Source organism: Rhizobium sp. T1470 (assembly GCF_042140505.1).
Taxonomy (GTDB): domain Bacteria; phylum Pseudomonadota; class Alphaproteobacteria; order Rhizobiales; family Rhizobiaceae; genus Rhizobium; species Rhizobium favelukesii.
Genome location: NZ_CP148091.1, coordinates 2362846 through 2417577 on the forward strand (window position 1 = coordinate 2362846; position 54732 = coordinate 2417577).

Consider the following 54732-nt stretch of genomic DNA (forward strand, 5'->3'; position numbering starts at 1 on the left):
TGACTGGTGTGATGGTGCAGGCTTTCAACATCATCCAGGACAGGATTGCGCGTGCGCGCCTTGCGGGCGATCCGCCCGATATATCGCTTCAGCCGCGCCTCGGCGATATCGGCCTGTCGGAATTCCATCGCGCTGGAGAAGCGATCGAGCGCGGCTATGATGAAGCCAAGCTGAGGCTTCCCGAGTTGAAACGGATGCAGGAACTATTCGCCGGCTCCCTCTAGGCACCGGCGAAGCATTCAGCCGGCGATGTAGGCCTTGATCTGCTCGGCTTCCAGTTCGACTTCCGCGATACGCGTCTTCACGACGTCGCCAATCGAGATGATACCGGCGAGCTTGCCGTTCGTTTCAACCGGAACGTGGCGGAAGCGGCGGCTTGTCATCAGCCCCATCAGGTCGTTCACGGTTGAATCTTCATGGCACCGGTAAACCTTTGCGGTCATCAATGAGGCAACGGGCTGATCGAGACAGGCGGCTCCCGCCTTGGCGATCGCGTGCACGACATCGCGCTCAGTGAAAATCCCGGAAATCTTGTCCTCCATCCCGACGATGACGATAGCGCCGATCTTTTTCTTGCTGAGAATCACAGCCGCTTCGGAAACGGTCGTGTTCGGCCCGGCGGTTACGACATCCCTGCCCTTGGCGTCGAGTATGGCCTTGACTGAATTGGACATTTTGAACCTCCTATGTCGAAAGTGAAGCACTTCAACTGATCACAGGCATCCGCGGCGGTCTCTCCTCCCATCACGGATCAGTTCGGATGGTGCACTCCAATCCTCAAGATTGCAATATATCCGATGTCTCTGAAGTTAGCGGCTCCTCGGGCGGTTTCCGGTCAAAAAGACCGAAGAGAACGAAGCCGAAAATGAACCCTCCGATGTGGGCGTCCCAGGCGATTGCCTGTGACCCGTCGCCGATCAACGGGACGCCGACGGCAATCAGCAGATTGCCCACGAACCAGAAGAGAATGAATGCGGCGACCGTGCGGCTGCGAAACGCTTCGAACATCGAAAGACGCGCATTGAGATGCGCCGGCCGGGCAATCCGCTGTTCCGGTGGGAATGCAAAGCGGCAGGCGGCGCCCATCAGGCCGGACACCACGCCCGACGCGCCGATCAGCAACGTGGCCTCTCCCCAATTCAACGCCGCATGGAGAGCGGCCGACGCGATCGCGGATAGCACCCAGAAGGTGACAAATCGGAACGCGCCAATTCGGCGCGCCACCGGCGTGCCAAAGGCCATCAGCCATAGCCCGTTGAAAACGATATGCTCTATGCTGCCGTGAAGGAACGAATAGGTGATCGGCGTCCAGAGAAGTTGCGGGCCCTGCTCCGACAACGGCGTGATGTACCGCAACGGAATGAAGCCGAAATTGAAGAACAGCCAGTCGAGACCGTTGCCAGATAGAAACAGTGATTGAACGGCGTATATCAGCCCCAATAGCGCAAGTGCTGCGAGCACCGGGCCCGGAAGATTGAAGATGGGCGATGGCGGCGGCGCCGGAGGCTCCATCGCCGCTTGCGGCTCGACCGAGTGCTCGTTCATCTTCGTCCTCGCTTGATTGCGGCACAGCCTTACAGGACGAAAGGTCAAAAAAAAAGCCGTCCGGCAAAGACCGGACGGCCTTCGAGCGTCTAGGGATAGACCCGCGCCCGCCAGTCCGTGTTGAACTTCCCGAAGGCAGGAAGCTATGAGGAAACACTGCCACGGCACGCCTGGCGGCTCAATCGAAACCCTTCCTTAACCTTAACTGCCGCGCGTTGGCACGAAATACGCACGGCATCAGTTTGCACGGCCATGACGGCTGTGTTTTGATCCAAAGTGAAACAGCCGGTGCCGTAATGCGTCTCAAAACCACGATCGACCTATTCGAATATTGGAATCGCCTCCGCGGACAAGACCTTGCGCCGCTGAGATCGCAGGTCGAGCCAACGGATTTGCGGCAGGTTCTGTCGAGTGTGTTTCTCCTCGAAACAAGCGACACGGGTCGCGTCGCGTTCCGTCTTGCCGGAACGCGCATTTGCGATCTCTTTGGTCGCGATCTCGGTGGCGCCCCGTTTTCCGAACTCTGGGCGCATGGGAATGACGATATCGAACACACAGCGGCCGGCGTCATGACGCACGCGATCCCCGCGTTGCTCAACGCCACGGGTTTCACTGCGGCCGGTCATCGTGCCTGCTTCGAAATTATCCTGCTGCCGCTACGCGCCGACGACGGCGAATGCGACAAGCTGCTGGGCGCCATCGCTCCCGCGGCCGCGGTAAGCTGGCTCGAAGTCGTGCCGCTCCAGTTCCTCGCTCTCGATCGCAGCCGATTGCTGCACGAACGGCTTGGCGGCGATGAGGAGCCGAATGACACGGAGTTCGACGACCAGCACACGCTATACGCGCGCCCACCCTCGATCGCCGATACAATGCGACGCGTCATGTCAAGTCTATTTGTTGAGGCCGACGCTCCCGGTGTTCCGGTTCGACACAACCGCTTGCGTGCGTAGAGGACGAACCTGAACAACCTTCTGTTAAGGGATTGCGGGTAATGATCGGCCGGTTGTATTTTATGAAGAAGCCCTTTGATGCACGCGTTCCAGCAAGTTCAGACGCAACGGACTGCGCCTCGCCTCGAACAAGGTGCCTTTCAACGCGTACCCATTAACATGCAGGGCCGGCTGATGCTGGCGAACTACGAGGAATTTGAGTGCCTGGTGATCGACATGTCGCCGGGTGACATGTACGTGACTTGCCAGGGGCGTCCTCGCGCCAATGAGCGTGTCGTGGCCTACATCGACCACCTCGGGCGCGTCGAAGGCTATGTGCAGACGGTCGACGGTCGTGGTTTCTCCATGTCGATCCACGCGACCGAACGTAAGCGCGAGAAGCTCGCGGCTCAGCTCACCTGGCTCGCAAACAAGCATGAGCTCGGCCTTCCGGAAGACCGCCGCCACGACCGCCTGACGCCGCGTGAGACCAAGACCGAAATCACCTTGGAAGACGGCGCCCGCTACAACTGCCGCATCATGGACTTGTCGCTTTCCGGCGCCGCAGTCGATGTCGAGGTGCGTCCGCCGATTGGGACGCCTCTCCGTCTCGGCAATATGCGCGGCCGCGTTGTGCGCCATTTCGTGGAAGGTGTGGCGATCGAGTTCCTGTCGATCCAATCGCGGGAAACGCTCCGCGAATTTCTCTGATCGCTGTCACAGTCGCGTCGCGCGCGTAATGCATGAGGCTGCCGCAACAGGTGGCGTATGACGATTATCTATCCGGAAATTGAACCTTACGAGCACGGCTTCCTCGATGTGGGCGACGGGCAGCAACTCTATTGGGAAACCTGCGGCAATCCCGATCGCCTGCCGGCACTGTATCTTCATGGTGGACCGGGTTCCGGCTGTTCAACATTTGCTCGCCGTTATTTTGACCCGTCTGTTTACCGCATCGTCCTCTTCGATCAGCGCAATTGCGGTCGCAGCCTGCCGAACGCTGCCGACATGGCGACCGAGCTTGGGACCAACACGACCTGGCATCTCGTCGAAGACATCGAGAAACTGAGACGTCATCTGCAGGTGACGAATTGGTTGCTGCTCGGCACCTCGTGGGGTTCGACGTTGGCGCTTGCCTACGCACAGACATATCCAGCGTGCATTCGCGAGATCGTGCTTGCCGCCGTCACCACCACGCGCCGGTCGGAAATCGAGTGGCTCACACATGGAATGGCCAGCCTCTTTCCGATGGAACGGGACCGTCTGCTGAACGCGCTTCCCGGGGATGTCAGGCAGCTCGGCGTACTTGAGGGCTATCACCGTCTTCTCAACTCGCCCGACCTCGGCATCCGTCTTGAGGCCGCTTGCAATTGGCACGATTGGGAAGCGGCTTCTATCCTCCTCGCTGATCCGATGGGGCTTCCTCGTCGCTGGCAAGATCCTCGCTACCTGCTGATGCGGGCTCGGATCATCACGCATTACTTCCGCAATCTCGCCTGGCTGGACGACGGCGTCCTGCTACGCAATGTAGGAAGACTGGCGGACATACCGGGCGTGCTTGTCCAGGGGCGGCTGGACCTTGAGGCGCCACTCGTGACGGCATGGGAATTGTCGAAAGCCTGGCCGCAAAGCAGGCTTGTTATCGTGGAGAATGCCGCCCATTCGGCGTCGCACGAGGGTTTGGCAGGCACAATTGTCGACGCAACAGACACTTTTCGCAAAATTCCTCAAAAATAATTCTGCTACCGCAACCAAAACTGGCGTTCCAATCGGCCAATTTCACAGCCAGTTCCTCGGTTTCAATCGAAGCGAGCGCCGGCGTGGCGGCCAGCTCGGATAGTAAATAAAGGCTTCCCAAAATTCCGGACCTGGCCGCCCCGTTAATAACTTGTCCCAAAATGCGGCGATCATCGACCGGACGTCTTTCCGAGGACGTGACAATTTTAATAGAAATTAGCGCGAAAGCGCTTCGAATTTTAGGTGCATTTGATTCTGTTTTTAGTCGATTTCTCTGCGTGTTTGAATCAACTAAGTCTTTAATTTAACTGCGTAATTTTGCGCTGAATAAAAACGTCTGTGTCAGGTTCTCCTCACAACGGGGAGACGATAAATGACGGTAGCAACTTTCATCAAAGGCGGTCTAGCGGCCGGTGCGATGTTGATCGCGATGGTGGGTTCGGGACAAGCGACCCCCCTCAACATGACGGTCCTCGGCAACGCGAGCCCGCCGATCGGCGCCTATCAATTCTGCAAGGAACTGCCTACCGATTGCGCCAATGCAGCCGGCGATCAGGGCGAGCTCCTTTTGACGGAAGACCGCTGGAAGACGATCCTCAAGGTCAATTACCAGGTCAACTCGACCATTACGCCACTCACCGACAAGGAAATCTACGGCGTCGAAGAGCGCTGGGCCTATCCGCGCACCGTTGGCGACTGCGAGGACTATGCGCTCCTGAAGCGGAAAACGCTGATCGATGCCGGTTTTTCACCTTCCGATCTGCTCATGACCGTCGTGCTGCAGCCGAACGGCGAAGGCCATGCGGTGCTGACCGTGCGCACCGACCGCGGCGATTTCATTCTCGACAACATGCGCAACAAAGTGATGCTTTGGGCCGATACCGAATACACGTTCCTGAAGCGCCAGTCCGCTGACGATCCGACCCGCTGGGTCAAGCTGCAGGACGGTCGCGCAGTGGCGGTCGGCAGCGTCAAGTAAGCTGTCGCCGGATCGAACGGCGACCACCCCATACGGCTCCGGTCGTCCCCCGCATCCCCGTACCTGACCGGCGCCATAGAGCCGCTTCCGCTGTCCCGGGAGCGGTTCGTATTTTGGGCGCATTAGCGCGAGGCTTAATTGTTCGTTAACCATGGTGGCCAGATCATCGGCACATTGACCATCGACACCGGCGACCCCTGTTCCTATCGCGGCGGTCTGATATCCGAAAGCCGCCATGAACCATACCGTGCGCACTGCCCACGAGATCCAGGAAACGCCTCTCCTTTCGACAGGTTTCGTCATCCGCCTTACGGTCATCATCGCCTGTCTTGCGGCGTTGACGCTTTTCATCAGTTTTGGCGGTCGCTGGTTCGGGGCGCGGATATCGCTCCCTGGCAATACCGCCTCAACGGCAGCGATAACCCTAACGATCGGCCGCGATACGCTGCGTCTTTCTGAAAACACACTGCGGTTCCCCAGTCAGCGGAGAGACGGCCTGTCGGAACGCGCGGACCTCTACCTCACTTGGCCTGAGATGCAGGGCTACAGCACGGAGCATCGCGAGCGTTTCGACGATGTGGCCCAGTCGTCAGGACTGATCTTCCTCCAGATCGCGCAGAGCACGATGTCGCGGGATATGTCCGGGCGCCTCGAGCCGATCTACTCGCATCTGATGGAGGGCGACGGCGTGCCTTTCGCCAATGGAATGACGCTGCATCGCCTGCGCGCGGACGCAGGCTATGCCGACGAGGTTCTGTTGACCGCGCCACGCGCCGGTGCCCCTGACTACGTCGTGCGTTGCGCCCTGCCGTCGACACCGCAGGCGGCGACTAGCGGCGATTGCCAGCGCGACATCAAAGTCGGCCGCGATTTAACTGTGCTTTACCGGTTCTCGAGCCGGCACCTGCCTGATTGGGACCATATTGATGCCGCTATTCGCCATTTTGTGGAGGCGCGACTTGTGAACGCTTCTGGGCCACGTCGCTAGAATGATCCGATGTGGCGAAAGAAACGATTAATCATAAACGGATTGGTAACCCCGGACAGATAATTTGCCGAGAGAACGATCGTGCCGGGAGGGCGGGCGATCTCTCCAATGTCCGAAATGCAAGCGAAGAGTAGAATAGTGTCAAGGTCAGTCTCCTCCGTATTTTCATCGCTATCCCGCAGTTCTTTGGTAAAGGCGATCGCGGCGCTTTCTTTGGCTGTCGGTATCGTCATGGTCGACTCGGTCAATGCCGATGCAGAGGCCGCCAACTCGAAATATGCGGGCATCGTCGTCGATACGAAGACCGGCAATGTTCTCTACAGTGAGAACGCGGATCGCCTGCAGTATCCGGCATCTCTCACGAAGATGATGACGCTCTACCTGACCTTCGAAGCCTTGGAACAGGGCCGCATCCGTCTGGATACGTCGGTTCCCTTCTCCGCACACGCTTCCGCCCAGGCCCCGACCAAGCTCGGTGTGCGTCCAGGCGGCACGATCACGGTCGAACAGGCGGTCCTCGGCCTTGTGACGCTTTCAGCCAACGACGCATCGACGGCTCTTGGTGAATTGCTTGCCGGCACGGAGGATCGCTTTGCGCAGGTGATGACCGCAAAGGCGCACGCGCTCGGCATGACGCGCACGACCTATCGCAATGCCAACGGCTTGCCGAATACCGCCCAGATGACGACCGCGCGCGATCAGGCACGCCTCGGCATCGCACTTCGCCAGCATTTTCCGCAGTATTACGGCTATTTCTCCACGCAGAGCTTTAAGTTCGGCAACCGTGTTATCCGTAGCCACAACCGTCTCGTTGGTTCTGTGCGCGGCGTCGACGGCATCAAGACCGGCTATACGCGTGCGGCCGGTTTCAACCTGGTGAGCTCCGTTCAGGTCGATGGCAAGTCGATCGTCGGTGTTGTTCTCGGCGGCGCCTCGACCCCTGCCCGCGACAATCAGATGCGCAAGCTGATTGCAGCCTATCTACCGAAAGCGTCCAGCCGTGGCGGCTCCTCCGATCTGATCGCCCAGACCGCGCCGCGACCCGCAGCTCCTGTCGCCGAAACGCGCGTCGCTTCAGCTGCGCCTGAAGTCAGCCCGCCGCGCCCCGCGCCGACCCCGGACACCCGCTATCAGCCGGCCTCCGCGCAGGTTGCCTATGCCGATGTTGCCAAGTCGACGTCCGACAATCCGTTGCTCCAGCAGGAAATACCGGCGCCGACGAAGGTCAAGACGCCGGCTGTCAAACAGGCATCTGTCGCCACGCCGACGCCTGCACCCGCCTATATGCCGCCGGAACAGGGCGACACGTCTGTCGACGAACTGACGACCGCGTCGACGAAGGAGCCGCAGCAGACTGGCTGGGCTGTCCAGATTGGCGTTTCCGGCAGCAAGGAAGGCGCAATGGATCTGCTCGACAACGCCAAGAACAAGGCTGGCAAGGCTCTGCGCTCCGCGAAGCCTCTCGCGGTCGCAAACGCCGGAAGCTATCGTGCACGCTTCGGCGGTTTTGATGACCAGCGTGCTGCTGTGAACGCCTGCAACGCCCTGAAACGGGCTGGTGTGAAGTGCTGGGCCACCGCCCAGTGATCAGCGGGTCTGCCGCCTGATATGCACGGGCGGCAGTCCAAAAACGTCGTGATCTGTTGTGTTTGATCCCGACGGAGTTCTGAGACTCGGTTTGTAAAGCGTACGGGGATGAGAATGGCGATCAACGAGAATGCTCCGGAGTTTCCGCCACACGGCCGGGTGACCGGCAAGAATCCGCGAGCCGGTTTGCACCCGCTACACGAAGCGGCCTTGCGACTGGCAGAGGTAGGATTGCAGCGGCAGAAGCCAAAATCCGCAAAGACCAAAGACCTGATTAACCTGCTGCTGTGCCATGGTGCGCGGGCATGGCGTTGCTCGCAGGCCGAAGCCAGCATCCATCTTCACGTCACCTGCCCGGAAGGCCGGGCACCGGTCACACTCCGTCTACGCTGATCAGAGCAGGCCGAGTTCAGAAAGCTCGCGGCGAAGGTCCGCGGGCATTTCCGCAATTCCCTCGCCCAGGCTGTTCAGATCGCGCGGCACGTCGTCTTGCGGATAATAGCGCCAACCCTGGAAAGGCCGCTTCGGCTGCACGGCCGTTTCGATGACCTCGGGCCCCAGGACAAGATGGCATCGCGAGATTCCTTCGCCATCGGTAAAGGTCTGGATGTCGAGCAGTTTCTGGCGCGCCTGAACCTGCCCTTTGATCACCCAATAAAGCGAGCCGTCGTCGAGTAATTCCTCGATACGCTTCGGGACCATCCTCGTCGTATGCACGGAATGAGGCTCAAGCCCGGCCGCGATCGCCCGGAGCGCGCGTTCGGCGACCCATTCGCGCAGATCGTCGATCGAGTCCGCGCCTACGCACAATTTAATGAGATGCAATGCCATGCCGCCGTTGAAATCCTTTTATCGGGCAGCGTCAAGCGGCAAGTCGTATGTCCACAAAGTCAGCATTCCACGACGTTGACGGCAAGCCCGCCGGTGGATGTCTCCTTGTACTTCTCGCTCATGTCGTTGCCGGTCTGGCGCATGGTCTCGATGCAGGCATCCAAGGGAACGAAGTGCTTACCGTCTCCCTTGATCGCCAGCGAAGCGGCCGTAACCGCCTTGACTGCGCCAAGAGCATTTCGTTCGATGCAGGGAACCTGTACGAGGCCCGCGACGGGGTCGCAGCTCATGCCCAGATGATGTTCCAGCGCGATTTCGGCGGCGTTCTCGATCTGCTCCGGCGTGCCGCCCATGACCGCGGCAAGGCCGGCAGCTGCCATGGCGGCCGCAGATCCCACCTCGCCCTGACAGCCGACCTCTGCGCCGGAAATAGAGGCATTGTGCTTGATAATCCCGCCGACGGCGCCAGCGGTGAGCAGATAGTCGCGGATACCGTTCTGGTCCCAATCGTCGTGAAAGTGCTCGTAGTAGCGGATCGTTGCGGGGATAACCCCCGCGGCGCCATTCGTCGGGGCAGTCACGACGCGTCCACCGGCAGCATTCTCTTCGTTGACGGCCATCGCGTAGACGCTGAGCCAGTCGTTGGCGAGCAGCGGGTTGATACGGTTGCTGCGCCACTCCTCCTGGAGCTTGTCGTGGATCGCACGGGCGCGGCGGCGTACATTCAGCCCGCCCGGCATTATGCCGTCGACCTTGAGGCCACGTTCGATGCACGAGCGCATCGCTTCCCAGATGCGATCGAGACCGGCGTCCAGTTCCTCGCGGCTGCGCTGCGTTTCCTCGTTTGCACGCTTCATCTGCGCGATCGAGAGGCCGGAGCGCGCAGCCATATCGAGCATCTGCTTGGCTGAGGCAAAAGGATACGGAACCTTGAGTGAATCGGAGGGCGTCTTCTTCTTTGCGCGCATCTGCTCAAGTTCGGTGTCGGTCACGACGAAGCCGCCGCCGACGGAATAGTAGATACGCTTGATAAGCATCCGACCGTCTTTGTCGTAGGCGGAGAAGGACATACCGTTCGCGTGGCCGGGTAGCGGCTGCTTCTTGTCGAAGATCAGGTCGTTCCTCGGTTGAAAGGCATAACTCGGGTGGCCGGGCGGCGTGATGCGGCCGGAGCGCTCCACCTGATCGATGATGCCGTCCATCACGACCGGATCGACGCTGTCAGGCTGCTCTCCCATCAGCCCGAGAATGACGGCCCGGCCCGTTCCATGTCCGATCCCGGTATGCGCCAGCGAACCGTGCAGGCTAACCTTCATAGACGCGACCTGAGCGCCAGAGGTCGGGCGCGGCCAATCGTTGGACAGAATCAGATCGAGGAAGCGATTGGCCGCGGTCATCGGACCCATCGTGTGAGAGCTGGAAGGCCCGACGCCGATTTTGAATACGTCGAAAACGGAAAGGAACATGACTGCGTCCTGTAAAGTTGCTGCGCAAACCTACGCTACCGGCTCTCGCGATCCCTGCGATGGACCGACATGGCATTTCACGCGTGCGACATCTGTAAAACGAAGCGCGGCGGCTTGCCAGTCATTGCAGCATGCGTCCGCATCTGTAGAGTGGCGCGTCGACGGGAACCTGATTCAATATAATGATGACGACAGCGGATTACATTGCACTGGTGTTCTTTGCGGCGATCTGGTTTTGCTACGCGCGCCTGCTGCAAAGCTCGAGTTTCTTCGGCAGGACCAGCCTCACCCATGCCATGCGGGAGCGCCGGCGCGAGTGGATCTACAATTCGTTGCGGCGCGATTTGAAGATGATCGATACCCAGATCATGGCCGGCTTGCAGAACGGCACCGCATTCTTCGCCTCGACGTCGATCTTCGCCATCGGCAGCTGCTTTGCGCTGCTGGGCGCAACGGAGAAGGTTGACGCCGTCTTTGCCGATCTGCCTTTCGTCTTTCATAGCGGGCATGCCGTCTTCGAAATGAAGGTCGGCGGCCTTGCAGCGCTTTTCGGATATGCCTTTTTTAAGTTCGGCTGGTCGTATCGCCTCTTCAACTACTGCACCATCCTTTTCGGCTCGATCCCGATGATGCGTGACACCGAACAGGATGTGATTGCCGCCGAGCGGGCTGCGGAACGTGTCATCCGCATGAATATCATTGCGGCGGGTCATTTCAATGAAGGGCTGCGCGCCATCTTCCTCTCGATTGGCTACCTTGGTTGGTTCATCAATCCCTATGTCTTCATTCTGACGACGACGATCGTCATCGTCGTCCTGACGAGGCGGCAGTTCTTCTCCGAGGCGAGGCTGGCAATCATGGACGCCCATCTGCCATCAAATCTCCACCTTTCTCCTATTCCCCGCGCCAAGCCGTCGACCGATGGCAACGACTCATCCGAGGGATTGTGAATGACGGCGACGGCGACGGAAACATATGCGAGCGTCAAGCCGCCTCGCATCGGCTTGCTGGATACGGCGCGCGGTGTCGCTCTGCTGGCGATGGCGACCTATCATTTCACTTGGGATATGGAGTTCATGGGCTACCTTGCCCCAGGCACCGCTGAAACCGGCTGGCTGAAGCTCTATGCCCGCGCGATCGCGTCGACCTTTCTGTTCATCGTCGGAATCAGTCTGGTCCTCGCCAACAAGCCAGAGATTCGCTGGCAATCGTTCTGGAAACGGTTTGCGATGATCGCCGCGGCGGCCCTTGCGATCTCTGTGGTGACGCGCTTCGTCTTCCCTGGCGAATGGATATTCTTCGGTATTCTGCATTGCATCGCTGTCGTCAGCCTGCTCGGCCTTGTCTTCCTCCGCCTGCCGTTGCCTGTGACCATCGCTGTGACCGCCGCTGTGACCGCCGCATGGGTTGTGGATACCTGGGTTGCGCCGAATCTGCTGCGCTCGCCGATCTTCAATCCGCGTTACCTCGCCTGGATCGGCCTAGCGGAAATGCCGCAACGATCGAACGACTACGTTCCAATCTTCCCCTGGGCAGTGCCTTTCCTGCTTGGCATGACGGCGACCCTGCTTGCCATGAGGACGCGGCTGCTCGAGAGGCTTGCAGCGCTTGGTACGGGCTCAAGCCTGCCGGCGAAAGCCGGGCGGCATAGCCTCGCCTTCTACCTGATTCACCAGCCGGTGCTGATCGCCATTGCCTACGGGCTGTCCGCGGTCGTTCCACCCGCGAAACCGGATCCCGTCGAAAGCTACCTGAAGCAATGCAATGCTTCGTGCATGATGCAGGAAGGCGAAGCGCTATGCCGCAGCTTCTGCCGATGCACGCTCGACAAGCTCCAGACGGAAAATCTGTTCACGGAATTCCAGTCCGGCGCCCTCAAGCCGGATGACGGGCGGATAATGGCGCTGGCGAGCGAGTGCAACGCGAACGCGCAATAATCAGGTGCCGACACCGATGTCGGCCAGACGACCGAGGCACGCCTCTTCGATGTTGTCGAGTTCGGTCAGAGTGTCGTCGATATCCTTGCGCTTCTGGCGCAGGTCCTCGCGCTTCTCATCGACGCGCTTCATCAGGAGCTTCAACTGGCCCAATTCGCCCGGCGGTTCCTTATACACCTGGATGATCTCGCGGATCTCCGCGATGGTGAAGCCGATCCGCCGGCCACGCAGGATTTCCTGGATCAGACGACGATCCGCGGGACGGAACAGCCGCGTGCGTCCACGCCGCTCGGGATGGATCAATCCTTCGTCTTCGTAGAACCTGAGCGTACGCGTCGATACTCCAAACTCGCGCGTCAATTCGGTTATGCTATAGTATTTGCTGACCGGCATGGGTTCCCCACCATTGAAGGAACCGATAATATTGACTTTTACGTAATAGTCAATTTCTGCAGGGAAATTCGAGCCGTCTAAATTCCGAACCACCATGTGGCGATGCCGAGAAAGGCAAAGAAGCCCGTGCAATCGGTCACGGTCGTGACGAAAACGGATGACGCAATGGCGGGGTCCGCGCCAACCTTATCCAGCAGCAATGGCAGCAGAATTCCCGCAAGCGCGGCCGCAAAGAGGTTGATGATCATTGCCGAGCCGATCACGAAGCCCAGCTGATAATTGTGGAACCATGTTGCGGCAATCATGCCCATGATGACCGAGAAGAGTAGACCGTTGGCAATACCGACCCCCGCCTCTCTGCGGATGATACGCCCGGCGTTGTAGATGTCGATGTCGCCCGTTGCCAACGCGCGGACAGTGACCGTCATCGTCTGTGTCCCCGCGTTGCCGCCCATGGACGCCACGATCGGCATTAGCACCGCGAGCGCGATCATCTTCTCGATCGATTCGTCGAATAGTCCAATGACGCTTGCAGACAGCAAAGCCGTTCCGAGATTAATCACCAGCCAGAGAAAGCGCGAGCGCACGGTCGAGAAGACATTGTCGGACAGCTCTTCGTCGCCGACGCCACCCAGGCGCTTGATGTCCTCGTCGGCTTCCTCGTGAATAACGTCGACCACGTCATCGATCGTCAGCACGCCCACCAGCCTGTCGTTCTCGTCGACGACGGCGGCGGAGAGAAGGTCGTACTGCTCGAAAAGCTGAGCTGCCTCTTCCTGGTCCATCTCTGCGGGGATTGGATGGTTCGTCTCCCGCATGATCGATTCGATCTTGCTCTGTCGCTTTGTGCGCAGGATCTTGTCCAGATCGACGGCGCCTAACAGCTTGAATGTCGGGTCGATGACGAAGATCTGCGAGAAGGAATATGGCAGGTCTTCCTCGTCGCGCATGTAGTCGATTGTCTGGCCGACCGTCCAGAACGGTGGCACCGCGACGAATTCCGTCTGCATGCGGCGTCCCGCCGAGCTTTCGGGATAGTCGAGCGCACGCCGTAATCGCACGCGTTCGGTAAACGGAAGCTGCGCAAGGATCTCCTCGCGGTCCTCGCTGTCGAGGTCCTCAAGGATGTAAACAGCGTCGTCCGAATCGAGTTCGCCGATTGCAGCTGCAATCTGCTCGTTCGGCAGCTGGTCGACGATCTCGCGGCGAATCGTTTCGTCGACCTCGGTCAGCGCCGTCATGTCGAATTCGTCGCCCAGCAGGCGAACGAGCGCGAGTCGTTGGTCTGGCTGCAGCGACTCGAGAAGGTCGCCTATTTCGGATTCGTGCAGGCGGGCGACGTGCTGGCGCAGGAAGATCGTATCGCGATCGGCGATGGCAGCGCCCACCAGCGCGAGGAAATCGCCTCGGACGTTGCCGTTTTCGTCATAGATGTCGGCATCGCCGCTGTCTGACCGCGGGCGGACGAGCTCTTCTGCGTCGTTCGTCATGGTTTGCCGCCCTCGCATCTCGTTTGAAGTTCAACGACTAAGCGCCGAAACATGTAGCTTCGTGCTAGCTGAAACCTCGAAGCCCGTCCAGCCGCAAACGCCTCGCGTGGATGACAATGCGCGTGCGCGGCGATAGGTTCCGCGCATCTGAAATCAGGACCCTGCCCGTGGCTGTTCGCCCCATATTGCGCTTCCCCGACGTTGGCCTCAGAACCGTCTGCCAGCCCGTCGACGTCTTTGACCAGAGGCTACGAGAACTCGCGGATGATTTGCTGGAGACGGTGCGGGCCGCTCCCGGCGTCGGCATCACCGCTGCTCACATCGGCGTCTTCCTTCGCGTCGTCGTGATAGAGCTCAGCCGTGACGAAGGCGCACGCCATTTCGTCAATCCGGAGATCATGTTTGCATCCGACGAAACGGCTCGCCATGTCGAAGGAAGCGTCTCCATGCCCGGAGTGACCGACGAGGTCGTGAGGCCGAAGGCAATCCGGGTTCGATACAGTGATCTGAATGGCGCCGAGCACGAGAAAGAAGCGCAGGGCTTCCTCGCAGTCTGCATCCAGCACGAGATCGATCAGCTCGACGGTATCTTTTGGATACAGCGCCTCTCCAGGCTCAAGCGCGAGCGCCTGGTCAAACGCTGGGAGAAGTTGCGCGACTAGCGACGGCCTGGACCGACGGTAGCACCCCAAGTTAAGCCCTCAATGTCACATCTTTTGATTGTGAAGATGTTCCCGCCACCCGCCTTGCGAACAGGAGGCAATGTTCCATCACAACCCTGTCAAAGCCGGTCGCGGATCTGTGATTTCATTTGATAAAGCGGCAGTGCTTGCGTGATTTTTCGCCCACATTCTTGCCGCAATTTGAGCGCGAAGTCACTCTTGCCGAGGGTTTGGTATCGTTGTCGTTGCAACGAAGAATTGAGGATATTTCCCATGCGCTTCAAATTTGCTGCCGCCGCTTCCATTCTCGCCCTCGGCCTTGCAAGTGCGGCCTTCGCCCAACCGCAGTACTCGAACGACTACACGAACGACAGTGACGGGTTTGCGCCGGGCCAGATGGCACCGAAAAAGCCGGTTCACTATGCCAACCGCAAGGCACCGGAATACTCGTCCGATTACACGACTGACAGCGATGGATTCGCGCCGGCCCGGATGTCATCGCCCGTCGACAGGACGACCACTGCCAGCATCAAGCCCCTGCCCGACTGCGACTACATGAAGACGAACTCCAAGGTGCATACGGCCGGCGGGGACAGCGGAGCTTCACATTCGGACGCTTGCCGCGACGTCGGCGATAAATAGCGAGCGATTGCTGAGGGCCGGTCATCCGGCCCTTTTCCTCGTGAGGGCTTTGCGTCACCTGTCGCCGACGGTCTCGCCGAAGACCGATTCGAATGCCTGTCGAAGGAGAATATCGACATCGGCCATCATGACAGGCAGGCCGAGGTCGACAAGGCTTGTCACCCCATATGCCGAAATCCCGCACGGAATGATCCCGCTGAAGTGATCGAGATCCGGTTCGACGTTCAGCGACAGCCCGTGAAATGTCACCCATTTCCGCAGCCGGATACCCAGTGCTGCAATCTTGTCTTCCGCCATCGTGCCATCTGGTAAAGCCGCTTTGTCCGGCCTGCGCACCCAGACGCCAACACGGTCCTCACGCCGTTCGCCGCGGATGTTCATCAAATCAAGCGTACGAATGACCACCTCTTCGAGCGCGGCGACAAAGGCGCGCACGTCCTGGCGCCTGCGCTTCAGGTCCAGCATCACATAAGCGACGCGCTGGCCCGGCCCGTGATAGGTATATTCGCCGCCGCGTCCCGTCGCGAAGACTGGGAAGCGATCGGGTTGCACCAGATCCTTGGCATCGGCGCTGGTTCCGGCCGTATAGAGAGGCGGATGTTCCACGAGCCAGACGAGCTCGTCGCCGCCGTCTGCAATCGCCGCGACCTGGCGCTCCATGTTTTCCACAGCCTCCTCATAGGGCACGAAGCCATCGGCGATGCGCCATCGGACCGGCCGCGAGCCTTTACGGGGCAACATTGAGAATTGAAGATCTGTGCGCAGCATGGCTATCCCTTGTCGCTGCTGCTCGGGAGACAGCATCGCTGGGGCCTATATGGCCTCGTTTCACGGGCGATTCAAATGCTGTGATTTGTTTTGAAAAAATCTGTCACATCGCCCTTGTGTACCCCAAACGCTTTTGCTACATGCTGCCCCGCCGGCAAAAATCGGCACCTACCACGATGCGGTCGTGGCGGAATTGGTAGACGCGCAGCGTTGAGGTCGCTGTGGGGCAACCCGTGGAAGTTCGAGTCTTCTCGACCGCACCAACCCCTCCTAGGGGAATTGATTGTGGTTGCTATTTTTGATGGCAACGAATCGTTTGTGCCCAGTTTTGAGTCCCAGTCGGCACCCAATTTCACCCTCGACGTTAGTTAGAAAAACGCCGGCATAGCTATTCGCTAAGGCGGGCCTCGTCTGCGTCCTTGCTGCCCGGGTTCACTACCGGACGTCCAGAACGGGCGACGGACAGGTCGGGACTCAGCCCGTACAGCTAGCGAACCCAGAGACAGCACAACAGGGTCATCGTAGAGCCGGTCGCGGTCTACCACGGCAAGGACGCCCAGTTCGGCAAGCCGGTGGAAGACGACCGCCAGAAGCTTTCAGCCACCATGCAGGCAGGTTCGCCGAGGTGCTCAAGCAGCGCTATGCTGTCGTCTCGGCGCCCGTCCCCGCGACGGCAAGAACCATATCGCGCTGGACGATAGTTTTCGGCGCGATCTTTCTCGCCGCATGCAGCGACGGGCGCCGAGGTCCGCCGCGCGGCAGACGGCGCCCACGCAGGTTTCGACCGTCGAGGTGAGGCCCGAGACAATGCCTTTCGTCAGCAAGCTTCCGGCCGCATCGCGCCGATAATGATGGCCGACGTCCGGCCACGGGTAACGGGGATCGTGCTGAGCGGATCTTCCAGCAGGGTTCAAACGTGAAGCAAGGAGACGTCCCCTACCAGATCGATCCCGCGCCGTTCAGGGCCAGGGCGGCCCAGAAGCTCGCCTCGCAGAAGGCCGACGGCCGGCTCCAGCGCGGCAACGTCACCACGCAGCAGGACACAGAGAGCGCGGCCGCCGTGCTGGAGCTGGTCCAAGGTATTCAATAGAGTGGGTTGCAATCTTTTCTGTGTCGCCATACACATTTTTGCACACGTGCTCAATTTTGTCATTCGGCCGTTACGTTGTCCCCCTAAAGCGGCGCTCGTTCGCTTTTCACGGAGCTTGCGAAGCGGTCATCATCAGGTGATGGCCCGCCAAGAGGCTCACGCCGCTCTTCTAGGGAGACGAAGAAATGACTATTCTGCCGACATTGAAGTGCATGACTATTGCCGCCGCCATCCTGGCCTCGACCACCGCCCTGTGCTTTGCCAAGGATGTCACCATCACCGTCTGGGCCGGCGGCACGGGTCCCAACGACGTCTATCGCCTCGATGCAATCGATATCGCCGCCCAGCAGCTTCAGCGTGAAGCTGCAATCAAGGGCGAAGACCTCAAGATCAAGGTGGAGAAGAAGGCCTATAGCGGTTGGGAGGACTTCAAGCAGGCGATGACGCTTGCCGCCGAAGCCAAGACTGCTCCGAATATCGTCGTTACCGGCCACGAGGACATCGGCCCATGGGCGCAGTCGGGCCTGATCGTGCCGATCGAGGACTACGTCGATCTCGACTCCTGGCCGCTCAACGACATCTATCAGAACCTGCTGGATATCGCCTCCTTCAATGGCACGGTCTACGGGATTCCGCAGGATGCCGAATCCCGACCAATGTTCTTCTGGAAGCCCTATATGAAGGCCATCGGCTACAGCGATGCCGATCTCGACGCGCTGCCGAAGAAGGTTCAGGACGGCGGCTACACGATGAAAAACGTGCTGGAAGACGCCAAAAAGATGCAGGACAAGGGCCTCGTCCAGGCGGGTTACGGCTTCTACCCGCGCAACTCCAACGGCCCTGATTACTGGCAGTTCTACACCAGCTTCGGCGGCACGATGGAAGAAGGCGGCAAACTCGTCTTCGACAAGGCGGCGATGCAGCGCACCTACCAGTTCTTCGCCGACGCCGTGAAGGATGGCGTTACCAAGAAGAACCATATCGGCATGCCCGGCGACCAGTGGTGGAAGGAAGTGGCCTCCGGCAAGGCCGGCATCTGGCACGGCGGCACATGGCACTATGCTCGTTACGTGAACCAGGAAGGCCTGAAGGACTTCTTTGGCAACGTCGTATTCACGCTGATCCCGGCCGGTGACGGCGGCAAGGCAAACACGCTGACGCATCCGCTCGTCTACCTCCTGACCTCCGGTCACGACAAGGATTCGACCGACGTTGCCGCCCAGTTGATCAAGATCGCTTCAGAGCCGCGGATCAATGTGCTGCATGCGGTCAAGTCTGCGCACCTCGGCATTTCGAAAGCCGAAACCGAGATAGAGCTCTACTCCTCCGATCGCTGGACGCGCGAAGCCACCGAGCGTCTGCTGCCCTACGCCAACGCGATGCCCAACAACGCCGATTTTGGCACTTACTGGAACATCATGTGGAAGGGCCTCGAAGCATCCTGGACGGGCGCCAAGACCCCAGATGCCGCCGTCAACGACGTCGAGAGCGAGCTGAAGAGCACGCTCGGCGACAAGATCGTCATCCGCTAAGCACCCAGGCAACTTCCGGGCGGGCCAGTCCGCCCGGATACTTTGCGGAGACTTTCGATGAGAACGTCCAGAACGCTCGGACTGGTGATGATTGCGCCTGCAGCGGTGATGATCGTGCTGTTTTTCCTGATGCCGGTCGTCCTGACTGCCGTCTTCTCCTTCACGAACATGACGACGGCCACGGGCATTTCGGGCGGCGCCTTTCAGATCGCGCCCAATACGCTTGATGCGCTTAGGCGCGAAATGCCGGATGTCGCGCAACAACTGACCGAGCCGCGCTACGCGATCGACGAGGAAGGCATCAAGAGCGTTGAAGGCCTCGGACTTGATCCCGGCATACCCCGGGAACTGCGCGAGAAGCATCTCGGCGAGGTCTTCCAATCCCGGCGCGACGCTGAGCGCATGATTAAGGATCTCCAGGACCGGCCCTCGACAAGAGACGTCAAGCAGATTTCCGAACAGTTCAACCGCTCCGCGGCCAACCTGCGTTTTGCGAGCAAGGACGATCTGTTCGCCTCTCTCGACAAGTTCGGCTTCAAGCTGACGGCGGAGCAGAAGGAGGGCCTGGCAAAGGCAACCTATACCGGCTGGAACTGGACGACGGAGAACTTCTCGCGCATCGCCTCTTCTCCGGATATGGCGCAGATACTCCTCAACACGCTTCTCTACGTCGCCCTTGTGCTCGTGTTGTTCAACACGACCTACGCGATGGCGCTCGCGATCTGGACGCACTACATGCCGGACATGCCGGCGACGATCTTCCGGTCAATCTGGCTCTTGCCCCGCATCACGCCTGTCGTCATCTACGTACTGATGTGGAAGTGGCTGGCATGGGACACCGGCTTCATTTCGGTGTTGATGGGCAAGTTCGGCTTCCCGCCGAGGAACTATCTTCTCGATAGCGCCTACCACGCCTGGTTCTTCGTGGTGCTGATCAATGGCTTCATCGGCGCCTCCATGGGCATGCTCGTCTTTTCGTCCGCGTTGCGGGGGATTCCCAAGAGCCAGTTCTTTGCAAGCGAGGTGGATGGTGCCAGCCGCTGGCAACAAATCCGCTACATCATCCTGCCGCAGATGCGCTGGCCCATCCTCTTCGTCACCTGCTACCAGACGCTGTCGCTGCTCGCCTCCTTCAACGAAATCCTGCTTTCGACGCGCGGCGGACCGGGCAAGGCGACCGAAGTCTGGTCGCTTGCCGCCTATCACACAGCACTCAACAACTACGCCGGCAACCTGGAATACGGGCTTGGCGCAGCAATGGCGCTGGTCCTCGTGGTCATCGGCATCATTCTGTCGCTCGCCTATCTGCGCGTCTTCAACTACGCCACGCTGGTTGCGCGGCCGCTCATCGAGGACTGATCCATGGCGGAAAAATCGCCACCCTCTGCAAACTACCGCACCTGGCCTGTTATCGTGGCGCTGGCGATCGTCAGTCTGCCGCTGGTGCTGATGTATGCCTATCTCTTCATCGACACGATCACCGACAAGCAGCCTGCGTCGCTGATTCCGGATTCGATCACATTTCGACACTGGTCGTTCCTCTGGCAGACGCCGCCCGCCAGGCCCAACATCTGGTTGGTGACGCTGAACACGCTGATTTTTACGGCAAGCACCACCGCCGTCGTGCTGCTTGTCTCGTCGATGGCGGGCTACGTGCTCTCGCGGCTGAACGTCCCCGCCCGCGGTTTCTTCCTCGCCGGTGTCATGGTATTGCACGCCTTCCCGTCGGTGACGCTCATCATTGCGATCTTCATCGTGCTGCAGATGGTCGGGCTCTACAATTCTCTCATCGGCGTCATCCTGGTAAAGGCAGCCATCGATCTGCCGCTCGGCATTTGGCTGATGAAGGGCTTCTACGACGCTGTCCCCTGGGAGATCGAAATGGCCGGTGTCGTCGACGGTGCTTCGCGGTTCCGTGTATGGCGCAGTCTAGTGCTTCCACAGGTGCGTCCGGCGATCATGGCGCTAGCGCTCTTTTCGTTCCTGTCGAGCTGGGGCGAGTTCATCCTGCCGCAGGTGCTTGCCCCAGGTAGCCAGGTCCAGGTGCTGTCGGTCTATCTTTCGGGGCTAATCGCCGACGACAACAATTTCAACTTCGGCACTTTCAAAGCAGTCGGCGTGTTTTACGTGATCCCGGTCCTGCTGCTCTACGGATTCTTCCACAAATATCTCATGAACATCTATGGCGGCGGGAACAAAGGCTGATGCGTATCCTCCTCGACAACTTCTCGAAAAGCTTCGGCTCCACAAAGGTGATCGAGAACATGAATCTCGAAGTGGCGCATGGCGAGATGCTGGCGCTGCTCGGCCCTTCGGGCTGCGGCAAATCGACGACGCTTTTCGCGGTGTGCGGCATCCATCGCCCGACCGGGGGCCGCATTCTTTTCGGCGACCGCGACGTGACCGATCTTCCGAGCCAAGCGCGCAATGTCGGCGTGGTTTTCCAGTCCTACGCACTCTACCCGCACATGACGGTGGCCGAAAACATCGGCTTTCCGTTGAAGGTCAAGGGAACGGCCTCCGCTGATATCCGAAAGGAAGTGGACAGCATCGCTGGCCTCGTACAAATCGGCAATCTGATGGGCCGCCGCCCTTCCGAGCTTTCCGGCGGCCAGCAGCAGCGCGTGGCGCTCGCCCGCGCGCTCATCCGCAAGCCCGACGTCCTGCTTCTCGATGAGCCACTCGCTAACCTCGACGCGAAGCTCCGGCTGGAGATGCGCTCGGAAATCCGCCGCATCCAACGCGAGACAGGGATTACGGCGATCCTGGTGACACACGACCAAGTCGAAGCGATGAGCATGTGCGACCGGATCGCTATCATGAAAGAAGGCGAGATCGTCCAGATAGCAACACCGGCCGAGATGTATAACGATCCGCGCACTGCCTTCGTCGCCGGTTTCCTCGGCAACCCCCCAATCACATTCCTACACGGGGTGGCGTCTAACGGCGCCTTCTCTGTTCCCGGCAGCCAGATCGAAGTTCCGTTGCCGGCCTCGGTAAACGCCGGCGAAGGTACAAAGCTGATGCTCGGCGTGCGGCCGGAACACTATAGTCCGACGGGCGACGTTCATGTGACCGGAACCATAAACTTTGCCGAAACCCAGGGCCGCGAAAATCTCTATGACGTGCGGCTGGTAGGTGGCCCGCTGTTGCGGTCTATCCAGCCGGTGCGCCAAGACATCGCGGTCGGCGACGAGGTGACGTGGGCTATCGATAGTCGCAACGTGCTGGTCTTCGATGAAAGCGGAAGGAGGCTCTGATGCGGCGCGATTTCTCGATCTTCTTCGAGCGCTACCACTGGCCGACAGACAAGGGCCAGATCCCCTTCTGCATCGGACACCGCGGCGCGAGCGGGCATGTCCGCGAGAACACGCTTGCCGCCTTCCGCCTTGCGGCCGAGCTTGGAGCCGAGATGTGGGAACTCGATACCCAGATCACGAAAGATGGCGTTGTCGTCGTCTCTCATGACGACCACCTCGAGCGCGTCTTCGGTGTGAACCGCCTGATCTCGGAAATAACCGCGGCGGAACTTGCGGCATTGGACGTGGAGGTGCCGACCTTCGAAGCTGTCGCAGCTCTCGCGCGTGAGACCGGAACAGGTCTCTATATCGAGCTGAAGGCGCCGGGAAGTGGTCTACGCTGCTGGCATCATCTTAGGGAACACGATCAGCGTTTCGCCTGCATCGGTTCGTTCGACACAGCAGAAGTCCGCGAGCTTCGCGAGGCGGGCTGCGAGTATCCGCTCTCGGTTCTTGTCCGCCTCGGCGACGATCCGCATGCCAAGGGTGACGAGGCGCGTGCGGATATCTTGCATCTCTGCTGGGAACGCGCCAACGATCAGCCGCAGGATCTCGTCACCCCGGCGCTGACAGACCGTGCGTTTGCCGAAGGCCGCGAAATCGTCCTTTGGCACGAGGAAAGGCGGTTGGTCCTGGATGATATAATGAAGCTGCCAGTTCTCGGTATCTGCACAGATTTGCCGGACTTGATGCGAACGGTGGAGAGTTCGGAAAGATCCAGTGTCAAACAAGGATAAGCCACAGCGCAGAGCGACCTCCTTCGACGTGGCGCGCGTGGCAGGCGTTTCACGCGCAGCGGTTTCGCGCGCTTTCACTCCTGATGCAAGTGTTTCACCGAAGACGCGCGAAAAGATCTACCAGGCGGCCAAGGAGCTTGGCTACCGTGTCAATTATGTGGCGCGCAGCTTGACGAACCAACGTTCCGATCTCGTAGGCCTCGTCGTTGCCGGCCTAGACAATCCATTTCGAAGTCTCCAGATCGAATATTTGGCGCGGGCGCTGCTTTTACGCAACTTTCGGCCGATCCTGTTGCCGACGTCAAAGGAAGCGGACACTTCAGCCGTGATCGGCCAGCTTCTTCACTACCCAGTTTCGGGGGTTATTGTGACGTCGGACGCCCCTCCGACGGAAATCTGCGAACAGTGCGCCGCAGAGGGCGTGCCAATCGTCTTGATCAATAAGGGCGACGATATTCCCTTCGTCGACCGTATCATTTCCGATGACCGCACCGCAGGCCATCTGGCCGCCGACCACCTGATCGACATTGGTTGTAAGAGATTGGCAGTCATGGCGGCTTCGAGCGTGTCCTACACGGCCCGCCGGCGCAGCGATGTGTTTCTTTCACGCAGCCGTCAACGAGGTGTCGAAGCGCAGCTCATTACAGTTCGAGTGAATGACTATCGATGCGGCTTCGAGTCGGCTCCCGAGCTCGGCGCCTTGTCGGCGGACGGGGTCTTCTGCGTGAATGACTACATGGCCTGTGGTGTGATCGACAGGCTAGCGGCAAATCGCGGCAGCCCTGATGTGCCTCCTATTCGCATTGTCGGCCATGATGATATTCCGCAGGCGCAATGGGATGCCTATGGACTGACGACGATCCTGCAGCCCTGCGACCTGCAGGCAGAGCAGACAGTCGAAATGCTGGTCAGCCGGATGGCGAATTCCGATATGACGGCGCGTGTCGAGTTCACTCCCGTCGAGTTGATTAAAAGAAAGACTTCCTGATGAGCTCTAAGTTCGATCCAGTTACGCTTGAAGCCCGCGGTGCCGCCGCGATAGAAATCGCTCGTCGCGTGGGTCGTGAGGCTGCCCGTTTTCGCGCAGAAATGGGGCCGCGATTGAATGTGGAGAACAAAGGTCTCCAGGATTTTGTAACGATTGCGGATCGCAATGCCGAGCAGACGATCTACAAGGAACTGCTTTCGCTGTTTCCGCACGATACGTTCGTCGGAGAAGAAACTGGCGGGAAAGCTGGCGCGGCCGGAGCCTGGATAGTCGACCCTATCGACGGCACCACCAACTATATCCGCGGATTCAGTCATTGGGGCGTCTCGATCGCCTTCTGTTTCGAAGGCCGGGTGGAGCTAGGTGTCGTGTATGACGCCGCCAAGGACTCGGTCGTATCGGCAATCCGTGGCAGGGGCGCATTTCGTGAAGGCGTCTCATTGCAGGCCGCTGCGACCGTCGATCCAACCAATGCGATCTGTGTCCTCGGGCACTCTCGCAAGACAAGCTTCGACGAGCATCTCGTCCTTCTAAACCGTCTGCACGAACGAGGCATGGACTATCGCCGCATGGGCGCCGCCGCAATCGACCTCGTGCGTGTCGCCGAGGGAGCGTCAGACCTCTTTTACGAACGGCATCTGAACGCTTGGGACATGCTGGCCGGCGCTCTGATCGCCTCAGAGGCGGGAGCGATTGTGGCCATGCCGAAGTTAACACAGCTTTTGTCGGAAGGCGGACCTGTCGTGGCTTACTCTCCGGGGCTTGCCCCGGAGTTCGACTTCATTCTTGAGATCGGGGGCCTGAAATCAGTTTAGGGCTGACTGGTTCGTTCCGTGAATGCGCGCACGGTTGCTATGGCTTCGTCTGTTGCCACCCCGGCCTGAGCGCCATCGGAACTGAAAATTCCGCCACCCCTCGTCAGTGAACGTCGTCCGGTTCGGCAATGGTGAAGGTCCTGGTGTCTACGAGACGACATTCTGGCGTTCAAGGACCAGCCCTTCTATCGGGCAGATCTCTGCCGCTCCTTCATTCACCGTGGGATCATCGAAACCCCGTTCACGCACGACATTGTCTTCACGAGAAATCGAGGTGACTGCGGTCGGAATCTGCGCGTAAGAATACGGCTGCCTAAAACCCTCACGTGATGAAAAGGAATTGGTCATGCTCACTCCCAGAGCTTCCTTCGCCGTTTGTTTCGCCCTCACCACCGCACTGGCCACGACCGCATCAGCGCAGATGCCTCCGCAGCAGCCAGATGCAAAAGCGTTCAAACTCGGCTCATTCGACATTGTGGGTATGCATCCGGGGGAGGCCGCCTTGCTGAGAAGTGAGCGGAATTGGATGATCTGTCTATATGGACGTCAATATAGACGGTGTAATAGCGATGGACGTAACGATAGAGGGCCGGCCGCAAGTCAGCCGGATGGAGATTGTCGACAGTGGGCGGCGTCGCCGTTTCAGTAACGAGGCCAAACTTGCGATCGTTGCGGAGAGTTATTCCGCTCCCCAGCAGGTCACGGCAACGGCACGGCGACATGGCATCACGCGCTTTTAGTTGAACGATTGGCGTAAGGCAGCACGTGAGGGACGGCTTGGCAGTGGCCGTGGCATTGAGGGGTTTATTCCTGCCCTGTTGGTTCCGGAGCCAGGCATCCCGGTCGCTGCGACCAAGCCTTCGATGGCACAAAGTGGCCTTATGGAGGTGCTGAGCGCGAACGGCCGCCGTGTGATCGTGGACCGCGATGTCGACGTTGAGGCTCTGCTGCGGATTGTCCGAGGACTGGAGACATTGCGATGAACCCGTTTCCGATGGGAACAGGGGTCAAAGTCTGGCTTTCGACGGGGTATACGGACATGCGCTGTGGCTTTCCCTCTCTGGCGCTTCGGGTGCAGGAGGTCTTGAAGCATGACCCGCTCGGCGGTCATTTGTTTTGCTTCAGGGGCCGGCGCGGTGACCTGATAAAATTGGTTTGGCATGACGGCCAGGGCAGTTGCTTGTTCACAAAAAGATTGGAACGCGGGAAGTTCATATGGCCTTCTGCCGAAGGTGGTGCGGTTGCAATATCACCTGCACAGCTCAGCTATCTCCTGTCTGGCATAGACTGGCGCCATCCGCAGGAAACATGGCGTCCAACGAGGGTTGGATAGCATTATTCCATTGAAAATACAGTGAGAATCTGATCGAATGACTTCATGACTGTGAAGCCTGACGATCTTCCTGCGGACCTTGCCGGCGCCTATATGGCGCTGCTGGCCGAGCGCGAGGTATTGCAGGCTGAACGTGATGTGGCGGTTGCCGAAGCTGCTAATGCGCAAGCCCTGCTGTCCGACCGCGACGCCCTGATCGCCAGTCTTGAATTGAGGATCGACAAGCTCAAGCGCGAACTGCGCGGTCAGAGCAGCGAGCGCACGGCGCGCCTGATCGACCAGTTGGAATTGCAGCTTGAGGAACTGGTCACGGCAGCTACGGAAGATGAGATTGCAGCGCAGGCTGCCGCCGCCCGGACCTCGTCCGTGCGTCCGTTTGTGCGCAAACGGCCGGTGCGAAAGCCCTGGCCGGAGGATATCGAGCGCGAGCGCGTGGTGATCGATCCTCCGATCAATTGTGTATGCTGCGGTGGCTCGCGCCTGTCTAAACTGGGTGAGGACGTCACCGAAACGCTGGAAGAGATCCCGCGCCGGTTCAAAGTGATCGAAACAGTGCGGGAAAAGTTCTCTTGCCGTGATTGTGAGGCGATCAGCCAGCCGCCAGCGCCTTTCCATGCCACGCCGCGCGGCTTTATCGGCCCTCATCTCCTGACGACGATCCTGTTTGACAAGTTCGGCATGCACAGCCCGCTCAACCGCCAGAGCACCCGGTTCAAATGCGAAGGGATCGATCTTTCGACTTCGACGCTAGCCGATCAGGTTGGTTTTGGAACATCCGCTCTCATGCCGGTTGTTGATCTGATCGAGAAGCATGTCTTTGCGGCTGAGCGGCTTTTTGGCGACGACACCACCATTCCCATCCGGGCCAAAAGCAAATGCACGACCGGGCGCATATGGACCTACGTGTGTGATGATAGGCCCTATGGCGGCGGGGCCGCGCCGGCGGCGATCTACTATGCTTCAAGCGACCGTCGGGGCGAGCATCCGCAAAAACATCTGGCCGGATATGGCGGCATTCTACAGACGGATTGTTACAACGGGTTCGAACCGATATCGGTTGCCGAAAAGAAAGAAGTGCCGATCACGTTTGCTTTTTGCCATGCCCATGCGCGGCGGAAATTCTTTGAGCTGGCCGATATCGAGAAAAGCGCCCGCGATAGCAAACGCAACGGCAGGCCGATCTCCCCGATCGCGCTGGAGGCGGTCAAACGATTTGACGCCCTGTTTGAAATCGAACGACAGATCAACGGCTTGAGTGCAGCAGAACGACTGGCCGTGCGGCAGGAAAAGAGCAAGCCTCTGTTCGACGACATGCACGAGTGGCTGAAACGCGAACGTGCCGCGCTCAGCAGATCCTCCGACCTCATCAAAGCCATGGACTACATGCTGAAACGTTGGGATGGTTTTGCCCGCTTCCTCGAAGACGGAAGAGTTTGTCTCACGAATAATGCCGCCGAGCGCGCGCTGAGAGGTATTGCATTGGGAAGGCGGAATTGGACCTTCGCCGGTTCCCCGCGCGGGGCCGATCGTGCCGCCGTCATGCTGACGCTCATTACGACCTGCCGCCTCAACGACATCGACCCGAAAGCCTGGCTCGCCGACGTCCTGGCCCGCATCGCTGATCTTCCCGCCTCTCGCCTGCACGAACTGCTTCCATGGAACTGGAAAAGTGCGTCGGCGACAGCTCATATGCTGGCGGCCTGAAGATGGCTGCCTCCGTCGTCCGCCTGAAGGTCACCCTCGATCAAGTCGATCCAATGGTGATGCGGCGTGTTGTCGTGCCATTCCGTATCAGGCTCAGTCGGCTGCACGAGGTGTTGCAGGCGGCGATGGGCTGGACCAACAGCCATCTTTATGAATTCCGCATGCGTGACGTCGGTTTTGGATTGCCTGACGAGGAATGGGGGGATGGTCCCATCGACGCTCGCAAAGTCTCGCTGCTGTCGGCAGTCCAGGACACCGGCGCGAAATCGTTCAAATACCTTTACGACTTTGGCGACGGCTGGACGCACAGCATCAAGATCGAGCGCACCTTCCCGGCAATCGGCACGGAAGGCCCGATGCTCCTCGAAGCGGCAGGACACTGCCCACCCGAGGACGTCGGTGGCCCATGGGGGTATCAGGAGTTCCGCGAGGCGCTTGTCGATCCGGCACACGAGCGACATGCCGAACTCGTCGAATGGTGGGGCGGCAGCGATTACGATCCTGGCAATGCCAACCTCAGCCAACTCAACAAAGCCGTCGACGATCTGGCTGCCAAATGGGCCCGAAGAGCGCGCCGAAAAATCTGAAGGCATGCAAAAGGACCCAACTTGAACCGTATCACTCGATCATAACCCGGCTGAAGTTCACGCGCGAGCCTTCATCCCGCGTGATTGCTCGGATGCATACCATTGTGGCCTTGCATGACGCTCAGTTTGTTAGACCGAACGACAGCAAGATATTCGGCGTTGGCCACAGCCCTGAAGAAGTCGGAGAAGTGTTGAAGGCGGCTGGTGCGCCCACGGATACTGTGACGCTCAGCGTCGACGCGCTGTTGGTCAAGGGGCCGAAGCGGCTGATCCTCATCGACACCGGCGTGGGCGGTGCGCTTCAACAGTCTCTCGCTCAGGCTGGCTACAAGCCGGAGGACGTCACGGACGTGCTGATCACGCATTCGCATCCCGATCACATCGGCGGCCTCGTCAAGGACGGCAAGCTTGCCTTTCCCAAGGCCGCCATCCGCATGTCGTCGGCCGAGTGGGCGTTCGCCAAGAAGAACGGCCAGCTCGAAGATATCGTCAAGACAATCGACGGCCATGTGAAGACCTTCAAGCCGGGCGCCAATGTCGCCTCCGGCATTACCTCGGTCGGATTGAAAGGGCATACGCCGGGCCATGTCGGCTTTCAGATCGTATCCGGCAAAGAGAAGCTGTTCGACATCGGCGACACCGTCCACAGCTCGATCATTTCGCTTGCCAAACCGGAATGGCCGGTCAGCTTTGACAACGACGTGGCCGGCGGCGAAAGGAACCGAATCGATACGTTGAAGAAGCTCGCGCAAACAAACGAGCTCATCTTCGCCCCACACTTTCCGTTCCCAGGCGTCGGCCATATCCAGTCGGACGGCGACCGCTTCAAATGGGAGCCGACCCTGACCTCGGGGCAATGACAAGCACACCGGGCGCGGCGCGCTTGCCGTCGCCGCGTCCTCTACCACGTGGATCAAAGGAATCCCTTTGCGGCCATTTGTGCCCTCGCCTCGTCGCTCTCCGGCCAAACGCCGAGGCGTTGAGCACACGCGTCGTTTTCGTGAACTGCACGTCCCGGTATTCCAAGAGCTCGACATGGTGTCCCCACGGATCGAGAAAGTTGAATCGAGGCTCCCGATTGCGGGACATGGTCGCGGATGGACGTTTTGAACGCGCGCAAGAAAGCGCACTTCGAGGCGCTGTCGACTCGGTTGGAGTCCGAGGGACGCGGGACTCATTTCGGGTTCAGGCTTGACTGCCTCCACCAGATCTTCGTCGCTCCGGCCTCGAATAACGGATCCGACCAACGCCGTCTTATCCTTGTACAAGCTGGAATCCGATCTGCAGCAGGCGATGACCACACCGAATGCGCTGATCTTCCACGAGAACGAACAGGTGATCATGTTTGTCTCCGCGTCCACCACCGCAGCGCTCGAACGCAATCTCAACGTGATCGCGAACGTGGCGACCGGGCTGTCGATCTCCATTGGAGCGAGTGAGATCTATGACGCAAACGAGCATCATTTCAATTCGCGGGACCTCGCCTCGCAGGCCGCCGAAGGGCTTTCACCCCGTGGCCGTGCAGGACATCTCCGATACCGCGAAATGGGACTGGAGCTACTTCTGAAAGGACAGGCACGGCAGGACGACCTTGCCTTCGTCCACAACATCCTAGGAGCCCTCGTTCAGGACCCGAGGCATCGCGTCCTTCGTGAAACCCTTTTGCGTTACGTTCAGGAGGGAAAGTCGGTAACGCGTAGCGCTCAGGCTTTGGGCATTCACCCGAACACCCTCTATCAACGCCTTCAGCGTATCGAAGCGGTCACGGGCCGCAGCATCGCCGATGTGAGCGACGTCACGCTACTCAGTCTCGCATGCAAATCCACGCCGAATATTTAGGGGAAACGACGTCTCCCGAGAGCGCATAGTGCCCAGGTGCGGCAAAGGGCGACGTGGTTTGAAACGCCCTCGGGCTCAGGCGACGTGGTCGCCCGTCTTCAATCCCGCGAGAAAGGGAGGCTGTCGATCCTCGAGACTGGCAGGGTCCGACCTATCTGCAACGGGCGTTACAAGTCGATGCCCCTGATATGTGTCGAACTCGTTCCCGGTCGCAGTGTGTGTCATGGTTCGACTGACTTGCATGGAATTTTCCTCCGTTTGCATCGAGGCCCTAACCAAGCCGATGCTTCGATGCTCCATCAGGCGTTTGTTTTTGTCGCTCCGGGAAGGCTCCACCCGACATCCGAAGGGGGACTATGCACCCGGCTTCGGTCCCTTCGGCTGATTCCGCCCCTTCACCAAGCGGGTGACTTTCGGTATAGCCGCCTGAACCGAATGTAGAACCTCAGCGATGCGCAATCCTCCGGAACACCAAAATCCTCTTCAGGGAATGGCCCTGATGGTGGGCGCGATGCTCGTGCTGCCGGCGATGGACGCAATCGCCAAATACATGGCGACCTTCGAGGCAATGTCGCCCGGCCAGGTGACATTCTACCGGTTCTTTTTCCAGCTCGTCTGCACGCTGCCGTTCCTGTTCTTGATCTTCGGCCGTAAGGCGCTGCATGCAAAGCGGCCCTGGATGAATCTTTTGCGCGGGGTCCTCCACGGAGCAGCCAGTCTCCTCTTCTTCGTTGCCGTGAAATACATGCCTCTCGCGGACGTCTTCGCGATCTATTTCGTCGAGCCGCTCATGCTCACCGCGCTGTCGGCGATCTTCCTCGGCGACAAGGTCGGCTGGCGTCGGTGGATGGCGATCGCCGTCGGTTTCGGTGGCGCAATGATCGTCATCCAGCCGAGCTACGAGATTTTTGGCCTGAAAGCGCTCCTGCCCGTTTTCTGTGCCTTCCTCTACTCGCTTTATCTTTTTCTGAATCGGGCGATCGGCGATGCCGATTCACCGCTGACAATGCAGACGATGGCAGGCATCGGCGGCACCGCCTTCATGGCCGCCGCATTGACCGTGGGCAATGGGCTCGGCGTCGGCGATTTCCATCCCTCCTTGCCTTCCTCTGCGTTGGCGCTTGCTTTGCTGCTGATCCTTGGGACGATTTCGGGCTATGCTCATATGGTCATCGTACGAGCTTTCCGGCTGGCACCGCTGTCGCTGCTCGCACCCTTCCAGTATTTCGAAATCATTTCCGCAACGGTGCTCGGCTACGCGCTCTTCGGCGATTTTCCGAACTTTTCGAAGTGGATCGGTATCCTGATCATCGTCGCTTCCGGTCTCTTCATCATCTGGCGGGAGCGCGTGCAGGCGCGATCATTAAAAACGTCGTGACTGATTGAGCGCGCCGTTAACACTGCTTCTTGAGGGATCATCAATTCGCTCGCGGTAGAAGGCCCTTCGGCCTCATGATGAGGTTTGGAGACAAAAGATGAGCGAATTCCGTCTTGCTTTTCCGGCATGTGTGATTGCCGGGAAGCATCGGCTGACGGCCGAAGACATAAGTCTGCTGCGCAAGCACACCTTCCCGGAAGGCATCCGGACCGCGCACGACGTGGTCGCCATGCTGGCCCTGAATAATTCCTGCCCCGAAAAATGCCCGGAGTGGAACGCCTTCTTTGTGGAGCAGCTCGCCGGTTTCATTGTCAACTACACCTACCCTCAAGGGTCTCTCGATGAGATCAATGTGACCTGGCTCATGCGCATGGTCGCAACCGACGGCGTGGTCAATTCGGCGATCGAGCTCGAATTGGTTCTGCACGCAATGGAGATCTCGGCCAACGTGCCGGATGAGCTGCGCGCCTTCGCGCTCGACCAGTTGCGTCTTGCCCTGGTGGAAAACATCGGCGGCTACACGCTATCTCGTGCGATCGATCGAAAGGGCATCACCCGCCAGGACATCGACTACGTGATGCGGGTTCTGCGGAGCGTAAGCGATGCCGGCGTCATCAAGGCACCGCCCCTCACCTGGAGCGTCCTGATGCAGATCGCCGAGGAGACGCTGCCCGTCGGTAATCACCCGCGTTGGGCCGACATTCTCTCGGCGCTACAACTCGTTGACTATGCCGAGCCCCCACGCCGCAGCCGCTGGCTCAGGATCGTGGATGATAGCTTCGGAAACGAAACCGCGGTCGCCTGACACCCGCCGATATTTTTTCGGCTGATTGTGCGTTCCGGTGTTTATGCGTAAAACTCCGGAACGCATGTTTTGGGTGGAGTCTCCATGTTCAAGAAAATTCTGATCGCGAATCGCGGCGAGATCGCTTGCCGCGTTATCAAGACCGCGCGCCGCATGGGAATTGCGACGGTCGCGGTCTATTCGGATGCGGATCGGGATGCACTCCACGTGGAAATGGCTGATGAGGCCGTTCATATCGGTCCTGCGACGGCCGCCGAAAGCTATCTCGTGGCGGATAAGATCATCGCTGCCTGCAAGCAGACGGGTGCGGAAGCCGTCCATCCCGGCTACGGCTTTCTGTCCGAACGGGCATCGTTTTGCGAGGCACTCGAGAAGGAAGGCATTGTCTTCATCGGTCCAAAGCCGAAGGCCATCATGGCGATGGGCGACAAGATCGAGTCGAAGAAGTTTGCCAACGCCGCCGAGGTCTCCACCGTCCCTGGCTACCTCGGCGTGATCGAGGACGCATCGCACGCGGAAAAGATCGCAGCCGAGATCGGTTATCCCGTCATGATCAAGGCGTCGGCCGGCGGCGGCGGCAAGGGCATGCGCATTGCCTGGAACGAGGCGGAAGTACGCGACGGTTTCGATCGGGCTCGTTCGGAGGCGAAGAGCTCGTTCGGCGACGACCGCGTCTTCATCGAGAAATATGTTGTCGAGCCCCGTCACATCGAGATCCAGGTACTCGCGGACGCACACGGCAATGTGGTCTATCTCGGTGAGCGTGAGTGCTCGATCCAGCGCCGCAACCAGAAAGTTGCCGAAGAGGCACCCTCGCCCTTCCTCGATACTAAGACCCGCACGGCGATGGGTGAGCAATCCGTCGCACTCGCCCGCGCTGTGGAATACCAAAGCGCCGGCACCGTGGAGTTCATCGTCGATCGTGACCGCAATTTCTATTTTCTGGAAATGAACACCCGCCTGCAGGTCGAGCATCCAGTCACCGAACTGGTCACCGGTATCGATCTGGTCGAGCAAATGATCCGCGTTGCTGCCGGTGAGAGGCTTCCGTTTGCGCAAAGCGACATAAAGCTGAACGGCTGGGCCGTCGAGAGCCGTTTGTACGCCGAGGATCCCTACCGCAATTTCCTGCCGTCTATCGGGCGCCTGACGCGATACCGGCCGCCCGCTGAAGGCAAATCCGCGAGCGCCATTGTGCGCAATGACACCGGCGTCTTCGAGGGTGCCGAGATTTCGATGTATTACGATCCGATGATCGCAAAGCTCTGCACCTGGGCGCCGACGCGCCTGGAGGCGATCGAAGCGATGGGCGAGGCACTCGACGGCTTCGTTGTCGATGGAATCGAACACAACGTCCCCTTCCTTGCTGCACTGATGAAGCATCCTCGCTGGCGCGAAGGACGTCTGTCGACCGGTTTCATCGCCGAAGAGTATCCGGACGGCTTTGCCCCGGTGGCGCCGAATGCGGGTCAGGAGGCCCTTCTGGCGGCAGTCGCTCTTTCAGCGTCTCTCATTGAAGCCAACCGCAGGGAGCGTTTCGCCGACAGGTTGCGCCCCCCGTCCGGCGCGAGCCGGGAGGAATGGACCGTCAGGCTCGGTGACAGCTACGTGGATGCACGTTTGGTGGACGGGCTCGTGACGATCCCGTTCGACATGGACATCGAGATCGGCGGCAAGACTTTTAACGTCGTCACCGACTGGAGACCTGGCGACGCCGTGTGGCGCGGCAATGTCGCGGGCCAGAGCGTGGTTGCGCAAATCCGCCCTATTCTCAACGGTCTTCGGCTGGACTGGCAAGGAATATCCCTGAAAGCCAAGGTGCTGACGCAGCGTCATGCCGAGCTCGAGAGATTGATGCCGGTCAAGCTTCCACCGGATACGTCGAAGCTGCTGCTCTGCCCGATGCCCGGTCTCGTCGTTTCCATCGCCGTAGTCGAGGGGCAGGAAGTCAAAGCCGGTGAAACGCTTGCCGTCGTCGAGGCCATGAAAATGGAGAATGTTCTCCGCGCCGAACGCGATCTCGTCGTCAGCAAAATAAACGCCAAGCCGGGAGAGAGCCTAGCTGTCGATGCCGTGATACTCGAGTTTGCCTGACGAACGCCGATGCTGCTAACAGTCGCGGCGATTAGGTTTTGTTAACCGCTGATTGCCTATCGTTGCGCCTCCCCGGTCGGATTCTGGATGGAGGTAGCAAATGACGGCGCTGCAATCGGCGGTCCTCTTGCTGATCATAAATCTTGGCCTTCTCTGGCTTTTGATGCGCGCTCCGCTGGGGCGTAGAACCATCTGCCTTCGCCGGATCTATCGATGCTCCCCCGATATACTCTGGAAGGCGATGAATCCCGCCGGTCCCGATGCATCCTGGCACCACTCTGTCGTCAGCAGTCGCGCGCTCGCCAATCGCCGGGGCATTGTGGAGCAAACCTACCGGCATCTCGACAAGACCGGCGCGCCGTCACGCAGACTTCTCGCACTTGAACCGCTGCCATACGTCGCGAAGAACGCCCACGGGTTCCAGTCTCGCATCATTGATGACAGCACGCTGGACCCCGCGTTCTGGAATGACTACCGCGAGCGGCGCATCATTCGACCGACATCAGATGGTGCCTTGCTGGAGGTGGAGCAGACTGACCGCTATCGCGGACTGGCTTTCCTCATGTTTCGCTATTTTTTCCTGCGCCGTGAATTGCAGGCGCTGGACGGATGGTTGAAGACGGGCGAATCCCTGCCGCAGGGTTACTTCGAGCGACCGCTGGTCCAGGGCGGTCTTGCGGTTTTGTCGACTCTGCTGCTCTGGCCGTTCTTCGGGCTCAATGCGAGTGGCCTTATGCTCTCGACTTTCCTGACGCTCGTCATAGCGCTGCACGAGCTGGGCCATATGGCCGCTTACCGCATGTTCGGCCATGCATCGGTCAGAATGATCTTTGTGCCGCTGCTTGGCGGCATTGCCGTCGGCGGCAGGCCGTACCGTTCGTTGTTCGAAGTGGCAACCTGTGCGCTGATGGGCGCGGGAATGTCGGCCTTTCTGGTCCCCATCCTTGCGGTCGCCACGCAGCTTTCGGACGTGAGCCTACTGCCTTCGGCGTCACGGGCGCCTCTGCTCGTTTTCATGTTGATTCTCGGTGCTTTCAACCTGCTGAATTTACTGCCGATGCATCGCTTCGATGGAGGCCAGGTCCTCCGGCAGATTTTTCGCACGCCAAGGTCGCAGATAGCCGCCAGCTTCGTGGTAACGCTCTGCATTCTCGGCATCGGATTCCAAATCGGTTTGCCCGCGAAAATGCTGACGATGGGCTTGCTCGTCTTCACGCTTGTCAGTCTCGTCAGCGGCGGCTCAGTCAAGCCGCGCCAGACGCTCGACGAGATGAAGGATGGCGAGCGCATGCTCGTTGCCTTCGGTCTCTATGCGGCTATTGCGATACATGGCTATGCCATTATTTTCGCAACCGAAAAGCTCTTCTGACGCAAGCCGCGCAGTGGCTGGCGCAATCAGCGTATTCGAGGCTGAAACTCACGCATCCGGACAGTTTTTCCTTGAGCCGGCAGCGCCGTGCGTGCAAAGGTCCGCGCAATCAAATCAGCAGGAGACACCTGACATGGACGTTCGCGCCGCCGTTGCCGTACAAGCTGGCAAACCGCTCGAAGTGATGACCGTGCAGCTGGAGGGACCGCGGGCCGGCGAAGTGCTGGTCGAGGTCAAGGCGACCGGCATCTGCCACACCGACGACTTCACGTTGTCGGGCGCCGATCCGGAAGGTCTGTTTCCGGCAATCCTCGGCCATGAGGGCGCCGGCATCGTCGTCGATGTCGGTCCCGGCGTCACGTCGGTGAAGAAGGGCGACCATGTCATTCCGCTCTATACGCCGGAATGCCGCGAATGCCCGTCCTGCCTGTCGCGCAAGACCAATCTGTGCACCGCGATCCGCGCCACCCAGGGCCAGGGCCTGATGCCGGATGGCACCTCGCGCTTCTCGATCGGCAAGGACAAGATCCATCACTACATGGGCTGCTCGACCTTCGCCAACTACACGGTGCTGCCGGAGATTGCCGTTGCCAAGGTCAATCCCGACGCCCCCTTCGACAAGATCTGCTACATCGGCTGCGGCGTGACGACCGGCATCGGCGCGGTGATCAACACCGCCAAGGTCGAGATCGGCGCGACCGCCATCGTCTTCGGCCTCGGCGGCATCGGCCTCAACGTCATCCAGGGACTTCGCCTTGCCGGTGCCGACATGATCATCGGCGTCGATCTCAACAACGACAAGAAGGAATGGGGCGAGCGCTTCGGCATGACGCATTTCGTCAATCCCAAGGAGGTCGGCGACGACATCGTGCCCTACCTCGTCAACATGACAAAGCGCGGTGCCGACCAGATCGGCGGCGCCGACTACACCTTCGACTGCACCGGCAACACCAAGGTCATGCGCCAGGCGCTGGAAGCCAGCCACCGCGGCTGGGGCAAGTCGGTCGTCATCGGCGTTGCCGGCGCTGGCCAGGAGATCTCCACCCGGCCGTTCCAGCTGGTCACCGGCCGCAGCTGGATGGGCACGGCCTTCGGTGGCGCCCGCGGCCGCACCGACGTGCCCAAGATCGTCGATTGGTACATGCAGGGCAAGATCGAGATCGATCCGATGATCACCCACACGATGCCGCTCGAAGACATCAACAAGGGCTTCGAGCTCATGCATTCCGGCGAAAGCATCCGAAGCGTGGTACTTTATTGAGGACAAGACGACGGAATGCGGCGCGACTTTGAAATGGCCTGCGGCTTTTTCGCAAATTGATCCTGATTTGGGAGCCGTGGGCAGCTAAGGAGGAGGAGCTGAACATGCCAAGTCAAGTATCGATACACCCCGCCCTCGACGGCGGCGTGAAGAAAGGCCAGGAAAATTTCGATGGCGGCACACTGGTCTGCGCTTGCACCGACCGTGCCGTGAAGGTCGCGATCAAGGGCACCATCGCCCATAATCACGCCTGCGGTTGCACCAAATGCTGGAAGCCGAAGGGAGCGGCTTTTTCAGTCGTCGCGGTGACCCCGCATGAAAGCGTCACCGTGCTTGAAAATGGCGACAAGCTGCACGTCGTCGATCCTGATGCGCTTATTCAGCGCCACGCCTGCAAGGCTTGCGGCGTCCACATGTACGGACCGGTGGAGCGCGAACATGCGTTCAAAGGGCTCGACTTCGTCCATCCGGAACGCTTCCAGGAAGGCGGCTGGCCGGAGCCGACATTTGCGGCCTTCGTCTCCTCGATCATCGAGTCGGGCACGCCGCCTTCGGCGATGGCAGGCGTACGCGGCCGCCTGAACGAACTCGGCCTCACGCCCTATGACTGCCTGAACCCGACGCTGATGGATGTCATCGCGACCTGGGTGGCGAAGAAGACAGGCACGCTGAAGGAAGCCTAATGTCTTGAACGAATGGCAGCCGTCGGATTATGAGACCCGAACGAACCGCCGCTACGCGCCCGTCAGGTGCCGCGTAGCGTTTCAGCCAAAGCAGATTGAAATTCATGATTTATGTCGATGCAGACGCCTGCCCGGTGAAACCGGAAATCCTCAAGGTCGCCGAGCGCCACGGCATCGAAGTGACCTTCGTCGCCAATTCCGGTCTGCGCCCCTCGCGCGACCCGATGGTGCACAATGTCATCGTCTCGGCCTCCTTTGATGCCGCCGACAACTGGATTGCCGAGCATGCCGGCGCTGGTGACGTGGTCGTCACCGCCGATGTCCCGCTCGCGGTCCGCTGCGTGGCGACCGGTGCGCTTGTCAGCGGTCCGACGGGACGGGTTTTCGACGACACGAATATCGGAATGGCCAGTGCCATGCGCGATCTCGGCGCTCACTTGAGAGAGACCGGCGAAAGCAAGGGTTACAATGCCGCCTTCAACCCGAAGGATCGCTCCCGGTTCCTCGAAACTTTCGATCGCCTGTGCCGCCGGGCCAAGGCGCTTGCTCCAAGAACGGACGGTAAAGAATGAACATCATTTCACAGACGACCGCGTTTGGCGGCATGCAGGGTGTTTTCACGCACGAATCCGACGCCTGCAAGTGCGATATGACCTTTGCAGTCTTTGTTCCGCCGGAGGCGATCAAGGAGCCCTGCCCGGTTGTCTGGTACCTCTCTGGCTTAACCTGCACGCATGCCAACGTTATGGAAAAGGGCGAGTATCGGCGCATGGCCGCCGAACTCGGTCTGATTATCGTCTGCCCGGACACAAGCCCGCGCGGCAACGATGTCCCAGATGAGCTCACCAATTGGCAAATGGGCAAGGGCGCCGGCTTCTACCTCGACGCGACCGAGGAGCCCTGGTCCGAAAACTACCAGATGTACACCTACATCACCGAAGAGCTTCCAGCGCATGTCAGCCAACACTTCCGCATGGACATGAGCCGCCAAGGCATCTTCGGCCACTCGATGGGCGGCCATGGCGCCATGACCATTGCGCTCAAGAATCCGGACCGTTTCAAGAGCTGCTCGGCTTTCGCACCGATCGCGGAGCCATCCACCGCCGATTGGTCGGCTCCGGCGTTCGAAAAATACCTTGGCCCAGACCCGGCGGCCTGGCGTAAATACGATGCTTGCGCCTTGGTAGCAGACGGCGCACGTTTTCCCGAGTTCCTGATCGACCAGGGGAAGGCCGATGGTTTCCTGGAGAATGGCTTGCGCCCTTGGCTCTTCGAAGAAGCCGTCAAGGACACCGATATCAAGGTCACCCTGCGCATGCATGAGCGCTATGACCATTCCTATTACTTCATCTCGACGTTCATGGACGACCATCTGAAGTGGCATGCGAAACGGCTTGCCTGAAGGGTGCGCAAGAAACGGGTGGTAGCGCCGCCATGTGGTTTCCTACCTGAATTGAACCGTTTTCCCAAGTCAGCGGCGCCCTCTGTGGAGCTCGCTGCATCGGGGACGTCTTCGCTCGGGATGGAGATAACGATGGCTTGGTTTCTGCTTTTTCTCGCGGGCCTTTTCGAGTGCGGCTGGGCAATCGGCCTAAAGTACACCGATGGATTCACGCGCCCGCTACCCACGACGTTGACCGTCATTTCGATGGTTGTCAGCGTCGTGCTGCTGGGCATCGCCGTGAAGACGCTGCCAATCGGGACGGCTTATGCTGTTTGGACCGGTATCGGTAGTGTTGGCACCGTGTTGCTCGGCATTTGGCTGCTCGGCGATGCTGCCACCGCCTCGCGTCTGCTCTGCATTTCACTGATTGTCGCCGGGATTGCCGGTTTGAAGGCCACGGCATGAGCCGCAGCCGTGGCCGGTAAAGCCGGCCACGGCGTTTATCGCTGTTAGGCGGTGGCCTTGCGCTGGTCGACCGATAGAGCACCAGGTCCGGCGAAGAAGATGAACAGGAAGACGAAGCAGAACAGAATCGCTGCTTCGCCACCGTTCAGTGCTGGCCAGAAGGCTTTCGACCCGTGCGCCATGAAGTAGGCCACGGCCATCTGTCCCGACAGAATGAAGGCGACCGGTCGCGTGAACAGGCCGATCAGGACGAGAAGGCCGCCGACGACTTCGATTAGAGCGGCGACCAGCAGCAATGGCGGCAGCGGCCCCTCCATTTGTGCGGCCGGGAACGCGAAAAGCTTCATTGTTCCGTGTTCGATAAACAGCAGCGCTGCAATGACGCGCAGGGCGGCAAGCGCGTAGGGCTGGTATGCGCTCAGTCGTTCCATGGAGACTCTCCTTTTGAGTAAAGACAGCGGAGCGTTAGCTGCTTCGCCAAAAGGAATGAAGACACGGATCGCTGACGGGCGATCACTTCCTGTTGATTTTCCTTAGCTTTCCCCACTTTAGTCTCCTCAAAGCGGAATATTGTCGTGCTTCTTCCAGGGATTGCTCAGGTCTTTATTGCGAAGCATCTTGAGGCCGCGTGCCAGCCGCCTGCGCGTAGAATGCGGCATGATCACTTCGTCCACATAGCCGCGCTCGGCAGCCACGAAAGGTGAAAGGAATCGGTTCTCGTACATTTTCGTGTGCGCGGCGATCTTTTCGGGATCGGCGATGTCCTTCCGGAAAATGATTTCGACGGCCCCCTTCGCGCCCATCACCGCGATTTGAGCCGTCGGCCAGGCATAGTTCAAGTCACCCCTCAGATGCTTGGATGCCATGACATCATAGGCACCGCCGAACGCCTTGCGCGTGATCACCGTCAGCTTCGGCACCGTCGCCTCCGCGTATGCGAACAACAGCTTCGCACCGTGCTTGATCAGCCCGCCATATTCCTGCGCAGTTCCCGGCAGGAAGCCTGGCACATCCACGAACGTCACGATCGGGATGTTGAAGCAGTCGCAAAAGCGGACGAACCGTGCCGCCTTTCGCGACGCATCGCTGTCGAGCACGCCGGCGAGCACCATTGGCTGGTTTGCCACGAAGCCGACTGTCGATCCCTCGACCCGCCCGAACCCGCACACGATGTTTTTGGCGAAGCTCGCCTGGATCTCGAAGAAATCGCCCTCATCCACCGTCTTCAATATCAATTCCTTGATATCGTACGGCTTGTTTGCGTTCGCAGGCACCAGCGTATCCAGCGATGCATCTGTGTCCGTCACTGACTGGTAACATTCGACTTCCGGCACCGGCGAGGTGTTCGATTGCGGCAGAAGATCAATCAGCCGGCGGACCTGCAACAACGCCTCGACATCATTGTCGTAGGCGCCGTCGGCAATCGAGGATTTGGTCGTATGCACCGATGCGCCGCCGAGCTCTTCCGCGGTGACGGTCTCGTTGGTCACTGTCTTCACCACATCCGGGCCGGTCACGAACATGTAGGACGTGTCGCGGACCATGAAGATGAAATCGGTCATCGCCGGCGAATAGACGTCGCCGCCGGCGCATGGCCCCATGATGACTGAGATCTGCGGAATGACGCCGGAAGCGAGCACATTGCGCTGGAACACCTCGGCGTAGCCGCCAAGCGCAGCAACGCCCTCCTGGATGCGAGCGCCGCCGGCGTCATAGATGCCGATGATCGGCGCCCTGTTTTTGAGCGCCATATCCTGCACCTTCATGATCTTCTCGGCATGCGCCTCGGAGAGCGAGCCGCCGAATACCGTGAAATCCTTGGCAAAAACGAAGACGGTTCGTCCGTTCACCGTTCCCCAGCCGGTGACGACGCCATCGCCGGCAATTCGGGTCTTGTCCATCCCGAAGTCGTTGGACCGATTCTCGACGAACATGTCGAACTCCTCAAAGGAGTCCTCGTCGAGGAAAAGATCAATTCGCTCGCGCGCCGTCAGCTTGCCGCGCTGATGCTGGGCATCGATACGCGCCCTGCCTCCGCCAAGCCTTGCAATACCGCGGCGACGTTCGAGTTCTTCGAGAATTCCCTTCATGGATACCCCTTGCCGCGGATCTCGCGGCCTGTTCAAGCGCGTCCGGCGCGCAGCGAGAAAGCGGAACAAATGCGGGCGGCGATATCCTCGGCAAGGATCTCGTCGGCTGCCGTGGGACTGTTGGAAAAGCTGGTCACTTCGAACGAACTGACAGCGATGACCGATCCATCCTCGACGGAGGCGGCGTCGATGCTGACCTTCGCGACATTCCGGCTCTTGTCGAAGCCCTGGCCCTTTTCGACGTAAAGGATCCGGATCGTCAGCACGACACGCGGATAGACTTCGGTTCGCACCGTGGCGTTGATGGCGGCATTTACGCGATCACCGACGCCGGCAAGGATTGCCGGCGGTATCTTCTGTGGGCTGACAACGACGGCGCTTCGGACGTCATAGAGAGGTCCGGCTTGTTCCTTCGCGAAGATCGAGCAGGACGCCAGGGCGATGCAGATAAGCGCAACCCGAAAAAAGCACGACTTGAGCCAGTTCATCCAGAAAATCCGCGTCCGCCCCCGATAGAGTCGCAGATTTTCGCGATAACCATTCTCAAAGCAATATGTTTCAGCCTTTCATGGCCAAAAAAACGTCAGCGGCTGCATTGAAGTCCTCGAAGCGTTTCTCGCGCCGTTCCTCGGATTCTTCGTCGCTTCCCCAATGCTCGATCGTCCAGTCTTCGTCGAGATGCGCGAGCGACCAAACCTTCTTTGCCGGCAGGACGCCTTCGGCAAAGGCAAGCGCTAGCAGCGCGGAGCCGGTCAACGTCGTGATAGTATGTAGGGCAGCCAGGACAGTCGCATTGTCGTGCCGTCGCAATGCCGCGGAAAACGCAGAACTAGCTTCGCGCGGCTGGTCGCGATGCATGACGCCCTCGATCAGGATAAAGCGCGCGCCGAGAGAATTGCCAGCCCAATCGAGCACTGGATCCCAAAACTCCTTCTGACGCTCGACGAGAGCTTGCGGTGCATCGGCGCGATAGCAGATGAGATCGCTCGAAGAGAAGCGTAGAATGTCTTCGAAGACGGCCTGCTTGTCGGGTGCAACCCCATCGATAGCGGTGTTGACGAGCCGCGTCACGGGCATGGTCGAAGGGTCGATGAGGTCGGCCTGCGCATCCCATTCAAGCACTAAAAGTTCCGCAAGCGGCTTCGTCGCGACGACCAGCAGCTTGCGGGCTGGCGTGCGGATAGCCTTGCCGTCCAGCTCGATGGAAAAGCATTCGTCGAGTTCCCCGACTGTGACCGTCTTATAGAAGCGCTTCGGCAATGGCTTCTTCATCTGGATCTGGGCGCGACGGATCGGGTCGGGATGGCTCAATCCCTCTGCTATGTCGTTCAACAGATCACGCATGCTTCACCTCAGGAAAAGTGCTTCAAAACATCGCTCGGGTGGCGAACAATGCTGTCGGCACCCGCACCCATCAAGTCGTCCACACTGGCATAGCCCCACGAGACACCGACCGCCTTGGCGCCTGCGGCTTTCGCCATCTGCATATCGTAGACCGCATCGCCGATCACGATGGCATCGGCGGGACTTGTGCCGGTCTCACTGCAGCACTCCGTTACCATAGCTGGATGTGGCTTCGATGGGCAGTCGTCTGCGGTACGCGAAACGATAAAATGTGGTGCAAAACCGTGTGTTTCGAGAATGTGGACGAGACCGCGACGCGACTTGCCGGTTACCGCACCGATCAGAATGTCATCATTCCGCGCCAACTCATCGATCAGCGGCTTGATGCCACTAAAGAGCGGCACGTCCATTCCAGGTTCGTCACGAACGCCGAGATAGATCGCCTTGTAGTGCACCGTCATTGCGATCGCTTCGTCGTCGACGTGAGGCTTGCCCTGCATCCGCGCAATTGCGATATCCAGCGTCAGTCCGATGATCGACTTCGTCAACGAGACATCAGGCCGGTCATAGCCGAAATGCACGAATGTCCGCGCCATCACCTCATGGATCAGCGCGGCGCTGTCGACCAGCGTCCCGTCGCAATCGAAGAGTGCGAGCCTCATTCGTCGTCTTCCCTTTCCTGGGATGCGAGATCGAGGCCGAGCAGGTTCCAGGTCTGCACCATATGCGGCGGCAAAGGAGCACTGACGCGCAGTCGGCCGCCGGAGGGGTGCGGAATGTCGATCTTGCGCGCATGCAGGTGCAGCCGCTTCTGGATACCGCCCGGGACATCCCAGTTCGGATCCTCGATGAAATACTTGGGGTCGCCAATGATCGGGTGACCGATATGAAGCGCGTGAACGCGAAGCTGATGCGTCCGTCCGGTATAGGGTTCCATCTCAAGCCAAGCGAGGTTCTGCGCGGCGGTTTCCAGGACGCGATAGTAGGAAATCGCGTGATCGGCTCCGTCTTCGCCGTGCTTGGCAACACGCATCCGGTCGCCATCCGCGGTCGCTTCCTTCACCAGCCAGGTCGAGATTTTGTCCTCGTGCTTGCGCGGAACGCCTCTTACCAACGACCAATAGGTCTTTTTGGTATCACGCTCGCGAAACGCTGCCGTCAATTTCTGTGCGGCGCCTCGGGTGCGGGCGATGACAAGGACGCCGGATGTATCGCGGTCGAGGCGATGCACCAGCCTCGGCTTTTCGCCCTTCGGGCTGGTCCATGCTTCGAGCATCTTGTCGATATTCCGCGTCACACCGGACCCGCCCTGCACGGCAAGACCGGCCGGCTTGTTCAAGACGATCACCTTGTCGTCTTCATGCAGCACCATGCGCTGCAGAAGCTCGTAATCGCCCCCGTGTTTCAGATCATGGCCGGCGATCGGCGTGTTTTTCGACTTGGCGTCGACATCGAGCGGCGGAACGCGCACCACCTGCCCTGGCTGCACGCGCGTATCGCTTTTCACGCGCCCGCCATCGACGCGGACCTGACCCGATCGTAGAAGCTTCTGGAGTGGGCCGAATCCGAGCCCCGGGAAGTGCACCTTGAACCAGCGATCGAGCCGCATGCCCGCCTCGTCCGGCTCCACTGTTTTGTGTTCGATACCCGCCATACGTCATCTTTCGGAAAATGGTCTTAGGCGCGCTGTGCGACCTTTGCGGCTGGCTTTAGAGCATTTTCGCCGAAAACGGAAACCGTAATCTCACAAGATTGCGCGCATGAGCGCCAGTCCGGCGGTCACCGCGGCCATCGACAGGCCGACGCTGGCGACGATATAGACTGCGCTGGAGACGGCCGCGCCACGCTCGAAGAGCGAAATGGCATCGAGCGTGAATGCAGAGAAGGTCGTGAATCCACCGAGAAAGCCGGTGATCAACAGCAGGCGCATCTCCGGCGACGCATCGAAGCGTCGCACGATCATCTCCGCAAACACGCCGATGACAAAGCATCCGACGACATTGACTGTCAGTGTCCCCCACGGAAAGGCTGGGCCAGCAAGCCTGAGGGCCCATTGGCCGACATAATATCTGAGGACGGAACCGATTGCGCCGCCGACGGCGACAAGGAGGGCTTGCATCATGGATTTGCTCTAAAGCACCTCACGGAAAATTCCAATCATCCACAGGGAAGATTCAGATGCATAAAATGCTGGCAGTTAATTTAGCCAGTTAAGAACATCCGACGTTCTATTCTGGCCTCATGACAGTCCTGGTCGGCACGATTTCCGCGAGCACCGCCGCCGCAGCGTTCGAAACGCTCCGGATTCCGCAGCGCGTGTCCGCAAGCACGGCTGCAAAAGAGGCGCGCCGGACTGCCGACCGTCAAACCAGGGCTGCGAGCGGCCAAGATGTGGAAGAGCCGGCCAATATCATCCAATCGACGGAAGTCGCTTTGGACCTGATGACGATGGGGCAACGGCAGCCGCAGGCCGGGTTGAAACAGGCACTGGAACTCTACAGCGACAGCTAAACGTTGCCCGGTTCCTCTCTCCCGTAGCCGTCTATCCTCAAGAGCACGCGACAAAAATTTGTTCGACGGCGACATTCCCCCTTGCCAAGTACAGCCATGGCCAGATAATTGCCCCCGACCTTGTTGGGAGAAGCTGGTCGTCTGCGACCAGTGCCGAAGGAGCAACCGCCCCGGAAACTCTCAGGCCAAAGGACCAGCAAGGGGCAGACGGAACTCTGGAGAGAAGCGTTCTCGAAACGCTCGCCGAAGGGATAACAATCTCAGGCACAGGGACAGAGGGGGCTCGAAATGCAAGGCGCAACCGCGTCTGAAGATTTGAGCCCGCGCATGGAATTCCAGGCGCAAACCCCGGAGGCGTCGTTGGACGATACTACTGCCCTCAAGAAAACTCCGCTTCACGCGCTGCATCTGTCGCTCGGCGCCCGCATGGTTCCCTTCGCAGGCTATGAAATGCCGGTGCAATATCCGGCTGGCGTCATGAAGGAGCACATCCAGACCCGCACGTCGGCCGGCGTCTTCGACGTGTCCCACATGGGCCAGGTGGTCATCAAGGCAAAATCGGGAAAGTATGAGGACGCCGCCCTTGCGCTGGAAAGCCTCGTTCCGGTCGATATCCTCGGTCTTGCGGAAGGTCGACAGCGCTACGGTTTCTTCACCGATGACAACGGCGGCATTCTAGACGACCTGATGATCACCCATCTCGACGATCACCTCTTTGTCGTCGTCAACGCCGCCTGCAAGGATGCCGATCTTGCTCACCTCCAGAAGCATATCGTCGACACCTGCGACATCATCCTGCTCGATCGTGCGCTGATCGCCCTGCAAGGACCGCGCGCCGTCGAAGTGCTTGCGGAACTCTGGGCCGATGTCGCCGCGATGAAATTCATGGACGTGCGCCATTGCCGGCTGCACGACGTATCCTGTCTGGTTTCACGCTCCGGTTATAGTGGCGAGGACGGCTTCGAGATCTCGATCCCGACCGACAAGGCAGAAGATGTCGCCAAGCGGTTGCTCGAGCATCCGGACGTACAGCCGATCGGCCTCGGTGCCCGCGACAGCTTGCGCCTCGAAGCTGGCCTCTGCCTTTATGGCAACGACATCGACACCACGACGACGCCCGTGGAAGCAGCGCTCGAATGGGGCATGCAGAAAGCCCGCAAGACGGGCGGCGCACGTGCCGGCGGTTTCTCCGGCGCAGACCGCATCTTGGCCGAGCTAGAAAAGGGTGCAGCTCGTCGCCGCGTCGGTCTGAAGCCTGAGGGTAAGGCTCCGGTTCGCGGCCACTCGAAGCTTTTTGCGGATCCAGAAGGCAAGTCTGAGATCGGCGAAGTGACCTCTGGCGGCTTCGGCCCCTCCGTCGAACATCCCGTCGCAATGGGCTATGTCAAGCTCGCCCAGGCAGCCGTTGGAACGCAGGTTTACGCCGAGGTGCGCGGCAAGTACCTGCCCGTCACCGTCAGTGCCCTTCCCTTTATTACACCGAGCTACAAACGCTGAAACATTTTTCCGGAGAGAACAATCATGCTGAAGTTTACCGAAGAACACGAGTGGCTGAAGATCGACGGCGGCGTCGCGACGGTCGGCATCACCACCTACGCCGTTGAACAGCTCGGCGATCTAGTTTTCGTCGAATTGCCGGAAGTCGGTGCCACCTTCTCCAAGAACGACAATGCCGCAACCGTCGAATCCGTGAAGGCTGCCTCCGACGTCTATTGTCCGCTTGACGGCGAGATCACCGAAGTCAATCCGGCCATTACTGCCGATCCGTCGCTGGTCAATTCGGACCCGCAGGGCGCCGGCTGGTTCTTCAAGCTCAAGCTTGCAAACGCCGCCGATGCTGATGGCCTGCTCGACGAGGCGGCCTACAAGGAGCTCACCGCGTAATGACGACGCCGACAGAATTCCAGTTCACCGACTACCAGCCCTACGACTTCGCCAACCGTCGTCACATTGGCCCGTCTCCTGCCGAGATGACGGATATGTTGAAGGTCATCGGCTACAACAGCCTCGACAACCTGATCGACGCCACCGTGCCGCCCTCCATCCGCCAGAAGGCGCCGCTCGTCTGGGGCGCGCCGATGACGGAACGCGAGGCGCTCGACAAGCTGCGCGACACCGCCAACAAGAACAAGGTCCTCGTCTCGCTGATCGGCCAGGGTTACTACGGCACGATCACACCGCCGGTCATTCAGCGCAACATCCTAGAAAATCCGGCCTGGTACACGGCCTATACACCTTACCAGCCGGAAATCTCCCAGGGCCGACTGGAAGCGCTGCTGAACTACCAGACGATGATCTGCGACCTCACCGGCCTCGACGTCGCCAATGCCTCGCTTCTCGACGAAGCGACAGCGGCCGCAGAAGGCATGGCCATGGCAGAGCGCGTCTCGAAGTCGAAGGCCAAGGCGTTCTTCGTCGACGCCGCTTGCCATCCGCAGACGATCGAGCTGATCAAGACCCGCGCCGAGCCGCTCGGCTGGAGCGTCGTCGTCGGCAACCCCTTCACCGATCTCGATCCGGTCGATGTATTTGGCGCCATCTTCCAGTATCCGGGCACGCACGGCCACGTGCATGATTTCACCGGCCTGATCTCGCGCCTGCACCAGACCGGCGCCATCGCCATCGTTGCCGCGGACATCCTGGCACTGACACTCTTGAAATCGCCCGGCGAAATGGGCGCCGACATCGCCATCGGCAATTCGCAGCGCTTCGGCGTTCCGGTCGGCTATGGCGGCCCGCATGCGGCCTACATGTCGGTCAAGGACGCCCACAAGCGCTCCATGCCCGGCCGTCTCGTCGGCGTCTCGGTCGATGCCCGCGGCAACCGCGCCTACCGCCTGTCGCTGCAGACCCGCGAGCAGCACATCCGTCGCGAGAAAGCCACGTCGAACATCTGCACCGCGCAGGTGCTCCTCGCCGTCATGGCCTCCATGTATGCCGTCTTCCACGGCCCGAAGGGCATCAAGGCGATCGCCCAGCAGGTCCATCAGAAGGCCGTGCTGATGGCCAAGGGCTTGGAAAAGCTCGGCTACACCATCGAGCCGAAAACCTTCTTCGACACCATCACCGTCGATGTCGGCCACATGCAGGGCGTCATCCTGCGCGCGGCCGTCGCCGAGGGTGTGAACCTGCGCAAGGTCGGCGCCACGAAGATCGGCATGAGCCTTGACGAGCGCACCCGCCCGGCAACGCTGGAAGCCGTCTGGCGCGCTTTCGGCGCCAACTTCGCCGTTGCCGATTTCGAGCCTAGCTATCGCCTACCGAAGGGCCTCGCCCGCACCAGCGAATACCTGACGCATCCGATCTTCCACATGAACCGCGCCGAAAGCGAGATGACCCGCTATATCAGGCGTCTGTCGGACCGAGATCTGGCGCTCGACCGCTCGATGATCCCGCTCGGCTCCTGCACGATGAAGCTGAATGCCACGGCCGAAATGCTGCCGATCACCTGGCCCGAGTTTTCCGACATTCACCCCTTCGTGCCGCCAGACCAGGCGCTCGGCTATCGCGAGATGATCGACGATCTCACCGACAAGCTCTGCGCCGTCACCGGCTATGACGCCTTCTCCATGCAGCCGAACTCCGGCGCGCAGGGCGAATATGCGGGCCTCTTGACGATCCGCAACTACCATATCGCCAACGGCAATGGTCACCGCGACGTCTGCCTGATCCCGACCTCGGCCCACGGCACCAACCCGGCCTCGGCCCAGATGGTCGGCATGAAGGTCGTCGTCGTCAAGGTTCGCGAAAACGGCGATATTGACCTCGGCGATTTCCGCGCCAAGGCCGAGCAGTATGCGGACAATCTCTCCTGCTGCATGATCACCTACCCCTCAACGCACGGCGTCTTTGAGGAAACCGTCAAGGAAATCTGCGACCTCGTGCACAGCCACGGCGGCCAGGTCTATCTCGACGGCGCCAACATGAACGCCATGGTCGGCCTGTCCCGGCCTGGTGACATCGGCTCCGACGTTTCCCACCTCAACTTGCACAAGACCTTCTGCATCCCGCATGGCGGCGGCGGTCCCGGCATGGGCCCGATCGGCGTCAAGGCGCATCTGGCGCCCTACCTCCCCGGCCACCCGGAAACGGACGGACGCTCCGGCGCGGTCTCGGCGGCGGCCTTTGGCTCGGCCTCGATCCTGCCTATCTCCTGGAGCTACTGCCTGATGATGGGCGGCGAAGGGCTGACGCAGGCGACCAAGGTGGCGATCCTAAACGCCAACTACATCGCGGCACGGCTCAAAGGCGCCTATGACGTGCTCTACAAATCCGAGGCCGGACGTGTGGCGCATGAGTGCATCATCGACACCCGTCCGCTGGTGGAAAGCGCCGGCGTCACCGTCGACGACGTCGCCAAGCGCCTGATCGATTGCGGCTTCCATGCGCCGACCATGAGCTGGCCGGTTGCGGGCACGCTGATGATCGAGCCGACGGAATCGGAAACCAAGGCCGAACTCGACCGCTTCTGCGAAGCGATGCTGGCCATCCGCCAGGAAGCCCGCGACATCGAGGAAGGCCGCTCCGACAAGGTCAACAATCCGCTGAAGAACGCCCCGCACACCGTCGAAGACCTCGTCGGCGAATGGGATCGTCCGTATAGCCGCGAACAGGCCTGCTTCCCGCCCGGCGCCTTCCGGGTGGACAAGTACTGGTCCCCGGTCAACCGCGTCGACAACGTCTTCGGCGACCGCAACCTGATCTGCACCTGCCCGCCGGTCGAAAGCTACGCGGAAGCGGCTGAATAACGACACCTCTCGGTCCCTCCCCCTTGTGGGGAGGGGTTGGGAAGGCGTAAGCATCCGCACCACCGAAAACCCGCGATGCAAACACAGGTCACCCACCCCATGGCAAAATCCGACAGCGATATCACCCAGGCACTCTGGCCAAAGCCAGTGCTCTTGGCGCTGGAAGAACCCGGCCAGTACGTGACCATCGACACAACTCAGGCCGCCTCCTGGGCGATGATCGAGGACTGGCCGACCGAAGACGGGCCGGCACTCGACAAGGCCCTACTGGTCTGCGCCGACGTCATCAAGGGCAAGCGCACCAACGACGATGCCCGCAAAGCCTTCATCGCCGCCGCTGTCGAGGCCGGCATCGACATCAAGAGCTGACCGCTCGGTTGCGCTTTCATTGTGTCGGCGTTCGCAGGGAGCAGCGGAGATTTTCGCTATCCCTTCTGTTGGCCCGCCGCCTCCAGGATCAACCCTGCAATGGCGTCCGGGTGCGAAATCAACGATAGATGGCTGGATTTCAGCTCGATGGTGTTGGCGCCCATACGCTTGGCCATGAAGCGTTCGAGGTCTGGATTGATCGTTCGGTCTTCGGTGGAAACGGCATACCAGCTCTGTTTTGAGCGCCATGCTGCCTACGTCGTCTTACCAGTGAGTAGTGCCTTGTGGAACGGCTCCTGTACGGCATAGAGCACTTTCGCCTTCGCCTCAGGAAGATCTCCCGCAAAGTCACGCAGGAACGCCGCTTCAGTCAGTCGTCCCTCGTCTCCATCAAAAACGATGCCTGCGGAAGCTGGCGGTGTCGGAAATGTCTTGGCAAGGGCCGTGTAGTCTTCGCCGGCATCAGGTGCACGCGCAGCAACATAAACAAGTGCCGATACGCTCGGATGCACGCCCGCTTCGGTAACCAGCATGCCGGAGAACGAATGCCCGACCAGAACCGTCGGACCATCCTGCCGGTCGAGTACGCGCTGCACCGAGGCGACGGCCTCCGGCAGTGTCGTCAGCGGATTCTGCACGGCCGTGGCATTGAGCCCCGCGGCCTGCAAGCGCGCAATGACCTCCGTCCAGCAGGAGCCGTCGGCAAACAGCCCGTGCGCCAGGACGACGTTTCGCGCCTTCGCCGGCGCTGCAGGCGCGGCCATGCCACGGGTGGAGATGAGGGAAGCGGCAGCGCCTGCAACGAGTGCCGCTGAGAAAGTCCGTCGGTTCATCATCATGATCGGTGTTCCCTGAGCGTTGAACAATCAGCTGCGCGCGCGCAAGCCTCCGGCTCCGCACAAGCTGGCTTGTGAAATCTGCGTGGTTGGCTTTCCTGTCGCTGCCTCAGTAGCATCACTGGCGCTGTGCGACCCTACGAAACGACCGGTTTACAAGGCGCTTCACACGTGCCTTGCGCATGGTGATCGTTTCACAGATGAATCTATTCGCCACCCACCGCTCGGTCAATCGGGCACGCGCTACACATAGGTATAGGTGGCGTAAGGAAGGGAATAGAGTTCCCATGCAAGGCATTCGATGGCCCAACCGACGGGCGCTACCGACGGTTCCTGCGCCGACGATGCCCCCGCAGGAGGCGGTAGCGATAGCGTCTGCCGGTCTGGCTTTTGGGCCGCTTGCGCCATATGGATTGGATTCGAGGCATCGACTGCAGCGCGGCATCGACATGACATTCTCGCACATCTTCCGCCTATCGATCTCAAGGAAACGATGACGTACGCTACTCGCCTCAACCCGTTTCGCCTCTACAACACGCGGAAGGTCGGTCCATATTTCAAGCGCGAGTTCGAACGCGTTGGCGCCGCATCGCCACAAATCCGTATCGCCTATAGCAATGCTGGCAATCCCCCTCGTGATGTGCTGATCGAACGGCGCGGGCAAAATTTGACGCTCGTGCTTGAGAGCGTGGCGACACGCCGCCCGTAACATGAATGCGTTTAATCATAATGGCTCGCATTGTTTCCCAAGGTCTGCACGCATGTCGCGAATTTCGTCTCTCTTCAATCTGCCAGAGCCATGGCGTTACAGAGGCGTATTTAAAGGAGCGAATAGCCTCCGGAAGCGAGCGCTACGAGGCCGAAGAGGATCAACAGGTAGCTTGTTCCCCGCACGAGCTTTGTTGTGAAATCCCTTGGCAATTTGTTCCTGGCAAGGCTGACCGCTCCGCTCAGAAAGAACCACCAGGCAAGCGATCCGCTGAAGACACCACCTACGATGACGGCCGAACTGAAGCGCCGTGTCTCTTCTGTGAGACCAAACCCGGCAAATAGCGCACCGAATGAAAGAATCGTGGCCGGATTGGAGACCGTCAGCAAAAACGTCGCAAGCGTCGTGCCTATGAGCCCGACCGACCTGACATCGGCTGCCTGGACCGGATCGTGCGTCAGTCCTCGATAACCCAGCGCGAGAAGCAATAGACCTCCGACGATCGCCAAAGGCAGTCTCGCTGCCGACATCGTATCCTCGAAGACAGCGATGCCGGTGACCGCTGCCAGCGCATAACTGGCATCGCCGACCGCGGTCCCAAGGCCGCAGGAAAAACCTGCAGGAAAGCCGCGCTCCAGTGTGCGTTTGATACAGAGCATTCCGATCGGCCCGAGGGGCGCGGTGATAATGACACCCAGCAGAGCGCCCTTCGCAAACAGCAGTAGCATCGTTCAGTCGATTCCCTTCCCCAGGGGCAATCCCGCGGACTTTCAAAGAGAGCCCTTAAGGCGCAAGCGCGAAGAGGTAAAATGAAAAGGCCGCCGAAACCGGCAGCCTTTTCGAGAATTCGAACGATTGTGACAATCAATGCGCGGGAATGACGGCGTTGCCCTGCGCGGCGAGCGCCGCAAGATCCGCCGGTTTCAGTTCGACGGATTCGCCGCAGCCGCAGGCCGAGGTCTGGTTCGGATTGGTGAAGGTGAAGCCGGAGCGCAACGTCGTGCTCTCGAAGCCCATTTCTGTGCCGAGCAGGTAGAGCACCGCGGACGGTTCGACCCAGACCTTGGCGCCTCCGCGCTCGATCAGGTCGTCCTTCGCATTCGGATCGGTCACGAGGTCGATGGTATATTCCATCCCTGCGCAGCCGCCCTTCTTGATCCCGACGCGAATGCCCTTGGCCTCCGGTCCGGAGTTTTCGACAATCGCTTTCACGCGGTTCGCTGCAGCTTCCGTCATGCTCATTATTGCAAAGCCCATCGGCTTCTCTCCTTCCGCGCGCGGATTCAAGGTCCGGCGTTTCACGATTCAAATGTAGTGCCAGCAGCTTAACCGATCAATACCAGCCAGCAGTATGAGCCTGTCCGAAAAGGCTGCAACGTTTCGCCGTCATGCTAGTACCAGCCGACTGCGACCTGGGCCTCTTCCGACATGCGGTCCGGCGTCCACGGCGGATCGAAGGTCATTTCGACCTCGATGCCGGATACACCCTCGACCGCGCCGACGGCATTCTCGACCCAGCCGGGCATCTCGCCGGCTACCGGGCATCCGGGCGCCGTTAGCGTCATCATGATCTTCACCATATGGTCGTCTTCGATATCGATCTTGTAGATCAATCCGAGTTCGAAGATGTCGGCCGGGATCTCAGGATCGTAGACGGTCTTGAGCGCCGAAATCACATCGTCGCTGAGCCGCGCTAGTTCATCGGCCGGAATGCTGGAATGCACGATGCCTTCGCGCACGTCGATCTTCTGTTCGCTTTCGTCCAGGCTCATTTGGACACTCCTTTAAGCAAAGAACTTGCGCGCGTATTCCAGCGCATCGACCAAGGCATCGACCTCGGCGCGTGTATTATACATCCCGAAGGACGCCCGGCATGTGGAGGTGACGCCGAAGCGTTTCAAGAGCGGCATGGCGCAATGCGTGCCTGCGCGCACTGCAACACCCTGGCGGTCGATCACCATCGATACGTCATGCGCATGCAGACCGGCTAGCTCGAAAGAGAAGATGCCGCCCTTGCCCGGCGCCGTGCCGAAGACCCTCAGCGAATTGACCGCCTGTAGGCGCTCTGCGGCATAGGCGGCGAGATTCGCCTCATGGCGGGCGATCGCCTCGCGGCCGACCTTGTCCATGTAGTCGAGCGCATAGCCGAGCCCAATCGCCTGCACGATCGGCGGCGTCCCGGCTTCGAAGCGATGCGGCGGGTCATTGTATGTCACGGTATCTTCCGTCACCTCGAAGATCATTTCGCCACCGCCCTGGAAGGGCCGCATCTCGCGAAGCCGCTCCTTCTTGCCGTAGAGCACGCCGATCCCGGACGGGCCATAGAGCTTGTGGCCGGTCATCACGTACCAGTCGCAATCGATGTCTTGTACGTCGACAGGCATATGGACGGCTCCCTGCGACCCGTCGACGAGAACCGGAATGCCACGCTCATGCGCGATGCGGCAGATTTCCTTGACCGGAACCACGGTGCCGAGTGCATTCGACATATGCGTGATGGCGACGAGCTTCGTGCGCTCGGTCAGGCTCCTTTCGAAATCCTCGATATGGAAGGCGCCCTCGTCATCAACAGGCACCCAGACCAGCTTGGCGCCCTGTCGCTCTCTGATGAAATGCCATGGCACGATGTTGGAGTGATGCTCCATGATCGAGATGACGACTTCGTCGCCCTCTCCAAGCTTCGGCATGCCCCAGCCATAGGCAACCGTATTGATTGCCTCCGTCGACGACTTCGTGAACACGATGTCGTTGACATCAGGCGCGTTCAGGAAGCGCCGCACCTTTTCGCGTGCGCCCTCATACGCGTCG

General features: G+C 59.9%; 60 protein-coding genes, 1 tRNA gene, 2 pseudogenes and 2 riboswitches (2 of these 65 cut by a window edge). Of the genes and pseudogenes, 42 read left to right on the plus strand and 21 right to left on the minus strand.

Translation table 11 applies throughout. From position 1 onward, the window contains the following. Positions 1-224, plus strand: the 3' portion of a protein-coding gene (locus WGT02_RS11955) for a patatin-like phospholipase family protein (RefSeq protein WP_024314803.1). 748 nt of this gene lie to the left of the window's left edge; only the last 224 of its 972 coding nucleotides appear in the window; the start codon falls outside the window, past its left edge; its stop codon occupies positions 222-224. A 15-nt stretch (positions 225-239) separates the two neighbouring features. Here the strand turns inward: WGT02_RS11955 and WGT02_RS11960 are convergent, their stop codons facing one another. Both WGT02_RS11960 and WGT02_RS11965 read right to left on the minus strand, forming a co-directional pair. Further along, positions 240-674, minus strand: a complete 435-nt coding sequence (locus tag WGT02_RS11960; RefSeq protein WP_024314802.1) for a CBS domain-containing protein — start codon at positions 672-674, stop codon at positions 240-242. A gap of 103 nt (positions 675-777) precedes the next feature. After that, the gene (locus WGT02_RS11965) at positions 778-1545 is read right to left on the minus strand and encodes a rhomboid family intramembrane serine protease (RefSeq protein WP_024314801.1); all 768 of its coding nucleotides are present in this window, start codon (positions 1543-1545) and stop codon (positions 778-780) included. A 296-nt stretch (positions 1546-1841) separates the two neighbouring features. Between WGT02_RS11965 and WGT02_RS11970 the strand changes: the two genes are divergently transcribed. From WGT02_RS11970 to WGT02_RS11990, 5 genes are all read left to right on the plus strand, one after another. Then, complete coding sequence (locus WGT02_RS11970; protein ID WP_024314800.1) at positions 1842-2495, plus strand: PAS domain-containing protein; 654 nt, start codon at positions 1842-1844, stop codon at positions 2493-2495. 78 nt (positions 2496-2573) lie between these two features. After that, positions 2574-3185, plus strand: a complete 612-nt coding sequence (locus tag WGT02_RS11975; protein ID WP_024314799.1) for a PilZ domain-containing protein — start codon at positions 2574-2576, stop codon at positions 3183-3185. Between the two features lie 57 nt (positions 3186-3242). Beyond that, complete coding sequence (gene pip / locus WGT02_RS11980; RefSeq protein WP_208250364.1) at positions 3243-4211, plus strand: prolyl aminopeptidase; 969 nt, start codon at positions 3243-3245, stop codon at positions 4209-4211. A 373-nt stretch (positions 4212-4584) separates the two neighbouring features. Further along, entirely contained in the window at positions 4585-5190 is a 606-nt protein-coding gene (locus WGT02_RS11985; RefSeq protein ID WP_024314797.1) for a transglutaminase-like cysteine peptidase, read from the plus strand. A gap of 235 nt (positions 5191-5425) precedes the next feature. After that, positions 5426-6178, plus strand: a complete 753-nt coding sequence (locus WGT02_RS11990) for a hypothetical protein (RefSeq protein ID WP_208250363.1) — start codon at positions 5426-5428, stop codon at positions 6176-6178. Here the strand turns inward: WGT02_RS11990 and WGT02_RS11995 are convergent. Further along, on the minus strand, positions 6175-6411 hold the full coding sequence (locus WGT02_RS11995; RefSeq protein WP_029710013.1) for a hypothetical protein: 237 nt from the start codon (positions 6409-6411) through the stop codon (positions 6175-6177). The genes WGT02_RS11990 and WGT02_RS11995 overlap by 4 nt on opposite strands. Between WGT02_RS11995 and WGT02_RS12000 the strand changes: the two genes are divergently transcribed. Together WGT02_RS12000 and WGT02_RS12005 are read left to right on the plus strand one after the other, a co-directional pair. Next, entirely contained in the window at positions 6296-7765 is a 1470-nt protein-coding gene (locus tag WGT02_RS12000) for a D-alanyl-D-alanine carboxypeptidase (protein WP_024314795.1), read from the plus strand. The two genes, WGT02_RS11995 and WGT02_RS12000, sit on opposite strands and share 116 nt — an antisense overlap. A gap of 114 nt (positions 7766-7879) precedes the next feature. After that, positions 7880-8158 carry a hypothetical protein gene (locus tag WGT02_RS12005; RefSeq protein WP_024314794.1) on the plus strand — a complete coding sequence of 93 codons (279 nt, stop codon included), beginning with the start codon at positions 7880-7882 and terminating at the stop codon, positions 8156-8158. On the opposite strand, the gene WGT02_RS12010 is transcribed toward WGT02_RS12005, so the two are convergent. Together WGT02_RS12010 and WGT02_RS12015 are read right to left on the minus strand one after the other, a co-directional pair. Then, positions 8159-8596, minus strand: a complete 438-nt coding sequence (locus tag WGT02_RS12010) for a DUF1489 family protein (protein WP_024314793.1) — start codon at positions 8594-8596, stop codon at positions 8159-8161. A gap of 59 nt (positions 8597-8655) precedes the next feature. Beyond that, positions 8656-10062, minus strand: a complete 1407-nt coding sequence (locus tag WGT02_RS12015) for an L-serine ammonia-lyase (RefSeq protein WP_208250362.1) — start codon at positions 10060-10062, stop codon at positions 8656-8658. Positions 10063-10247: 185 nt separating this feature from the next. Here WGT02_RS12015 and WGT02_RS12020 point away from each other — a divergent pair, with 185 nt between their 5' ends. Then, positions 10248-11012, plus strand: coding sequence for a DUF599 domain-containing protein (locus WGT02_RS12020; RefSeq protein WP_024314791.1), 765 nt, complete (start codon positions 10248-10250; stop codon positions 11010-11012). Beyond that, on the plus strand, positions 11013-11999 hold the full coding sequence (locus WGT02_RS12025) for a heparan-alpha-glucosaminide N-acetyltransferase (protein ID WP_024314790.1): 987 nt from the start codon (positions 11013-11015) through the stop codon (positions 11997-11999). It abuts the gene before it with no gap. On the opposite strand, the gene WGT02_RS12030 is transcribed toward WGT02_RS12025, so the two are convergent. Both WGT02_RS12030 and mgtE read right to left on the minus strand, forming a co-directional pair. Beyond that, positions 12000-12392: a MerR family DNA-binding transcriptional regulator gene (locus WGT02_RS12030; protein WP_007793852.1), complete on the minus strand. Its 393-nt coding sequence runs from the start codon at positions 12390-12392 to the stop codon at positions 12000-12002. Positions 12393-12469: 77 nt separating this feature from the next. After that, a complete protein-coding gene (mgtE, locus tag WGT02_RS12035) occupies positions 12470-13882 on the minus strand; it encodes a magnesium transporter (protein WP_024314789.1) in 1413 nt (470 codons plus the stop codon). Between the two features lie 167 nt (positions 13883-14049). Between mgtE and WGT02_RS12040 the strand changes: the two genes are divergently transcribed. Beyond that, the gene (locus WGT02_RS12040) at positions 14050-14544 is read left to right on the plus strand and encodes a peptide deformylase (protein WP_024314788.1); all 495 of its coding nucleotides are present in this window, start codon (positions 14050-14052) and stop codon (positions 14542-14544) included. Positions 14545-14817: 273 nt separating this feature from the next. Further along, entirely contained in the window at positions 14818-15186 is a 369-nt protein-coding gene (locus WGT02_RS12045; RefSeq protein ID WP_024314787.1) for a hypothetical protein, read from the plus strand. Between the two features lie 54 nt (positions 15187-15240). Here WGT02_RS12045 and lipB read toward each other — a convergent pair whose 3' ends face one another. After that, a complete protein-coding gene (gene lipB, locus WGT02_RS12050; protein WP_024314786.1) occupies positions 15241-15960 on the minus strand; it encodes a lipoyl(octanoyl) transferase LipB in 720 nt (239 codons plus the stop codon). 172 nt (positions 15961-16132) lie between these two features. Here lipB and WGT02_RS12055 point away from each other — a divergent pair. From WGT02_RS12055 to WGT02_RS12095, 9 genes are all read left to right on the plus strand, one after another. Then, positions 16133-16217 (plus strand) — tRNA-Leu (locus tag WGT02_RS12055). Between the two features lie 653 nt (positions 16218-16870). Further along, the gene (locus WGT02_RS12060) at positions 16871-17044 is read left to right on the plus strand and encodes a hypothetical protein (protein WP_157997355.1); all 174 of its coding nucleotides are present in this window, start codon (positions 16871-16873) and stop codon (positions 17042-17044) included. 185 nt (positions 17045-17229) lie between these two features. Beyond that, positions 17230-18576: an extracellular solute-binding protein gene (locus WGT02_RS12065; protein WP_024314785.1), complete on the plus strand. Its 1347-nt coding sequence runs from the start codon at positions 17230-17232 to the stop codon at positions 18574-18576. 57 nt (positions 18577-18633) lie between these two features. Next, positions 18634-19935: a carbohydrate ABC transporter permease gene (locus tag WGT02_RS12070; RefSeq protein ID WP_024314784.1), complete on the plus strand. Its 1302-nt coding sequence runs from the start codon at positions 18634-18636 to the stop codon at positions 19933-19935. Between the two features lie 3 nt (positions 19936-19938). Beyond that, on the plus strand, positions 19939-20781 hold the full coding sequence (locus WGT02_RS12075; protein ID WP_208250356.1) for a carbohydrate ABC transporter permease: 843 nt from the start codon (positions 19939-19941) through the stop codon (positions 20779-20781). After that, a complete protein-coding gene (locus tag WGT02_RS12080; protein WP_208250355.1) occupies positions 20781-21836 on the plus strand; it encodes an ABC transporter ATP-binding protein in 1056 nt (351 codons plus the stop codon). Before WGT02_RS12075 ends, WGT02_RS12080 begins: the two co-directional genes overlap by 1 nt. After that, positions 21836-22612, plus strand: a complete 777-nt coding sequence (locus WGT02_RS12085) for a glycerophosphodiester phosphodiesterase (protein ID WP_208250354.1) — start codon at positions 21836-21838, stop codon at positions 22610-22612. The genes WGT02_RS12080 and WGT02_RS12085 overlap by 1 nt, the downstream gene beginning before the upstream one ends. Further along, positions 22596-23600, plus strand: coding sequence for a LacI family DNA-binding transcriptional regulator (locus tag WGT02_RS12090; protein ID WP_024314780.1), 1005 nt, complete (start codon positions 22596-22598; stop codon positions 23598-23600). The genes WGT02_RS12085 and WGT02_RS12090 overlap by 17 nt, the downstream gene beginning before the upstream one ends. Further along, entirely contained in the window at positions 23600-24415 is an 816-nt protein-coding gene (locus WGT02_RS12095; RefSeq protein ID WP_024314779.1) for an inositol monophosphatase family protein, read from the plus strand. The genes WGT02_RS12090 and WGT02_RS12095 overlap by 1 nt, the downstream gene beginning before the upstream one ends. A 147-nt stretch (positions 24416-24562) precedes the next feature. Here WGT02_RS12095 and WGT02_RS12100 read toward each other — a convergent pair whose 3' ends face one another. Beyond that, positions 24563-24871, minus strand: a complete 309-nt coding sequence (locus WGT02_RS12100; RefSeq protein WP_208250353.1) for a hypothetical protein — start codon at positions 24869-24871, stop codon at positions 24563-24565. 113 nt (positions 24872-24984) lie between these two features. Here WGT02_RS12100 and WGT02_RS12105 point away from each other — a divergent pair. The 15 genes and pseudogenes from WGT02_RS12105 (at position 24985) to sugE (ending at position 39317) form a co-directional block, all read left to right on the plus strand. Then, positions 24985-25398: pseudogene (locus tag WGT02_RS12105) on the plus strand (transposase). A gap of 56 nt (positions 25399-25454) precedes the next feature. Beyond that, positions 25455-25748, plus strand: coding sequence for an IS66 family insertion sequence element accessory protein TnpB (tnpB, locus tag WGT02_RS12110; protein WP_375679390.1), 294 nt, complete (start codon positions 25455-25457; stop codon positions 25746-25748). 45 nt (positions 25749-25793) lie between these two features. Continuing rightward, entirely contained in the window at positions 25794-27452 is a 1659-nt protein-coding gene (locus tag WGT02_RS12115) for an IS66 family transposase (RefSeq protein ID WP_208245348.1), read from the plus strand. Positions 27453-27454: 2 nt separating this feature from the next. After that, positions 27455-28039: a plasmid pRiA4b ORF-3 family protein gene (locus WGT02_RS12120; RefSeq protein WP_208245634.1), complete on the plus strand. Its 585-nt coding sequence runs from the start codon at positions 27455-27457 to the stop codon at positions 28037-28039. 92 nt (positions 28040-28131) lie between these two features. Continuing rightward, positions 28132-28899 carry an MBL fold metallo-hydrolase gene (locus WGT02_RS12125; RefSeq protein ID WP_225039655.1) on the plus strand — a complete coding sequence of 256 codons (768 nt, stop codon included), beginning with the start codon at positions 28132-28134 and terminating at the stop codon, positions 28897-28899. 433 nt (positions 28900-29332) lie between these two features. Further along, positions 29333-29878 (plus strand): CdaR family transcriptional regulator, encoded by a 546-nt coding sequence (locus WGT02_RS12130; protein ID WP_208250351.1) that lies wholly within the window; start codon positions 29333-29335, stop codon positions 29876-29878. A gap of 499 nt (positions 29879-30377) precedes the next feature. Next, complete coding sequence (locus tag WGT02_RS12135; protein WP_037070306.1) at positions 30378-31256, plus strand: DMT family transporter; 879 nt, start codon at positions 30378-30380, stop codon at positions 31254-31256. 97 nt (positions 31257-31353) lie between these two features. Continuing rightward, the gene (locus WGT02_RS12140) at positions 31354-32061 is read left to right on the plus strand and encodes a hypothetical protein (RefSeq protein ID WP_208250350.1); all 708 of its coding nucleotides are present in this window, start codon (positions 31354-31356) and stop codon (positions 32059-32061) included. A gap of 84 nt (positions 32062-32145) precedes the next feature. Further along, positions 32146-34155, plus strand: coding sequence for an acetyl/propionyl/methylcrotonyl-CoA carboxylase subunit alpha (locus WGT02_RS12145; RefSeq protein ID WP_024319006.1), 2010 nt, complete (start codon positions 32146-32148; stop codon positions 34153-34155). A 100-nt stretch (positions 34156-34255) separates the two neighbouring features. Next, positions 34256-35524, plus strand: a complete 1269-nt coding sequence (locus WGT02_RS12150) for a hypothetical protein (protein WP_024319005.1) — start codon at positions 34256-34258, stop codon at positions 35522-35524. Between the two features lie 133 nt (positions 35525-35657). Next, positions 35658-36785: an S-(hydroxymethyl)glutathione dehydrogenase/class III alcohol dehydrogenase gene (locus WGT02_RS12155; protein WP_024312687.1), complete on the plus strand. Its 1128-nt coding sequence runs from the start codon at positions 35658-35660 to the stop codon at positions 36783-36785. Between the two features lie 104 nt (positions 36786-36889). Further along, the gene (gene gfa / locus WGT02_RS12160; RefSeq protein WP_024312688.1) at positions 36890-37468 is read left to right on the plus strand and encodes an S-(hydroxymethyl)glutathione synthase; all 579 of its coding nucleotides are present in this window, start codon (positions 36890-36892) and stop codon (positions 37466-37468) included. A gap of 104 nt (positions 37469-37572) precedes the next feature. Further along, positions 37573-38040: a YaiI/YqxD family protein gene (locus tag WGT02_RS12165; RefSeq protein WP_024312689.1), complete on the plus strand. Its 468-nt coding sequence runs from the start codon at positions 37573-37575 to the stop codon at positions 38038-38040. Continuing rightward, a complete protein-coding gene (fghA, locus tag WGT02_RS12170; protein ID WP_024312690.1) occupies positions 38037-38870 on the plus strand; it encodes an S-formylglutathione hydrolase in 834 nt (277 codons plus the stop codon). The genes WGT02_RS12165 and fghA overlap by 4 nt, the downstream gene beginning before the upstream one ends. 132 nt (positions 38871-39002) lie before the next feature. Continuing rightward, entirely contained in the window at positions 39003-39317 is a 315-nt protein-coding gene (sugE, locus tag WGT02_RS12175) for a quaternary ammonium compound efflux SMR transporter SugE (protein WP_024312691.1), read from the plus strand. A gap of 44 nt (positions 39318-39361) precedes the next feature. Here the strand turns inward: sugE and WGT02_RS12180 are convergent, their stop codons facing one another. The 7 genes from WGT02_RS12180 to crcB form a co-directional block, all read right to left on the minus strand. Next, on the minus strand, positions 39362-39748 hold the full coding sequence (locus tag WGT02_RS12180) for a DoxX family protein (protein ID WP_024312692.1): 387 nt from the start codon (positions 39746-39748) through the stop codon (positions 39362-39364). Between the two features lie 126 nt (positions 39749-39874). Continuing rightward, on the minus strand, positions 39875-41407 hold the full coding sequence (locus tag WGT02_RS12185; RefSeq protein WP_024312693.1) for an acyl-CoA carboxylase subunit beta: 1533 nt from the start codon (positions 41405-41407) through the stop codon (positions 39875-39877). Positions 41408-41439: 32 nt separating this feature from the next. Next, positions 41440-41895 carry a hypothetical protein gene (locus WGT02_RS12190; RefSeq protein ID WP_208250348.1) on the minus strand — a complete coding sequence of 152 codons (456 nt, stop codon included), beginning with the start codon at positions 41893-41895 and terminating at the stop codon, positions 41440-41442. A 70-nt stretch (positions 41896-41965) separates the two neighbouring features. Continuing rightward, complete coding sequence (locus WGT02_RS12195; RefSeq protein WP_024312695.1) at positions 41966-42751, minus strand: ATP12 family chaperone protein; 786 nt, start codon at positions 42749-42751, stop codon at positions 41966-41968. Positions 42752-42759: 8 nt separating this feature from the next. Further along, on the minus strand, positions 42760-43413 hold the full coding sequence (locus WGT02_RS12200; RefSeq protein WP_024312696.1) for an HAD-IA family hydrolase: 654 nt from the start codon (positions 43411-43413) through the stop codon (positions 42760-42762). Continuing rightward, a complete protein-coding gene (locus WGT02_RS12205; protein WP_024312697.1) occupies positions 43410-44405 on the minus strand; it encodes an RluA family pseudouridine synthase in 996 nt (331 codons plus the stop codon). The genes WGT02_RS12200 and WGT02_RS12205 overlap by 4 nt, the downstream gene beginning before the upstream one ends. 90 nt (positions 44406-44495) lie before the next feature. Next, a complete protein-coding gene (gene crcB / locus WGT02_RS12210) occupies positions 44496-44873 on the minus strand; it encodes a fluoride efflux transporter CrcB (protein ID WP_208250345.1) in 378 nt (125 codons plus the stop codon). Positions 44874-44992: 119 nt separating this feature from the next. Between crcB and WGT02_RS12215 the strand changes: the two genes are divergently transcribed. The 5 genes from WGT02_RS12215 to WGT02_RS12235 all read left to right on the plus strand — a co-directional run bounded on the left by WGT02_RS12215 (position 44993) and on the right by WGT02_RS12235 (position 50379). Next, entirely contained in the window at positions 44993-45262 is a 270-nt protein-coding gene (locus WGT02_RS12215; RefSeq protein WP_024312699.1) for a hypothetical protein, read from the plus strand. A gap of 114 nt (positions 45263-45376) precedes the next feature. Further along, positions 45377-45464: riboswitch (glycine riboswitch) on the plus strand. Positions 45465-45467: 3 nt separating this feature from the next. Next, a riboswitch (glycine riboswitch) is annotated at positions 45468-45548 on the plus strand. 74 nt (positions 45549-45622) lie between these two features. Next, the gene (gcvT, locus tag WGT02_RS12220) at positions 45623-46759 is read left to right on the plus strand and encodes a glycine cleavage system aminomethyltransferase GcvT (protein ID WP_208250344.1); all 1137 of its coding nucleotides are present in this window, start codon (positions 45623-45625) and stop codon (positions 46757-46759) included. A gap of 24 nt (positions 46760-46783) precedes the next feature. Continuing rightward, the gene (gcvH, locus tag WGT02_RS12225; RefSeq protein WP_024312701.1) at positions 46784-47146 is read left to right on the plus strand and encodes a glycine cleavage system protein GcvH; all 363 of its coding nucleotides are present in this window, start codon (positions 46784-46786) and stop codon (positions 47144-47146) included. Continuing rightward, a complete protein-coding gene (gcvP, locus tag WGT02_RS12230) occupies positions 47146-50010 on the plus strand; it encodes an aminomethyl-transferring glycine dehydrogenase (protein WP_208250342.1) in 2865 nt (954 codons plus the stop codon). Before gcvH ends, gcvP begins: the two co-directional genes overlap by 1 nt. A gap of 99 nt (positions 50011-50109) precedes the next feature. Continuing rightward, positions 50110-50379, plus strand: a complete 270-nt coding sequence (locus WGT02_RS12235) for a DUF982 domain-containing protein (protein ID WP_029709861.1) — start codon at positions 50110-50112, stop codon at positions 50377-50379. 56 nt (positions 50380-50435) lie between these two features. On the opposite strand, the pseudogene WGT02_RS12240 reads toward WGT02_RS12235, so the two are convergent. Further along, positions 50436-51218: pseudogene (locus tag WGT02_RS12240) on the minus strand (alpha/beta fold hydrolase). A 490-nt stretch (positions 51219-51708) separates the two neighbouring features. On the opposite strand from WGT02_RS12240, the gene WGT02_RS12245 reads away from it, so the two are divergent. After that, positions 51709-51924: a hypothetical protein gene (locus WGT02_RS12245; RefSeq protein ID WP_208250340.1), complete on the plus strand. Its 216-nt coding sequence runs from the start codon at positions 51709-51711 to the stop codon at positions 51922-51924. A gap of 110 nt (positions 51925-52034) precedes the next feature. Here WGT02_RS12245 and WGT02_RS12250 read toward each other — a convergent pair whose 3' ends face one another. From WGT02_RS12250 to WGT02_RS12265, 4 genes are all read right to left on the minus strand, one after another. After that, positions 52035-52652, minus strand: coding sequence for a LysE family translocator (locus WGT02_RS12250; RefSeq protein WP_024312706.1), 618 nt, complete (start codon positions 52650-52652; stop codon positions 52035-52037). A 136-nt stretch (positions 52653-52788) separates the two neighbouring features. After that, positions 52789-53181: a Fe-S cluster assembly scaffold SufA gene (sufA, locus tag WGT02_RS12255; RefSeq protein ID WP_208250338.1), complete on the minus strand. Its 393-nt coding sequence runs from the start codon at positions 53179-53181 to the stop codon at positions 52789-52791. Between the two features lie 134 nt (positions 53182-53315). Next, positions 53316-53696, minus strand: a complete 381-nt coding sequence (locus WGT02_RS12260; RefSeq protein WP_208250337.1) for an SUF system Fe-S cluster assembly protein — start codon at positions 53694-53696, stop codon at positions 53316-53318. Positions 53697-53708: 12 nt separating this feature from the next. Then, positions 53709-54732, minus strand: the 3' portion of a protein-coding gene (locus WGT02_RS12265) for a cysteine desulfurase (RefSeq protein ID WP_024312709.1). Its footprint extends 218 nt past the window's final position; only the last 1024 of its 1242 coding nucleotides appear in the window; its start codon lies beyond the right edge, outside the window; it ends in the stop codon at positions 53709-53711.

Excerpts from the sequence above, each read along its gene's own strand:
- WGT02_RS11985 (WP_024314797.1), top strand. The coding sequence starts at position 4,585 with ATGACGGTAGCAACTTTCATCAAAGGCGGTCTAGCGGCCGGTGCGATG.
- WGT02_RS12140 (WP_208250350.1), top strand. The coding sequence starts at position 31,354 with ATGAGCGAATTCCGTCTTGCTTTTCCGGCATGTGTGATTGCCGGGAAG.
- WGT02_RS12065 (WP_024314785.1), top strand. The coding sequence starts at position 17,230 with ATGACTATTCTGCCGACATTGAAGTGCATGACTATTGCCGCCGCCATC.
- WGT02_RS12235 (WP_029709861.1), top strand. The coding sequence starts at position 50,110 with ATGGCAAAATCCGACAGCGATATCACCCAGGCACTCTGGCCAAAGCCA.
- WGT02_RS12135 (WP_037070306.1), top strand. The coding sequence starts at position 30,378 with ATGGTGGGCGCGATGCTCGTGCTGCCGGCGATGGACGCAATCGCCAAA.
- WGT02_RS11970 (WP_024314800.1), top strand. The coding sequence starts at position 1,842 with ATGCGTCTCAAAACCACGATCGACCTATTCGAATATTGGAATCGCCTC.
- WGT02_RS12190 (WP_208250348.1), bottom strand. The coding sequence starts at position 41,895 with ATGAACTGGCTCAAGTCGTGCTTTTTTCGGGTTGCGCTTATCTGCATC.
- WGT02_RS12150 (WP_024319005.1), top strand. The coding sequence starts at position 34,256 with ATGACGGCGCTGCAATCGGCGGTCCTCTTGCTGATCATAAATCTTGGC.
- WGT02_RS12125 (WP_225039655.1), top strand. The coding sequence starts at position 28,132 with ATGCATACCATTGTGGCCTTGCATGACGCTCAGTTTGTTAGACCGAAC.
- tnpB (WP_375679390.1), top strand. The coding sequence starts at position 25,455 with ATGCGCTGTGGCTTTCCCTCTCTGGCGCTTCGGGTGCAGGAGGTCTTG.
- WGT02_RS12145 (WP_024319006.1), top strand. The coding sequence starts at position 32,146 with ATGTTCAAGAAAATTCTGATCGCGAATCGCGGCGAGATCGCTTGCCGC.
- WGT02_RS12030 (WP_007793852.1), bottom strand. The coding sequence starts at position 12,392 with ATGCCGGTCAGCAAATACTATAGCATAACCGAATTGACGCGCGAGTTT.
- WGT02_RS12185 (WP_024312693.1), bottom strand. The coding sequence starts at position 41,407 with ATGAAGGGAATTCTCGAAGAACTCGAACGTCGCCGCGGTATTGCAAGG.
- WGT02_RS12155 (WP_024312687.1), top strand. The coding sequence starts at position 35,658 with ATGGACGTTCGCGCCGCCGTTGCCGTACAAGCTGGCAAACCGCTCGAA.
- WGT02_RS12070 (WP_024314784.1), top strand. The coding sequence starts at position 18,634 with ATGAGAACGTCCAGAACGCTCGGACTGGTGATGATTGCGCCTGCAGCG.
- WGT02_RS12120 (WP_208245634.1), top strand. The coding sequence starts at position 27,455 with ATGGCTGCCTCCGTCGTCCGCCTGAAGGTCACCCTCGATCAAGTCGAT.
- WGT02_RS12245 (WP_208250340.1), top strand. The coding sequence starts at position 51,709 with ATGACGTACGCTACTCGCCTCAACCCGTTTCGCCTCTACAACACGCGG.
- WGT02_RS12020 (WP_024314791.1), top strand. The coding sequence starts at position 10,248 with ATGACGACAGCGGATTACATTGCACTGGTGTTCTTTGCGGCGATCTGG.
- WGT02_RS11965 (WP_024314801.1), bottom strand. The coding sequence starts at position 1,545 with ATGAACGAGCACTCGGTCGAGCCGCAAGCGGCGATGGAGCCTCCGGCG.
- gfa (WP_024312688.1), top strand. The coding sequence starts at position 36,890 with ATGCCAAGTCAAGTATCGATACACCCCGCCCTCGACGGCGGCGTGAAG.
- WGT02_RS11975 (WP_024314799.1), top strand. The coding sequence starts at position 2,574 with ATGCACGCGTTCCAGCAAGTTCAGACGCAACGGACTGCGCCTCGCCTC.
- WGT02_RS12180 (WP_024312692.1), bottom strand. The coding sequence starts at position 39,748 with ATGGAACGACTGAGCGCATACCAGCCCTACGCGCTTGCCGCCCTGCGC.
- WGT02_RS12215 (WP_024312699.1), top strand. The coding sequence starts at position 44,993 with ATGACAGTCCTGGTCGGCACGATTTCCGCGAGCACCGCCGCCGCAGCG.
- WGT02_RS11960 (WP_024314802.1), bottom strand. The coding sequence starts at position 674 with ATGTCCAATTCAGTCAAGGCCATACTCGACGCCAAGGGCAGGGATGTC.
- WGT02_RS12200 (WP_024312696.1), bottom strand. The coding sequence starts at position 43,413 with ATGAGGCTCGCACTCTTCGATTGCGACGGGACGCTGGTCGACAGCGCC.
- WGT02_RS12260 (WP_208250337.1), bottom strand. The coding sequence starts at position 53,696 with ATGAGCCTGGACGAAAGCGAACAGAAGATCGACGTGCGCGAAGGCATC.
- WGT02_RS12085 (WP_208250354.1), top strand. The coding sequence starts at position 21,836 with ATGCGGCGCGATTTCTCGATCTTCTTCGAGCGCTACCACTGGCCGACA.
- WGT02_RS11990 (WP_208250363.1), top strand. The coding sequence starts at position 5,426 with ATGAACCATACCGTGCGCACTGCCCACGAGATCCAGGAAACGCCTCTC.
- WGT02_RS12025 (WP_024314790.1), top strand. The coding sequence starts at position 11,013 with ATGACGGCGACGGCGACGGAAACATATGCGAGCGTCAAGCCGCCTCGC.
- WGT02_RS12195 (WP_024312695.1), bottom strand. The coding sequence starts at position 42,751 with ATGCGTGATCTGTTGAACGACATAGCAGAGGGATTGAGCCATCCCGAC.
- WGT02_RS12045 (WP_024314787.1), top strand. The coding sequence starts at position 14,818 with ATGCGCTTCAAATTTGCTGCCGCCGCTTCCATTCTCGCCCTCGGCCTT.
- sufA (WP_208250338.1), bottom strand. The coding sequence starts at position 53,181 with ATGGGCTTTGCAATAATGAGCATGACGGAAGCTGCAGCGAACCGCGTG.
- WGT02_RS12080 (WP_208250355.1), top strand. The coding sequence starts at position 20,781 with ATGCGTATCCTCCTCGACAACTTCTCGAAAAGCTTCGGCTCCACAAAG.
- WGT02_RS12010 (WP_024314793.1), bottom strand. The coding sequence starts at position 8,596 with ATGGCATTGCATCTCATTAAATTGTGCGTAGGCGCGGACTCGATCGAC.
- WGT02_RS12130 (WP_208250351.1), top strand. The coding sequence starts at position 29,333 with ATGACCACACCGAATGCGCTGATCTTCCACGAGAACGAACAGGTGATC.
- WGT02_RS11995 (WP_029710013.1), bottom strand. The coding sequence starts at position 6,411 with ATGACGATACCGACAGCCAAAGAAAGCGCCGCGATCGCCTTTACCAAA.
- crcB (WP_208250345.1), bottom strand. The coding sequence starts at position 44,873 with ATGATGCAAGCCCTCCTTGTCGCCGTCGGCGGCGCAATCGGTTCCGTC.
- WGT02_RS12000 (WP_024314795.1), top strand. The coding sequence starts at position 6,296 with ATGCAAGCGAAGAGTAGAATAGTGTCAAGGTCAGTCTCCTCCGTATTT.
- WGT02_RS12005 (WP_024314794.1), top strand. The coding sequence starts at position 7,880 with ATGGCGATCAACGAGAATGCTCCGGAGTTTCCGCCACACGGCCGGGTG.
- sugE (WP_024312691.1), top strand. The coding sequence starts at position 39,003 with ATGGCTTGGTTTCTGCTTTTTCTCGCGGGCCTTTTCGAGTGCGGCTGG.
- mgtE (WP_024314789.1), bottom strand. The coding sequence starts at position 13,882 with ATGACGAACGACGCAGAAGAGCTCGTCCGCCCGCGGTCAGACAGCGGC.
- WGT02_RS12115 (WP_208245348.1), top strand. The coding sequence starts at position 25,794 with ATGACTGTGAAGCCTGACGATCTTCCTGCGGACCTTGCCGGCGCCTAT.
- gcvP (WP_208250342.1), top strand. The coding sequence starts at position 47,146 with ATGACGACGCCGACAGAATTCCAGTTCACCGACTACCAGCCCTACGAC.
- WGT02_RS12205 (WP_024312697.1), bottom strand. The coding sequence starts at position 44,405 with ATGGCGGGTATCGAACACAAAACAGTGGAGCCGGACGAGGCGGGCATG.
- WGT02_RS12250 (WP_024312706.1), bottom strand. The coding sequence starts at position 52,652 with ATGCTACTGCTGTTTGCGAAGGGCGCTCTGCTGGGTGTCATTATCACC.
- WGT02_RS12075 (WP_208250356.1), top strand. The coding sequence starts at position 19,939 with ATGGCGGAAAAATCGCCACCCTCTGCAAACTACCGCACCTGGCCTGTT.
- pip (WP_208250364.1), top strand. The coding sequence starts at position 3,243 with ATGACGATTATCTATCCGGAAATTGAACCTTACGAGCACGGCTTCCTC.
- gcvH (WP_024312701.1), top strand. The coding sequence starts at position 46,784 with ATGCTGAAGTTTACCGAAGAACACGAGTGGCTGAAGATCGACGGCGGC.
- WGT02_RS12095 (WP_024314779.1), top strand. The coding sequence starts at position 23,600 with ATGAGCTCTAAGTTCGATCCAGTTACGCTTGAAGCCCGCGGTGCCGCC.
- WGT02_RS12015 (WP_208250362.1), bottom strand. The coding sequence starts at position 10,062 with ATGTTCCTTTCCGTTTTCGACGTATTCAAAATCGGCGTCGGGCCTTCC.
- WGT02_RS12165 (WP_024312689.1), top strand. The coding sequence starts at position 37,573 with ATGATTTATGTCGATGCAGACGCCTGCCCGGTGAAACCGGAAATCCTC.
- fghA (WP_024312690.1), top strand. The coding sequence starts at position 38,037 with ATGAACATCATTTCACAGACGACCGCGTTTGGCGGCATGCAGGGTGTT.